Genomic DNA, 57,671 nt, shown 5'->3' with positions numbered 1-57,671 from the left:
GCAAGATCTCGCCGGGCAGGATGCCCAGCTCCTGCGCGGGGCTGCCCTGCAGCACGGCCAGCACCTTGCGGCCGGCCGGGGGATGCACGAAGACGGGGCTAAGGCTGCGCTCCTCCAGAGCGCTGTACCAGCTTAACCCTTCGTGCAGCAGAATAGCCGCGAGCGCCGCGACGACCGTCAGCGGGCTCCATAGGTCCGCAAGCAGGCTGAGGCCGAGCAGGACGGCGCTGTAGACCAGCAGCCGTCCGAACGTCCGGGCCGCCTTGCGTCCGGGCAGCATGCCCTGGGTCATCTCGCTGAAGCCGATGATGACCGGCAGCGAGACCAGGCCGAGGCCCCCGCCCAGTAGCGGATGCCACGGCAGTTCACCGATTCCCGTGCCTGCGGGAATCAGCACGAACAGCGGCAGCGGCCAGAAGGCCTGCAGCTGGTAGCCGCCCACCACCTTGCCGCGCTTGCCGGCAAGGAACAGCGGCGTCGCCAGCCGGGGACCCTGCCAGCGCGCCAGCAGCGCCTCGGCCACGTGGAGCAGCGCGGCCAGCGCCAGCAGCGCCGGGATGTCCATATCCCGCACGGCGCCCGCAACCGTTCCGGCGGCTCCGCTCTGCAGCGTCCCCGGAAAGAACGACAGTACAAACTGCACGATCCCCAGCGCGCCTATGGCATACGCAAAGCATAAATAACGCACCCGAAACAGCATTAAGACAAGACTGACCACCCAGATACAGGCTACAGCCGTATAGGTCACTGAGACTCCCAGCGCAACCGCGGTAAGGGAGACCACCAGTCCCATAAGTCCGCCAGTCCACACGGTCCGCCAGGTTTCCGGTCCCCAGCTATGCAGCTTCACATGAATAAGCTTCCGCTCCAGGGCTACCTGTCTGCGGTAATATAGGGCAATAAATAGAATAGCGATATAGTAATAGGGCTGAATCAGCAGATGAAGCACTGCTGTGCCCCAGCTGGTCAGCAGCTCCGGGAGTACATTCAACGGTTCGCACACTCCTTTTCATAGCCTAGAACAAATAGGGATTATCTGCACGCCGGCACAATGTATGCTGTTTTTCGCATACATTCGGGCCATGCGCCTGCACGTCAGCACAATGTATGCTGTTTTTCACATACATTTGGCCCATACGCCTGCACGCCAGCATAATGTATGCTGTTTTTCGCATACATCTGGCCCATGCGCCTGCACGTCAGCACAATGTATGCTGTTTTTCACATACATTTGGCCCATACGCCTGCACGCCGGCACAATGTATGCTGTTTTTCACATACATTCGGGCCACAATTAAAAACAGAATTAAATGACAATATCCCATTTAAAGAAAAAAAGAAGGCTGAAATCAGCCTTCTTACTTGTTCGACGCTGCAGCCTTGATTTCCTTCTGAATTTCTTCGATCCCCTTATTCCGCTGATTGTCATTCACCGGATCCTGGATGACCTTGATCAGCGCCAGCTCCAGTGCTTCCGCGGTCTTGGCATCAATCGAGCCTGTCGATTTCAGCTTGGCTGCGCTCTGGAATTTCTTGACCGCTTCTTTGGTCCCGGCATCGAAGTAACCGTCCTTGCGGCCCGGCTTGTAGCCTAGCCCATCCAGCATAGTCTGTGCACTTTTGACATCTGCATTGTTCATATTATATTGCAGCGTAACGCTCTTGTTAATCGGCGCCACCGAGAAGTAATCCGGCTGAGCTACGGCGATATCCGGCTTAATGCCCTTGCCGTGAATCCAGGTGCCGTCTGGCGTCAGCCACTTGGCAATCGTAATCTTCAGCAGGCTTCCGTCACCGAGCTGCTCCTCGAAGCTGGTCTGCACGGTTCCTTTGCCGAACGAATTCTCCCCGATCAGCTTGGCTCCGGCAGATTGCTGCAGGGCTCCGGCCATGATCTCCGAAGCGCTCGCGCTGCCTTTGTTCATCAGTACGACTACCGGATACTTCTTGCTTGATCCCTTCGAGGTACTGATCTCGCGCCGCTTGTTCTTATCTTCCACCTGCACAATGGCTTTGCCGGACGGTACGAACTGCTCGACCATCTCAATGACGACCGGCAGCACACCGCCCGGGTCATTGCGGACATCAATAACGAGTCCCTTCATGCCTTGCTTCTCCAGCTTCGTCAGTTCTTCCTTGAACCGCTCCGAGGTGTTCTGTGAGAACTGCGTAACCTCGATCACACCGACATGCTCCTTCTCCATCTTCGCATAGACCGTCTCCAGTCTGACATCATCACGGGTGATGACGAATTGCAGCGGTTCTGCTGTTCCGGTCCGCTGGACCTTCAGGGTCGCCTTGCTTCCCTTGGGACCGCGGATTTTGGCTACAGCGGCATTCAGCTCCAGCCCTTCCAGCGATTCACCGTTCACGGAGAGGATCACATCTTTGGCCTGAATGCCGGCCTTCTCTGCCGGTGAGCCCTTGATAGGCGAGACCACAACGACCTTACCGTTGTCGGAGGAGACTTCAGCGCCAATCCCCGAGAAGGAGCCTTCAATACTCTCCTCGAACCGCTGTGCCGTCTCCTTGCCCATGTAGTTGGAATACGGGTCGCCCAGTGCTTCCATCATTCCGTTGACCGCACCATCAATCAGCTTCTCCCGGTCGACCTTCTCATAATAATTGCTCTCGATCAGGCTAAGAGCGGTACCCAGCTTCTTCGATTCCTTCTCCTGTAGTCCGGCAGTCTGCAGAACCGTTGCCAGCCCTTCTCCTGCCGCTTGTCCGAATACCTGCACATAACCGGTCACGCCCAGGGTCAGCAGACTGCCGCACAGCAGTGCCGCGACGATCATAAAGGCCGCAGTGCTTTTCTTTAACATGATGTTCCCACCGTCCCTTCTTGTCCATCTTAACACCAGCATGGGCCCGTTCCATGAGAAACGGCATCTCTTCCAGTATATGCCGCAGCACGAAAATATATTTATTTTATAAATTGAACTGATGATTTTTATGTTTTGGGATTGGCCGTGACTCAGCCAAACTTGAAATTTATCCGCTCAGTCTGCTTACAGATAAGGCATAGGATTCACCGGTTTCCCGTTGATCCGCACTTCAAAATGCAGATGCGGGCCGGTTGAACGCCCGGTTGAGCCGGATTCGGCAATCTTCTGCCCGCGCTCCACCCGTTGTCCCTGGCTCACCTTGATACCGCCCTCGCGGATATGTCCGTACAGCGTCCATACCCCGCCGCCATGATCAATAATTACACAGTATCCGTAACCGCTATACCACTGCGCTACCAGCACTGTACCGGAATCCGCCGCATGGATACTCGTACCCTGCGGTACGGCAAAGTCCACACCGGTATGCAGCTTGCCGACTTCATGCGTCACAGGATGGGTCCGGTAACCAAAAGGAGAGGAGATCCGCGCGTATCCAACCGGCCGCAGGTAAGGACCATCGCCGCCGGAATATTCTTCTTCGCTTGCAACGGAGGAGCTGTCACCGCCCGCAGACCTTGCGGCCTTCGCGGCCTTCGCCTTCTCCGCCGCCTTGGCTGCGGCTAATGCTGCCCGGCGCTGTGCCTCAGCCTTCGCTGCCGCTGCTCTGCGCGCCGCTTCCTCCGCCTTAATCTTGTCCTTCTGCGCTTCCAGCGCGGAGCGGCTGCTGGCCAGTTCTACCAGCTTGGCATCCTGTTCAGCAGAGATGACCTCCGAATTCTGAATCTCCTCATCATAATAAGCGATGAGCTCCTGCTTCTCCGCTTCCTTCTCCTTCAGCACACTGCGCTGGGCCTCCAGATCGGTGTACAGCTGCTTCGCCGTTGCATATTGCCCTTCCAGCTCCTGCTTCTTGGCAATCACCGTCTGCTTGTCCAGCTTATGCTGCACCAGCAGATCCTGATCCTGATCCACGATCATCTTCAGGGAATCGGCCCGGTCCAGGAAGTCGGAGAAGCTGGTCGAGGACAGCAGCACATCCAGATAGGAGACTGCGCCATCCGTGTACATCAGACGGACACGGGATTCCAGCAGCTTTTCGCGGGAGGCCACACGCGCCTCCGCATCGTCCAGCTCCGTTGCCGTCACGGTAAGCGACTTCTCCGTGCTGGCAATTTTGCCGGATATCGTGGTCATCTCACCCTTCACATGTGCAATCTGCCCCAGGACATAGTCCAGATTCAGCGTGGTCTTATTCTTATAGTGCTTAGCCTCCTGATTACGGGAGTCCGCCTTCTCCTGCGCCGCCTTGGCCGCCTGGACCTCCTGCTGCAGCTGCTTCAGCTGCTTATCAATTTCGGCAACGCTTGTTTTCTTCGCATACCCGTCAGAGGGCCCGAACATTGTGACAGCCAGCAATATTACGGCCATTCCGGCAGCAATTCTTTTCAACTTGCACTCTCCGTCCTTTGTTCAAAGATGTGAATCATACAGGCTATACCTTCAAGAACTTGCGGATCGACACCGTGCTGCCCCATACGCCAATCAGTACCCCGAGACCCACCAGCAGCCCGCACAGCAGCAACCAGATATTCTCAAACGGAATCAGCTGCAGCCCCAGCATCGGATCTCCCTTCACAGAAGACACCAGACTGCTGTAACCGGCGTAGAGCGCGCCCGAGGTTACTACTGAACCGATCAACCCGATCAGAGCACCTTCGATAAAGAAGGGCCAGCGGATGAAATAATTCGTTGCTCCCACAAGCTTCATAATGCCGATTTCCTTGCGGCGGGCCAGAATCGTTACCCGGATGGTATTCGAGATCAGGAACATCGACATCAGCGCCAGTCCTGCTACAAAAATAAACCCGATATTCCGCACCGCCTTGGTCACCTTGAATAAAGTCTCCACTGAGCCTTTACCGTAGTTCACCTTGTAGATCGGCTGCTCTTCATGCGTCTTGTTCAGTGCTTCTATCTTCTCCGCTACAAACGGAACCGTGGTCGGCTCAATGACTTCAACGAGCAGCTTGTCCGGCAGCGGATTATTATCTTCATCGAAGCCTTCCAGGAGCTCGGCGGCATCCGGCCCCATATCTTCACGGAATTCCTTCAAGCCCTGTTCTTTGGAGACGAACTCCACCTTGCTGACTTCCGGCATATTGCCGATTTCGTTTTCCAGCTTCTCCCGCATCTTCTGGTCCGTATTCAGCGTCAGATGCACATTGATCTGCACCTGGCTGTCTGCTTTGTCCGCAATTTGATTGACGTTGAGCACCAGCAGGATGAACACTCCGAGTACGAAGAGAGAGACAACGATGGAAGTGATGGACGCCACCGACATCCAGCCGTTGCGGAATACGTTTTTGAAGCCTTCCCGCAAATGCCGCAAGAAGGTTTTAAAACTCATAACCGTATTCCCCTCTCAATTGGTCTCTGACGATCGTTCCATTCTCAATCGCTAGCACCCGTTTGCGCATTTTGTTCACAATATCCCGGTTGTGGGTCGCCATAACGATCGTGGTACCGCGAAAATTAATCTCATCCAGCAGCTGCATAATGCCCCACGAGGTCTCCGGGTCCAGATTGCCGGTAGGCTCGTCCGCAATAATAACGGAAGGATTGTTGACGATGGCTCTGGCAATTGCGATCCGCTGCTGCTCCCCCCCTGAGAGCTGTGAGGGCTCACGCCCCGCCTTGCTGCGCAGTCCCACCAGATCGAGCACTTCATTCACACGCTTCTTGATAATCTTCTTCGGCGCCTCAATAACATCCATCGCAAAAGCCACATTCTCATACGCCGTCATCTTCGGCAGCAGCCGGAAATCCTGAAAGACCACACCGATATTGCGGCGCACATAAGGGATCTTACGGGGCTTCAGCTTGCCGATATTGAACCCGCCTACGGAGATCTGTCCTTTGGTCGGCGTTTCTTCTCTATAAATTAATTTCATGAACGTTGATTTCCCTGCGCCGGACGGTCCGACAATGTAGACGAACTCATTGCGGTCGATTTTGACCGATATTCCCTGCAATGCATGGGTCCCGTTAGCATAGGTCTTCCATACATCCTGCATCTCAATCATTTTCTCACTTCCCGATTCTGACATCTTCCGCCGGGCCACCGGGCCGGGGGAGCTTCCATAAACTGCATGATTATCGCAGGCGTATCTATTGTAACAAATCCATAACCCCTTGAGTACCCGAAAGTTTTACCGAATCCTTACATATACATAAAAACATCAGGTTTCGCCCCCATAGAAGGAGAGATTACTTATGAAAAAAATACACGCCGCTCTCATCGCGGGTTTCGGTCTGATGCTGGCCGGTTCGCTGGCTGCCGGAGGACTTCATCTATACGGCACCCAGCCTACCCTGCCCGCAAACACCGTTATCGCTGGCTGGGAGGTTGGCGGAATGAACATCGCTGACGTAACGGCCGGAATGGATTCAAGACTTCAGGCGCTGGAAGCCACTCCCCTCATGCTGAAGGCAAAAAATAATGCCGGACTACAGGTCACCCTTAAGCAGGCAGGTGTGACCTATGAAGCCGGGGACTTCCTCCAGGCGCTGAAGACGCTGACCGACGGCACGCTGATGGAGCGGGTACAAGCCCGACGCAGCTGGTCCGGCAGCTGGAATATGGAGATTCAGCTGCAGACTGCGCAGCTCAGAAGTCTGTTGAATCCCGAATGGGAAAAAGCCTCCTTCGGCGTTCCGGTCGATGCGGTCCGGCGGATTACCGGAGATGACCGGGTCGTATATACGCCAGGCACCTCCTCCTACGAGGTGGACTGGCAGGCGCTGGAGCTTGCGATGCAGGCGGCGGTGCCCACCCGGTTGGCCGCTGACGGCAAGCTTCAAGATCAGCAGATTCAGCTGGAGGTTCCCCTTGCCGTCAAGCAGCCGAAGATCACGCTGCAAGCGCTCAAGGATCAGGGCATCGATCGCAAAATTGTCCAGTTCAGCACCTCCCTAGGTGCCAGCGGCCCCGGGCGCAGCTTCAATGTAGAGGCCGCCGCCAAAGCTGTAAACGGCACGGTGCTGCCGCCGAATGCGGTTTTTGATTACGGAAAAGCAATCCAGAAGGCCCAGACCGAATACGGCTTCCGCGAAGCCCCGGTCATCGTGAACGGCAAGCTCCAGCCCGGCACGGGCGGGGGGATCTGCCAGGTCTCCAGCACCCTGTATAATGCCGCGCTGCGCTCCGGGCTTGAGATCGTAGAGCGGCGCAACCACTCGCTTCCGGTCAGCTATCTGCCCAAGGGGCAGGACGCCACTTTTGCCGAGGGGTATATTAATTTCCGCTTCCGCAACAACACCGGCAAATATCTGATCATCAAGTCCGAAGTCCAGGGGCGCACGCTGACCATCAAGCTGTTCGGCACGTTCCCGAAGAACGTCACCTATTCCATTGAATCCAGAACCGTCGAGGTGCTGCCCCCCACAGATAAATATGTGAGCGATGCCTCGCTCCCCAAGGGCGGAACCCGGGTACTGCTTGCCGGCAAAACCGGCTATGTAGTTGAAACTTACATTACCCGCCATGTGGATGGTACAGCGGTAGAGAGAAATCTGCTCTCCCGCGATACCTATTACGCCCAGAAACGTGTCATCGCCATCAACCGCGGCGGGATGAGCAAATCCGATCAGCCCGAATCTCCGCGCAGACAGCTGGTCGAGGACGGTGTGAAGGGGCGGTAACGTCCGGTTCGCCGAATCATCTGAAGTATGTACAGCAAGCAGAAACGGCTGTGCCCACCTTGTGACAAGGTCGGTACAGCCGTTATTTTATGAAGCGCTGGATGGAGCCTGAAGCCTCTGCTGCTTAGAAAAGGGTATCCGGCGACATATCAATTCTCCAGTAACCGTTAACCTTCTTCAGCTTCACTGTTACTACTTCGGAAGACCCGTTCGCCCCTTCAGCAGGTACAGTCAATTCGAACACTGCCGCCTGTGCAGTCTTGGAGACCATCCGTGCAGTCGCTCTGGTAAAGTCCAACGAGTTGCCCAGATCGGAATTGACCTGTGCCATTCTGCCCTCATGCTCCAGGAACTGTGTCTGTGCATAGAAAGCAGCCGCATTATGCGTGAACCCCTTCTTGATGTAGCTCATTAGCTGCTGCTTCGTGCCCAGATCGCTCGACAGATAGCGGTACTCCTGTGCTTTATAAGTGAACCGCTCCGGGCTGAATACATTGCCTCCCCGGCTGGCATACGTGTATAGCTTCTTGGCATGAACCACCAGCGGAACAACGCTCCGTTCCGTGAGATTGTTAATGGTCGCCGGCCCTTCCTTGCCCGGCGCAGACGCCGCAACCGTTCTTACGCCCTCAATGCTTGCCACCGGTGAAGCCGCAAGCGCTCCGCCCCCTGCAGAGACAAGACCCAGTGATAATGCCAGTGAACCGATCATCCATTTTTTGTTCTTCATCTTGAACGCCTCCTCGTATTCCTGTGTGGTAGCCTGAAGCGTACTTCAGACTAAGCTGCTGCGATAAGTACTGTATAACATTACAATAGCCCGTAAGCTGTAATACCCAAACCACCCGGGGGTATAAACGGGTAATGGGGGAAAAGCGTAAAAAAACTCTGTTCCCAATAAAGAGGAAGCGGAGTTGCTTATAAATTAACGGCTAATTATTTTCGCTCATTGAGATGGGAGCAGGATCCACATCAGCAGCTGTTGGAGCTTCACCTTCTGTATCCCCGGCATCCTCGAAGTAGGCTGTAAACGAGACATTCGCCGTAATAATACTGGAAGTTCCTCCTGCACCCCCGCCATCCGAGGAGCGCTGAAATGTTAATGTATCAACATTCACTACGCGGGGCAGCTGTTGCAGTGCAGTCAGCCATTTACTGATGCCCGAATAATCCCCCTCGACTACAGCCGTCATAGTAAGCGGCTTGACCGTGGGGTATACCGCCGTACCTGAACCTGTCATTGCCTGAATCGGATTCTCTTGGCCTATACTGAAATTGACATCCTTTAGCTTCGCTCCGGATACTGATCCGATAGAGCGCAGATCCAGAATCATTTGTTCACTGTTGTCCTCTTTCGGAAGCTGGGTGAGCAGTGCAGCCTCTTCGGCTTGCTGTGAGGTATCGTTCTTGCGTTCATCAATTTTGCGCTCAAGCAGACTATTCTGTTCATTCAACTGGCTGAGCTCTGATTCCTGGTCTTTGACGGTTCGACTGGCGGGCTGTAGACCAAGCATGAAGAAGGCGAACAGCAACAAAAACAGGATAAGCACGCCCAATGTAATAGGGGACCTGTATCTATTAATTTGTTCCACTGCCATCCCCCTCCCCTGAAGCTTCCAGTTGGTCTGTTCCGGCTGCTGTATCGTTAGTCTTCGTTTTTAGTAAGCTCACATGATAAACCGCAGTATACGTACCGTATCCTGAGACCGAACCGGACTGTACAGTGGTATCCCCTTCTGTCAGCTTCTGAATTTCTGCTCCCTTAGTGAAAGACATTTTGCGCAGATTGGCCAAATAAATCGAGGATGCTTCCATACTCGGCACTCTTAACGTGAGATCGATGGAATCATGATACGTATAGTTTATACTTCGCAGCAAGCTATCCTGCGGCAACCCCGAGGATAGCTCATTCAATACAGGTACGATACTTGTCCTATATGCGAGAATTTCATCCACTGCAGCTTTTCTATTCAGACTCCCGGATAATCCATTGATCTTGGCGAGTTCGCTCTGAAGCATCAGTGAGCGGTCCTGGGCACCCTGAATTTGTTGCTCGTTCTCTACAATCTGTCCTTTATTCGTTGCAAAAAATATACCGACTCCTACCGCACCGATCAGCCATATTCCAACAAGAGCGACAGCAACATATGGGAAAAGTATGGCCTCCCGGTCTTCCCGTGGCAGCAGGTTAACGGCAAGAGTATTACTATCCTGCAGGGCTGCCCCGGCAGCTACACGATAATCATTCAGCTCTGGATCAGGAGCACTGTCCCCCCTGACATCTTCCAGTCCGATCGTTGCTACCTCAAGCTCCGTCAAGGATTGTTGCAGCTCCTCAAGCAGCTGGTTGCGAATCTGTAGCGGGCCTGTAATCAGGACACTTTGAATTCTCGTGCTTCCGTCATGAAGACTGTATTGATAGAAGTTCAGCATGCGCGATATTTCAGCGGTGATCTCCAGCATCCGCCCAGGCGCAAGTAAACCACCAGCCATACCAGTCGACGTAGCCGCAGCTTCTCTGACATAGTCTATCCCAGCTTGTATAGAAGGCTGTACGCCGCTGTTCAAATCCATTTGATTAATGGTTCGGATGAACACCGGATTACCGCTGCGGAACATATATACGTCAAGAACATTCTGCTCGATATTAATAAGCATCGTATCCTCAAACTCTGCCTTCCGGCCAATGGTCAAGCTACGGGCAAGTGTAGTTGCCGCAATCTCCACAGTAGCAACGCGCAGACCCGCTCCTTCAAGCACATCAATATAATCTTGGATCGGCTTACGGGGGGCAGCAAATACCAGGAGATGGCTGTTCTCCTCATCCACATCAATCGTGACATAATCATAAACTGGGCTTTCAAAGGGCAGATGCATCCCCGTCTCTACTTCCAGCTTCACAAGCTGCTCTACTTGCTTCGGATTGGTGCTGGGAATACTCATTTTACGGATGATGATCTGCGATGGGGGAATCGACAGCGAGATCCGCTTACCACGCAGCCTCTCAACCTTCACCCACTGCTTGACAGTTCCCAAGAGAGCTTCACGATCGGCTACCTGATTCTCAACAATTAATCCTGACGGGAGCGGAAGGTAGCGCTTCTTGCGTACTTCCCATGACTTTTTGTTCTTAAAGCTGATATAGCGGATTCCCGTCTGCTCAATCGCAAGACCGGCCACCGGGTTCTGAAGTCCAAGCATAAGCCATAAGCCTCCTAATGAATAAGCGAGAGATACCCGCCGATAATCTCTGAACCATAACCGTATGCAAGTAATGCTCCTAGAGCAAGCCAAGGACCAAAGGGAACGAGCTGCCCGCGCTTAACGATACCCGCCATTTGGAGTGTACCGCCAACCATTGTACCTAATAGACATGCTGCGAAGAAGGCCAACAGCACATTAGGGAACCCTATGGCCAGTCCCAGCAATGCGAATAGCTTGAAATCACCCATACCCATTCCGCCGAACCAGGCAAAGGGTAGGATGATCGCTCCTCCAACAGCAGCACCTAGAAAGAATAACCATATCGATCCATCAACATTCAATAGAGTGAGCACTAGCAGGAATGGTGTGAAAAATAGCAGTACTTTGTTCGGTATCAGCATATATTTGAGATCAGCCACCGTTGCAATAACAGCCACACTTGATAATACAATCGCCGTCACACCTCTAACGGTTACGCCGAACTCCAGATAGGACCACAAGAACAGCAGTCCGGTCGCAAGCTCACCTAGCGGGTACAGCATGGATACTTTGGCACCGCAATACCTGCATTTACCACCGCTGGCCAACCAGCTGAGCACCGGCACCAAATCCCGCGGCTTCAGGCGTGTTCCACAACCGGTGCAATGTGAAGGAGGATGAGTGAGAGATTCTCCCGCTGGTACACGCAGAGCGACAACGTTATAGAAGGAGCCCAATATTAGCCCGAGCAGCGTGATATATACAGCGATAACGATGGTCATTGTTCATTCCTTTTGTGTAAAGTGATTTGTAAAAAAGGAACCGGGATGATCCGATTCCTTGATAAATTAAGTAAAATTCCGTGGATTACTCACATCATCTTTAAGGTTTTGTTACTGGCGCCGGTGTAGCTGGACTTGACTTTAGAACTTCCGAAGCTGTATAGCTGCCTCCCGCTTCTGTTTTACCTGTATCAATTGTAATACTTGATTCTGATTTGGAACCTAGTGGCTTTGGTGCTATTTGCACTGAAGTTAATTGACCTTTTGGAGTGAAAATTACAACACCACCCGAAATTGCAGCTTTTGAACTTGGAAGACTCAAGTCAGTATCCAAATAACCTTCCCTCTGCATCTCAGCAATAGTAACAGTTACACCAGAAGTTTCAACGAACTTACCATCTCTCTCACCGGCGATGTATAGTCTCGCCGCATCATAAATTTGCCGAGCTGTAGCTACGTCAGAGTCTTTTTTTGTATCCGAAATAACATTCCCGATCAACGGAATCGCAATAACCGCTATAATCCCCAGAATAACGATAACTGCCAATAATTCGATCAGCGTAAAGCCCTTCTGGCCTTCCTCTTTACTCAATCTCTTCTTAATCGCATTTGCCAACATTTGATTTCCTCCTAGTAAAATAAAATTTTAAAGGTCTGGATGAGTGCTTGATTCGTTGTCTCTGCATTCGTCAGCACGAAGGCTATCTGCCCCCGCCCGGCGTCACCCCTCTCAAAGATGTCATCACATATTGCTATAGATACTGAACATTGGCAGCATAATGGCTGCTACGATTACACCGACTACTCCCGCCAGGAAAGCTATCAATAACGGCTCAAGTAAAGACTTCAGCCGGTCAACAGTGTTTTCCACATCCATCTCATAGAAATCTGCTATCTTGGACAACATTTGGTCGAGCGCACCCGTCTCTTCACCTATAGCGATCATCTGTGTGACCAGCGGCGGAAAGACCCATGCTTTTTTCAAAGGTTCTGACAGTGGCTTTCCTTGCCTGAGTGAGTCACCTGCGCTGCGAATGTACTTTCCAATCACCTTGTTGCCCGCTATCTCTTCAACAATCGCCAGCGATTGCAGAATCGGCACTGAACTGGCATACAGCGAGGAGAAGGTTCTGGTGAACTGCGCAATAGAGCCCTTCTGATTAAGCTTCCCGAACACAGGCACCTTCAGCTTGGCATAATCCAATGCGTAGGCCCCCTTCTCTGTACGCTTCGTTATCTGAAAGGCTACTATGATCACAATTAGACCCATCAGCCAGAAATACCATTGCCCTTGTATACTTTTACTAAGCACAAGTACCATCTTGGTGATAGCCGGAAGCTCTGCATTCATCGACTCAAACATGGTTACGAACTGCGGAACGATAGCCCACAGCAGATAGATAACAGCGGCCACTGCCATAACGCCAACGGTGATCGGATACATCAGCGCAGATTTAATTTTCTCAGTGGTGGTATGCTGTTTCTCAAAATACATCGCCAGCCGTTCCAACGTTCCTTCGAGGTCCCCGGTTTCCTCACCCGCCCTTACCATACTCACGAACAAATGCGGGAATATCTTTTTGTGATCCTGTATGGCTTGTGAGAACGCTATTCCCCGCAAAAGGCTCGAACTGACGTCCTGCAGCGCTTTGGCCAGCGGCTTGCTGTCTGTCTGCTCCGCCAGGATTCGGGTCGCATCAACGATAGACACACCTGCCCGGATTAACGTAGCGAACTGGCGGCAGTAAATAATGAAATGAATGGTTTTCACCGGATTACCGATATAAATCTCCATCGACAGTATAGAGTTTTTCTGCTCATTCAGTGAGAAAACAGTAAGTCCACGCTTGCGGAGTTCCTCCATGGCAATCGACTTATCCTGTGCCGTAAGCTTGCCTTTGAGTTGTTTGCCTGCCGGAGTCTTGACCTGATATTCAAATTGAGGCATCGGAACTCACCTCCGCAAGATAGATTTTAGCTGCCGATGTATCAATTAGCCCTCTAGCCAGGCACTCACGGATGTTCATCTCCAGCGTATGCATCCCCTGGGCTTTACCCGTCTGCATGATATTCTTGATCTGATGTGTCTTCTCGCTCCGTATCATATTCCCGACTGCAGGCGTATTAATCAGAATCTCAGTTGCACTGATCCGCCCCTGACCTTGAGAGCGGGGGAACAAGCGCTGAGAGACTACTGCCAGCAATACAGAAGCCAGCTGCAAGCGGATTTGGTTCTGCTGATGTCCGGGAAATGCATCGATTATCCGGTCAATCGTCTGCGGTGCGTCTGAGGTATGCAGGGTTGCCATGACCAGATGTCCGGTTTCAGCTGCGGTTACCGCTGCCGATATCGTCTCCAAGTCGCGCATTTCTCCAAGAAGGATCACATCGGGATCTTGCCGGAGCGCCGCCCTTAGGCCGGTTGGGAAGCTGGCCGTGTCACTTCCAATCTCTCTCTGATCGATAATGCAGGTCCCATGGCTATGTAAAAATTCAATCGGATCTTCCAGCGTAACAATATGTTTACGTTCAATGCTGTTAATATGATGGATCATTGCCGCTAGTGTGGAGGACTTGCCGCTCCCGGTCGGGCCTGTTACCAGAATCAGCCCCTGTGGCTTCAACGCCAGTGATGAAAGTATGGGCGGAAGCGCCAGCTTCTCCAGGGTCGGAATATCTGCCGGAATACTCCGGGCAGCTATACTGATCCCCCCACGCTGCCGGTATACGTTCACGCGGAACCGGACTCCGCCTTCCAGAGGGAAGGAGAAGTCATACTCACCCGCTGCCCGGAATTCAGATTCTCTCTCGGGCCCCAACAGGTCAAGGGCCATCTGTTCAGCCTCGCCGGGACCAATGAATGTACCCTCCACATTCTCGAGCCTGCCGTCAATCCGCAGCACGGGAGGTGAGCCCACGGAGATATGCAAATCAGACGCTCTGGAGGAGTGAGCCAAGTGCAGAAGCTGTATAATCGTTCTAGTTGAAACTGGCAATTTGTCTCCCCCTAATCATTAATGGGATACCGTCTCCCGCAGCACTTCCTGCAAAGTGGTCATCCCTTGCGATACTTTAAGCAGACCGTCTTCCATCAGTTGGACCAGGCCGCGTACTTTGGCAGCGGAGCGCAGTTCTTCTACCGAAGCAGAGTCGGTAACCAATTGCCGCATATGATCATCGATAGTCAAGACTTCATGAACGGCAAGCCTGCCCCGATAGCCGGTAGAGTTGCAGCTTCCACAGCCGCTTCCCCGATGAAGTATATCTGTTCGGAGTCCGTAACGTTCAAGCATAATCGCTTCCTGCTGGGAAGGCTTATAGGTCTCTTTACAGTCTGTGCAAATTCTGCGCACCAGCCGCTGGGCAACCACACCGATCAATGATGACGCAATCAGATAGGGCTCGACACCCATATCGCGCAGCCGGGATATGCTGCTTACAGCATCGTTAGTATGTAGTGTTGAAAGTACCAAGTGTCCTGTCAGTGAAGCCCGGACCGCAATTTCAGCTGTTTCGGTATCCCGGATCTCCCCTACCATGACAATATTGGGGTCTTGACGAAGTATAGAGCGTAATCCCGCTGCGAATGTAAGGCCAATGGCCGGATTAACATGCACCTGATTAATCCCTTCAAGCTGATACTCCACAGGATCTTCTACCGTGATAATGTTAACAGTCTCCTGATTTAATTGGCTGAGCGCCGAATACAGTGTCGTAGTCTTTCCGCTGCCTGTAGGCCCTGTAATGAGCATGATTCCATACGGACGGCCAATCATTTCCTTGAACGCCGCTGCATTGCCTTCACTGAACCCCAGCGTATCCACTGCCTTGATACCTGTACTGAGATCCAGCAGCCGCAGTACAATTTTCTCCCCGTGCATCGTTGGCAATGACGACACACGAATGTCAATCATCTTGTAGTCGAATTGCATTTTGATCCGGCCATCCTGGGGAAGGCGGCGTTCCGCTATATTCAGCCGCGCCATGATTTTGAGCCTAGCTGTAATAAATCCCTGCATCTGCTTAGGTATCAACCGCTCGGTACGGAGCGTTCCATCAATCCGGTAGCGGATGAGCAGGTTATTCTCACCGGGATCGACATGAATATCAGACGCACGCAGCTGAACCGCCTGTTGAATCATCTGATTAACAAGCCGGACAATGGGCGAATCCTCGTCAGTAATTTCTGTCTCTGTAATCTCTTCCTGTGTCGGCAGCTCGATCAGCATCTGGTTCATAGAGTCGCGCATACCATAGTGTCTTGCAATAGCACGCTGCAATTCGTCTCTGGTAGAAATAGCCGGTTCAATCCGGAATCCCGTACTCATCCGCAAGTCTTCAATTGCGAAATAATCCAGCGGATCTGCCATTGCCACCATCAGCTTTCCCCCCTCCTTCAAGAAAGGGAGAACCTGATAACGCTTGGCCATACTTTCCGGAATAATCTGTGTAATCGCCGGATCAATATGGTATTTATGCAAACTGACATGAGGGATACCTAACTGGAATTCCAACACCTCAATCAATTGCTGCTCTGTAATATATCCTTGTGAAATCAGCAGGTCACCTAATTTGCGTTTGGTCTTACGCTGGTCTACCAGCGCCTCCTGAAGCTGTTCCTCTGATATAATTCCGTTCTCTACCAGCAAATCTCCCAATCTCTTTTTTATGATTGCCAACCGCAGCTCATCTCCATGCCATGTGGATTATGTAGATTATCGGTTCATAATATGATCCTAAGTACCTAATTAAAATTTTAAAAATAAACATTTTGATAAATAATTTTAAAAATATAATTCTAAAGACTCAAATTTAGAGGTACATTTACACATTCCCTCATTGCCTATCTGTGAAATTTATCCTAGAATGATATATAGCATATTATAGGTGATCTTACAATAATTTTAGGGAAAAAATGCAATTTCGCCATATGAAACAAACTATTCAATCTATTTTTTCGATAAACGGAGGAATTGTTGATGAAGGAAAAGTTTAGACGGAGAAAGTTGGTCTTTTTTTCTGGGGCTATTGCATTAATTGTAATGCTAGTTGTACTAGTTCAGATGTTCAGTCCGGATGTGGAGGCCTCCAATAATAACTATCCGATACGCATTCTTGAGATCACTGATCCATCCAGTAGCAGTCTAAGTTCAGGCGGCAGTGAACTGGAAGAACTCAAGAATATTTCTAATGTCAACGTAGAGACTGTGACTATGAAAAGATTCGTGTCGCTGCGTGAGGACTGGGATGGAAAGTACGATGCAATCTACATAGGCTGTGGAAGCTTCAATAAGCAATGGGTTACAAGCACTGTGAACACTAAAGATACCGACCGGGACAAAGCCCATAATACGCTCGCTGTCCAGAATGATATCACGGGTCTGAAGGCACAAGAAATTATCGATTACTATATCAATAAAGGACTTTATGTATACTTTCAAGAGGATACCTTTGCAACTCAGGCTAAAGATAAGACTCTTCAAGGGAAACTCTATGCCTCTTTTAATATCTTCCGTTCCTCTATGGGTGCAAAGAGCAATGTCATATTTCTCACGGATGCTACCCGCAGCAGTCTGATAACCGCAATTAAGACCCGTACTTCGCCAACCATAACTGGCCTAATTCGGCGTCCGCTCCTTACTATTTCCAATAAATCAAAGATTAAGAGTTACTTGGCTAATCCTAATGAGACTTATGGACCAGGCGACACCATGACATTCGGAATTAAGCTTGATAATGTCCCTAATATTTCTGCCGCCCCTGTCAGGGTAAGATTATATATGAATATGGATTCTTCGATTCCTATGACAGAGGAGCATGTGGTCGCCTCACTTGAGCTGAATTCAACTGAAGGGACGCTCCACTACACACTACCGGATACTTATACCGGACTACTTTACTGGAAGCTGGAGGTCACCGATACCTCTACTAACCTTAAAACCTTTGACAGAGACGTCATCCGCTTTACGGGTGTTAAGCCTATCATCAATGTTCTTCAGGTTATGCCCTCTGGCCGTTCCGACAGCTCGCTCCTTAATAGTCTTAACATGAATCAGAATTACTTGAATACCAGCAACTATCAGCTTTCTATTTCTACGATGAACGTCGACAAGTTTAACACTTATATCACTGAGCATGCCAAAGATCCACAGCGTGGTCTTAACGGTATTTATGATATGATCGTCTTCGGTTTTCAGGATATGTATGACCGGGTAACCAATCCAATGCTTTCAAAAGAGGCTGCCCAAACAGTCTATGATTTCGCTAATACTACAAAACAAAGCATCATGCTCACCCATGATACGATTTTTATTGATGATCCAAACGATTCAAATTTCTGGGGCGATTATTTCCGGGCACCCGTTGGCCAGACTATAAGAACTTATCTCGGGGGAAATGCAGTAAATACCTCCTCCAAGGTTGTTCCAGTCAATAACGGCTTACTAACGCAATATCCTTTTAACCTTAATAATGCGAACAATACCTACTATCCTGTTGCCGATACGCATGATCAATTCTTCATGCTGGATCTGGAGCGTGCCGATGTAGTGCCCTGGTATAACATTAAGAGTGAGTCCGGAAAAATTCAGCGGGATGTCGACGACAGCTATAACCACTTCTACACTTACTCAGTAGGCAGTATTACATTCTCTGGCACAGGGCATAGCAAAAAAGGAGATATCAATAGTAATATCAAATTTCCCGACTGGGAACAGAGGCTTTTCGTCAATACCATGTACAGGGCTTTTGCCGGCGCTAACCACGCTCCTGAGATTACGGTAAATTCTCCTGCTGAAGGCAGTGTCATCCCGTCTTATGCAAATGAAATACTGGTAGATTACAGCGTAAGAGATTTTGATCTGAATGACCGCAACTTAAAAACCTCCGTTCGCTTTAAAACGGAAGGGAATTATATAGATAATATTGGGGCAACTGACTTGAACCTTCAGTCTGGACTGACCATCAGCCGCTCCTTTACTAATCCGCTTCCGAATGGAGGGAATCTACAAATTGAAATTAAAGCCTGGGACAGTCATGGTGCGCTGGCAACCAAAACGGTTAACGTAACGATCAAACCGGCCACTTCCAGCCTGACAGCTACACAATCCTTACCCGCAAATATTGTTGATGGCCACATTGTAAGGGGGGAACAGGTTGCCGTTACTTATACAATTACTCCAAAACCGATCCCATTCTCCCAAGCAAAAATAACGGCAAATGTCGGCGACAGCCAGATTATTTCTAATATTATCTTTAAAAATAATCTTCCATCCGGTCTGGAAATTGTCGGGGCATCCTCACCTATTAACCAAACAGGAACGGTAGAATCGGGCTATAGCATCAACAAAAAATTAAATGATATTCATTACACACTCCAGACTGGTGCAAACGCTGTGAAGACATTTATTCCCGATCCAGGTCAGGAGGTTACTTTCTCAATTACCGTATCCCCGCAAAAAGGCGGGGACTTCACATTGAATTCAGCTTCTCTACAATATGATGAAATTCACGCTGCAGCTAACGGTCCGCTTCTTGGAGCCGGTCTGGATTACAACCTAATTGTTATCAATAATCAAACAGCGGCTACAATCAATAATCTCTCTATTAAAGGGCGGGTGGCTGTAAGTGGCGATGTCGACTTCCGCAATATTAGCGGGGGTGCCACTATTTACGGGAATAACGCTAACGGTGATTATTCCCAAAATGCTCTAGTAGTAGGTGGAAGTCTATACTACAACAACAATATCACTATCAACGGTAATGCAGTATATGGCGGTACTTATTATTACAGCGGTGCTGCAGACACGCAGTCTATCAGAGGAAAGGTGGTGAAGGGATCACCTATTGACTTCACTTCACTTCGGGACCGGATGACGAGTCTTTCAGCCAGACTCAGTACACTGACCAGTAATGGATCAGTAGAATCTGCGTATGGCACAATTAAACTAACGGGCACGGGCGATGCCAAACTATTTGTATTTACCGTTCCGGCTGCTATGGTTGCTTCTGCAACCAGCTTAAATATATCGGTCCCATCAGGCTCTACTGTCTTAGTCAACACTGGCTCAGACAGTGATACTGTCAAAATGGCACTCAACACTAATCTCAGCGGAGTCGATGCCGCCCATGTTATTTACAACTTTCCAAGTGCTAAATCATTGGAACTACACTACACCCTGAGAGGAACATTCTTGGCTCCGAATGCTACTGTAAGTTTTGATAATGGAGAGCTTACGGGTCAGGTTATTGCAGGTTCCGTTACGAAGATGACAACTTTATTCTACTCACCTTTTGACGGAACGATTCCGGTCAATGAAGTCCTTGTCCCAGGCACGGCTGTGTTTGCACCAGAGTTAAAACTGCATGCGGCAATCCGGGTTGAGAAAATCACGCTGCCGCCAACAGATATCCTGCTGAATGATAAACCCTTGCGGATTGTTCCTACAGAAATTTCACCTGCGGATGCGACTAATAAGATATTGAGCTGGAGTTCAGCCGATCCGTCAATTGTATCCATTGATCCCATAAACGGAGATATTACCGGTAATCGAACCGGTTCCGTGGAAATAACAGCTGCAGCTACAGACGGAAGCGGAGTGACGGGAAGAGCTATGATTACCGTCAAGGATCGAAGTCTGAGGATTGAAGGCGGAGATAGCCCGATTAAACCTAATACCTATGTCGGACTTATGGCCATTTATAATACAATCCTGGAGAAGAACATTACCTATAGCTGGAAGGTTTTTGATGTACACGGCAAAGATGTGAGCAGCTATATTCAAGCAGCCGCTGAAAGTGCCACATTTAATGCACCTGCGTCCGGAAAATATAAGGTTCAGGTCTACGTCTCCAGCGACAAGGCTGATAATGTTTCTGCGAGCAAAATCATAACCGTGAAAACTCCACTTGAGGCACTGACCATTTCGGGCAACGGGAATTCGATACCAACGAAGGGTTCTCTTACTCTGACGGCAGTTCTCACACCAGTAAATGCAGACGAAACATCCTTGGAGTGGAGCTTCCTTAATCCGAATGATAGTCACTATGCAGAGCTGAAGCCCATTTCCGGAACAAACCAATGTCAACTGGTAGCAAAGGATGTTCCCAACCATACGGTGCAGGTTGTAGTTCAAGACAAAACTAGCGGAATCACCAGTCTGCCTTATGCTGTAAATATTACCGGTCTTACCAGTCTTGAATTCAGCCAGTTCAGCAAAACTATATATGTCGGCGATCCTGCCTTTAACCTGGCGGAGCTGCTATGGACAATACCACGCACCTTCTCCTTGGCATCCATTCTGAATGACTTAACCTGGACCAGCAGCGACCCGGCTATTGCTTCGTTTGCCAACATCAACACAGGTGCAATTACAGGGAACAAAAAAGGTACAGTGACGGTGACAGTCACCTATGCACCTCCTGGAGCAACTAAAATTACGGCAACTATTGAAGTAATTGTTAAAAAGCGCGAAGCAAACCTCAATGAGGGAGACCTCTACTAATTCCTTGGGTAGAACTCTTATGTGAAATAAAAGACCTTCTCCGCTCCGATATCTACGGAACGTACGAGAAGGTCTTATTTCGGCTTACATCATGCTCATTATCTTAATTACTCTGTTGTATCAGTATGAGAAGATCTGGGAGGTATACTAACCAGCCTCATCGGACTGACAGCAATATTCACTTTGCGGACCCGCGGCAGACTGGATTGCTGATCGGTGTAGACCTTGTAATTGTATATGACCCGAAAACGCTCCCTTGCCCTCGGCTCTGTAACTTGAGGTTCCGAGAAGATCAACTGGCTGGGTAGTGCCGCTTCAGACGGTTCAGATGTATTACCCAGCACCGCGTTTACTGTCAAATCTCCTTTTGAGAAAAAACCGCCCTTCAACCAGAATATGGAACCCACTCCATAAAGCTTAGCTTCAGCATCCGTATAAAAAAATGCATTCATTTCATCTGGATCTGCATTGGAAAAAGCATCAATCCGGTTTACCAGCACCGGTCCCTTGGAGATTAGCACTAATTCCTTTTTATCAGTACCCGTTCCCAAACCGCTGATTACAGCATCCTCCACTGTAGTACTTCCTAGCACAAACATCGTAGAATCGAAGGAGACATTGCCTTTAATCTTCACATCACCGGTAACTAGAATGTTTGCTTTTATGGGAATAAAACCGGCTTTATTATTTATAATATTCAAGTTACCATCCACCACAATCCACTTGGGCACAGCACCTCTTTTAGCCATTTCTTCAAAAGTCAGTCCGTAGAAATCATTTCCCTCAATGGTGAGATTACCGTCAACCCGGTAGGATTGATTCAAGCCCATGAAGGACTCATGATACGCTCTAAGCTCATTGTCATATTGTTCAAGTCTCACCAGATAATCTTGATCACTCTCCTCCTCGCCCTGTGCAGGTTTCTCGGGAGGAGGATTAACTGTCTTGGCTTCAATAAGACTCCCTGTCTGAAGCCATTGGGTTAGCTCACTTGGATTCTTTCCGCTTAGCCGCCCCCTCAGTGCATCGGCCGCATTGTCATTAGAAGGCGAAGTCGATTCGACCAGCTTATCGATAAAGGACTCCTCTACATTAATTTGCACAAACTTTTTCTGCTCTTTAATTTTAATTTTGTCTAAATCAATCCCCATAATATCTTGAACCGTTTGTTTCATATCGGAGCTGTCAGCTAATCTCTTGGCCTCCCCCCCGTTTCCTGACGGATCGAATACATGGTATTCAATATCTTTAAGAGACTGTACAAATACCTCTCCCAAATTGGCAGCATCCATTCCATTCGGCTGTATCTGCGGAAACATTGTTGGTTTTTTCAACCCGGAATCCCCTAGATATTTATACTCTGCCCTGTTAGAGATAATCAGCTTATTGCCTGCGTAAATATTACCTTTTACCACCGGAGCTCCATTTAGATAGACGTTCTGTTCGGAGCCAAAGGCATATTTCAGAAAGTCAGGATAGGTATCGATAGTAATTCTCTGCTGCAGTGTGCGTTGCACTCCATTTACCAATGCTGAAGCCTCTACATCAATATAATATTGTCTTGTCTGCTTAATATCATCGAATTTCTTGTCTTTATATTCTATGTAATCAATGATGCCACTGCTGTTAACGCCAAGCTCTGTAGATACATTGAGACCTTTCTGATCTAACCCGTTCAGAACATGCTCTAGCTTATCCGGGTTAATATCCGTTATTGGGGATAGCTTGGCTTGAATATACGCGGTGGCCTCATCCAGACCCTTTTGCGCCAAGTGAAGACTTTGCACATCATTCTCTCTGGTCTCTGTCCGTACAGCTCCACCGACAGTCGCGCTGAGTACCCCCATCCCAAGAATCGTAAGCAACAGCACGATGAACATTACCAGAACCAGAGCGGAGCCACTCTCGGAACGAAACTGCTGGCCCCTGGCTCTGTTCTCTCCCTCCCGTGAGAGAGCCTTCAGCTTAAGAAGCTTAGCCTTACCTTTAGAAGCCGAATTGGCTATCCACATGTAGCTCATCCTCCTCTGATGCCCCGCCTTTGTAATTCAATTTGAGCTGAATTCGCACCAGTCCGGATTCATATAATGCGTTAAGATTGGATCTATTCTCATCCACCTTGGTTACTGCTATGGCTGATCCCGCTAATGCCGAGTCCAAATGAAGTGCCGATGTGCTTCCCGGACCAATTCTGGAATCCCCTATTTGAATATCGTTGCCGTCAACCTGAATACGCAGAGGATCACGATCAGATCTTAATAGCATAATTCCTGAATTAGTACTCTGGATTTCCTCAGGTCCATACGTATATAGTTGCGTAATAATGGAGGACATCACAAGATCAGCTTCATCGCGCAGTTTATTTTCCACCGTAATTTTATGATAGCTTCGGAAACCAAACATAGTCACGGAGCCAATGATCCCGGCCACAATGGCAAATAGACTGATGGCAGCGATCAGTTCAATCAGAGTAAAACCATTCTCGCGCTCAGCTGTATTAGCGAATCTCTTCATTGCTGATATATCCCTCCACCTCTACTGGTGCCGATGGGCCGCCCCCGGAATCACAGGTAACCACGACTTTGACTGGGAGCAGATATTCTTGATAAGCGTCATCTAACTCCTTTTGATAAATAACATCAATACTGTAATCCATTCCGTTTACTTTGGGGTGTAGTACATGAGACAGGGTTTCCGTGTTAAACGCCTTCCGGTAGGCAGCTCCTTCATCGCTGATGGCATCACCACAGCCCTCAATCTTGCAAACATCTGCAGAAAGTCTATCTGTCTTATCTCTGAAGAACTCTACGGTTTTGTCAAAATCCTGCTTCTCCATATAAAAAAGCGCGTTCCGTGCCAGATTGACCATGATCGTCTTGTTCTGGTTGGACTTCGAATAGGTCATGGCATTGGTGAAGTAGGAGGTCAGCACCAGGGACACTATCGACAAAATGACGATGGCGGCCAGCACCTCGATTAAGGTGAAGCCCGCTTCCTTGCCCCGCTCGCGGCTGCGGTTCCATGGGTCTTTCCAGGACATTATGTTCGCTCCCTATACTCTATTGAAATTCAATTATGGGCTTATCCGTGTCTTCAGTCCTGTGTCCTTGCATGTTTATATGAATCTTTCTACCTACTTCCATTATATTCTTTCTGCTCCGGCAGCAGCAATGCTTGCGGACAATAAATCTGGAGAAATCTACAATTTATATCAGGTAGGGGCTGTGCTATCATGTGGGCAGAAAGGGGATACGCAAATGGCTTTAATTGAATGTAAATTTTATTCGGAGGTGCTGGGGCTCAGTACTTCGATGACTGTCATTCTGCCGCAGCAGACCACTACGCAGATCGGAATGAGCAATGTCTCCAAAGGGACCTTACACCCCACGCTGTATCTGCTGCACGGCTTGTCTGACGATGATTCGATCTGGCTGCGCCGGACCTCAATTGAGCGTTATGTAGCGGAGTTGGGTATCGCTGTGGTTATGCCGCAGGTCCACCGCAGCTTCTACACGGATATGGAGGCGGGCGGCAAGTACTGGACATTCATTAGTGAGGAGTTACCGGCACTGGCCCGTTCCTTCTTCCCGTTGTCGGCCAAGCGCGAGGATAACTTCGTGGCGGGATTGTCGATGGGCGGTTATGGAGCGATGAAGCTGGGACTGCGCAAGCCGGAAGACTGGGCCGCCGCGGCAAGTCTGTCGGGAGCACTTGATATGGCACACAATTTCTTGAACTTTGAAGATCCATCGCAGAAGACCAAGGATTATTTGCAAATTTTTGGGGATAAGGACATTGCTGGTACTCCGGAAGATCTGCTATGGCTGCTTGAGGAAGTGAACCGCTCCAAAGGACCGAAGCCGCTGCTCTACCAGTGCTGTGGAACCGAGGATTTCCTGTATGAGGACAATCAGGTCTTCCGCAAGGCCTGCTCCAAGACCAAGCTGTCTCTGACCTACGAGGAAGGGCCGGGCGAGCATGAGTGGGGATACTGGGATGCAAAGATCCGCGATGTGCTGAAGTGGCTGCCGCTAAGCAAGTAGAATATTCCAGATTGTAAGCGGATACGGATCATTTCCTTGAGCTCTATCCAGTGTACGGGAGTATATAATTCTATCGCTCAAAAAAAAGACTGTCCTACCGCATCTAACCGATGCTGAGTAGAGACAGTCTTTCGTTTAAAATATAAGAATTTATATGTTGCACACGATAACTTATCCTTCTATTTCTCGCTGAAACGGTACCGTCCTTTAAAAGGACGGCAATGCCGTTTCCACTTGTCCTCTAGTTTCGCCCTCAGGCTCTACCCGGCTTACTCCGCAGCATGTCCATGCTGCTTCACCCATTCACCCGCAGCAGCCAGGTCCGCTTCAGCTCGCCCGATGGCAGCCTGCACCTGAACCGTAGCGGTACCGCCGTAGACATTACGGGCGTTCACCACGGCCTCCGGCTGGAGCACCGCATAGATCTGATCGTCGAACAGCGGCGAGAATTGCTTGAATTCGTCCAGCGTCAGATCCAGCAGGAACTTGCCCTCGTTGATGCAATACAGGACAGTCTTGCCGATCACCTCATGTGCCTGACGGAACGGCAGGCCTTTGCCTACCAGGAAGTCGGCGATATCGGTCGCGTTGGAGAAGTCCGTATTCACCGCTTCGCGCATCCGCGCCTTGTTCACCTTCATGGTGGCGATCATCGGTGCGAACAGCTGCAAGGCCCCTGTAAGCGTAGCTACAGTATCGAACATGCCCTCCTTGTCTTCCTGCATGTCCTTGTTATAGGCCAGCGGCAGCGACTTCAGCACGGTCAGGAGTCCGATCAGGTTGCCGTAGACACGGCCTGTCTTGCCGCGTACCAGCTCCGGCACATCCGGGTTCTTCTTCTGCGGCATGATGCTGCTGCCGGTGCAGAAGGCATCATCCAGCTCCACGAAGCTGAATTCGGTGCTGCTCCACAGCACCAGCTCTTCGCTGAGCCGGGACAGATGAGTCATAACGAGCGATGCATTCGCCAGGAACTCCACGATGAAGTCGCGGTCGCTGACCGCATCCAGACTGTTCTCATAGACCCCGTCGAAGCCAAGCTGCTCGGCCACGAAGTGGCGGTCAATCGGGAACGTCGTTCCCGCCAGCGCCCCGGCACCCAGCGGCAGCACGTTGATCCGCTTGTAGCTGTCGGTCAGGCGCTCCGCATCGCGGCGGAACATCGACACGTAGGCCAGCAGATGATGCGCGAACAGAATCGGCTGTGCCCGCTGCAGGTGGGTATATCCAGGAACGATGGTCTCCAGGTTATCCTTGGCCTGCCCGATCAGCGCACCCTGCAGCTCATGCAGCAGCGCTACCAGCTCCACCACGCGGTTACGCAGGTAGAGGTGCATATCTGTAGCCACCTGATCGTTGCGGCTGCGGCCGGTGTGCAGCTTGCCGCCGACCGGGCCGATCTGTTCGATCAGGTTCTTTTCAATATTCATGTGAATATCTTCATCGGCAACCGAGAATACAATCTCCCCCGCGCGTACCATCTCCAGTACCTTCGCCAGTCCGTTCTTGATCGTCTCGACATCCTCTTGCGGCAGAATTCCGCATTTACCCAGCATCGTGACATGGGCCAGACTGCCCTGCACATCCTCTTCCGCCAGCACTTTATCGAACTCGATAGAAGCCGTATATTCCTCTACCAGCTTGTTCGTTCCTTTGGTAAAACGTCCGCCCCACAGCTTGCTCACCTGTTGTTCCTCCTCGATAGACGTTAGAAGGGCCGCCCCTGTCCAGTTGGGAGGAACGGCCTTCTTGGGTCCGCTTTTATATGCTGCTACTTATTGGATTCTGCTACGCCTGCCGATACCTTCAGACGAAGGGCATTCAGACGGATAAAGCCGGTCGCATCGCCCTGGTCGTAGGCCTGAGTAGGATCTGCCTCCATGGTGGCGATATCTGGGTTGTACAGGCTGACCGGACTCTTGACTCCGGCGCCGATGATGTTGCCCTTGTAGAGCTTCACGCGTACCGTACCGGTCACGTTCTTCTGGCTCTCCTTCACCAGGGCCTGCATCGCAATCCGCTCCGGTGCGAACCAGAAGCCGTTATACACCAGCGTGCTGTAACGGGTGATCAGGCTGTCACGCAGGTTCATCACTTCACGGTCCATGGTGATCGATTCCATTTTGCGGTGAGCGGTGAACAGAATGGTTCCGCCCGGAGTCTCATACACGCCACGGCTCTTCATGCCGACAAAACGGTTCTCGACCATATCCACGCGTCCAATCCCATGCTTGCCGCCCAGCTCATTGAGCTTCTCCATCACTTGCAGCGGGGATAACGCTTCGCCGTTCAGCGCTACGCAGTCACCCTTGACGAAGTCCAGCTCCAGATACTCAGCTTCATCCGGAGCATCCTCTGGGGCATTGGAGAGCAGGAACATTTCCTTGTTCTCCGGTGCGCTTGGATCGAACCACGGGTCTTCCAGCACGCCGCTCTCATAGCTGATATGCAGCAGATTGCGGTCCATCGAATACGGCTTGGCCGCAGAGGCTTGTACCGGAATACCGTTGGCTTCGGCGTAAGCGATCATCTCGGCCCGGCCCGGGAACTGGTTGCGGAACTCTTCCAGACGCCAAGGCGCGATTACCTTAATGCTCGGCGATAACGCAGCAGCGTTCAGTTCGAAGCGTACCTGGTCATTCCCTTTCCCTGTAGCTCCATGGGCAATGGCTGTTGCACCTTCGGCGATAGCGATATCCACCATGCGCTTGGCGATTAGCGGACGAGCAATGCTGGTGCCCAGCAGATATTGTCCCTCATAGAGTGCACCCGCCTGGAACATCGGATAGATGAAGTCATTCGCGAACTCGTCGCGCAGATCATCGATGTAGACCTTGGAGGCGCCGGTGGCCAGTGCTTTTTCCTCCAGACCGTCCAACTCTTCCTTCTGACCAATATCCGCTGTAAAAGCAATAATCTCCGCATCATACGTTTCTTTCAGCCACTTCAGAATGACTGAGGTATCCAGCCCGCCGGAATAGGCGAGTACAATTTTTTCTTTTGGCATGGGGTGTTTAGCTTCCTTTCGGTGTGGAGGTGATTATAAGATCAACTTCAAGCTTTGCGTATAGACATCCGGTGCTTGGACGCAGCTGCATGAAATGTTTGGACTTCCGGCCGCTGTTGTCTACAGATTTCTTGATTTATAACGCTGTTCGCAGTTGAAATCCGTAGACAAAGGTGGACGCTGACGCTCCTACAGTTCCAAACTTTCACTTCGCTGCTATGCACCGGAAATCCAACGCTCCGTACCTACGTTGATCTTATATATGTGTTGTGTATATATAACCCATCGAAACCTATCGCTTGCTCAGGGTTGGCTGTGCCCGATTAAGGTGCCATGGGTGGACTTAATTGCAATTTGTACAACTAAATTGGCTGATATAACGCAGAGTGTGCGTTTAGCTGTAGTTCGTACAATTAAAATGCCTCTATACCTGAATTCTCGCCTATTAGGGCGGATTTAGTTGTACAGACTACAGTTAGAAGAGGAAACTCTAACTTTTCACGGTTTTTAATTGTACAGAATACACTTATCTCTAAATGTCCGCTAAAATTGACACTTCGCTTCATACATTAGCGCTTGTGGCCGATCTAGCCCATCAAAGCCGCCATAAGCGCCTTCTGCGCATGCAGGCGGTTCTCCGCCTGATCGAAAATCACGGAGTTCGGGCCGTCGATGACGCCGGTGCTGACCTCTTCCTCCCGGTGGGCCGGCAGGCAGTGGAGGAACAGATAATCGCTCTTCGCGCCTTTCACCAGCTCTTCGTTGACCTGGTAGTCCTTGAACGCCGCTTCACGTGCCAGCTGCTCGGCCTCGAAGCCCATGCTCGCCCAGACATCCGTATAGATCACATCAGCGTCCTGTACCGCCTCCTGCGGGCTTCGGGTCACGGTGATAACTGAACCTGTCTCCTTGGCAATCTCGCGCGCCTCGGCCACCACAGCCTCGTCCGGCTCGTAGCCCTCAGGTCCGGCGATAGAGACATGTACGCCCAGCTTGGCGCCGCCGATCAGCAGGGAATGCGCCATATTGTTACCGTCGCCGATATACGCCAGCTTCAGTCCCTTCAGCTTGCCCTTGTGCTCGTATACAGTCTGGTAGTCTGCCAGCACCTGGCAGGGATGGGCCAGATCGCTAAGGCCGTTGATGACAGGCACCGAAGCGTAGCGGGCCAAATCTTCCACTTTATCATGGCCGAACGTACGGATCATGATACCGTCCAGATAACGCGACATGACCTGGGCCGTATCACCAACCGTCTCGCCACGGCCGAGCTGGATATCATTTTTGCTCAGGAACAGGGCATGACCGCCCAGCTGATACATCCCCACTTCGAACGACACCCGTGTGCGGGTAGAGGATTTCTCAAAAATAAGACCGATCGTCTTCCCCAGCAGCGGCTGGTAGACCTCACCGTTCTTCTGCTTGCGCTTCAGCTCAATCGCAAGGTCAATCAAATAGGTGATCTCCTCCGGGCTGTAATCATTCAGCTCCAGCAAATCACGGCCTTTGAGCTGTGCGGCAATCGTCTCTGTTACGCCTGGTGTACCGTGACTCATGAATTTGCCTCCCCGTTTCCTTGATTAGCATAAGTATGAATTAGTTCCGATAGGATGTCCACCGCCTGATCAATCTCATCGGTGCTTACATATAGATTAGGCAACAGACGGATAACATCCGGGCCAGCCTGAACGAACAGCAGTCCGCGCTTCTGTCCGGCGAGAACGATCTCGGCTACCGGCTCCTGGCATTCAATGCCGATCAGCAGGCCTTTGCCGCGAATCTCCTTCACGAAGGAAGTGTCCGCCAGCTTCGCTCTAAGCTGTCCGCTTAAGTATTCGCCCATCTCCGCAGCCCGCTCGGGCAGCTTATCTTCGAGCATGGTCTCAATGGTCGCTTCCATCACCGCTGCCGCCAGCGGGGTACCGCCGAAGGTACTGGCGTGGCTGCCCGGGCTGAAGGCCTCGCGCAGATAGCCTTTGCCGAGCATCACACCGGCCGGGAAGCCGCTGGCTACCCCTTTGGCCAAGGTGAAGATGTCCGGCTCAATGCCGTAATGCTGATGAGCGAACAGCTTGCCCGTACGGCCCATCCCGGTCTGCACTTCGTCCACGATCAGCAGCAGTCCGTGCTCCTTGCACAGCGCTACAACAGCATCCATGAACTCCTGCTGTACCTCAAGCACACCGCCCTCGGCAAGCACCATCTCCAGCATAATCGCTGCCGTGTGCTCGTTAATAGCACCCTTCAGCACCTCCAGATCATGCAGCGGCACCGTCTTGAAGCCTGCCGGAAGCGGCAGGAAGCCTTCCTTGACCTTCGCCTGTCCGGTGGCTGTCAGAGTAGCCAGCGTACGGCCATGGAACGATTGCTCGAAGGTAATCACTTCATAGCGGTCCGTCCCCTTCACCTTCTGGTGATACCGGCGCGCCAGCTTGATGGCCGCTTCATTCGCTTCCGCTCCGCTGTTGCAGAAGAAAACCTGATCCGCACAGCTATTCTCTGTCAGCAGCGCAGCTACCCGGTCCTGGCCCGGAATGTGGAACAGGTTCGAGACATGCCACAGCGTATCAATCTGCTCCTTGAGCTTCGCACCGACCTTCTCCGGCGCATGGCCCAGGCTCGTTACCGCGAGGCCGCACATGAAGTCCAGATACTTGTTACCCTGCTCATCCCATACCCAGCTGCCTTTGCCTTTGACCAGACTGATATCATATCTGGCGTATGACGGGAATACCGCACTCAGCTTGGCAGGAGCGGCCCCCTGTCCATTCGTTCCTGCTGAACGCTCCTGCGGCGCCCCTGTCAAAGAATTCTTGTCCGTTTGCGTAAGCTCACTCATTCTTAGTCACTCTCCCACCATGCTGCTGCCGGCTCCCCGCCAGCGCGTCTAATTTACTTGTCACTTTGCTACAGAACTACGAATCCCTGTCAGAACGTCTTTCCACTCAATCTGCTATCTCCTTATCGAACAATCCGCGTGCCCAGCGCTTCGCCCTTCAGCACCCGGCTGAGGACACGCGGCTCTTTGCCGTCTACAATAATAACCTCGGACACCTGGCCCTGGATGCAGTCCATCGCGGCACGCACCTTGGGAATCATTCCGCCGTAGATTTCGCCATTCTCAATCAGTGCTTCGATCTGTGCCACCATTACGGACGGAAGCACCACCTTCTCCCCGTCCACCGTCCGCATAATGCCCGGCACATCCGTAACCACGATCATACTCGGTGACCCTATATAAGAAGCCACCGCTCCGGCAGCGGTATCCGCATTGATGTTATACCGCTGTCCTTCGCCGTCTACACCGACAGGTGCGATCACCGGAATATAGCCCATCGCGAGGATACCCGTCACAATCTCCGCTCGAACACCGGTCACTTTGCCCACCAGACCCACTTCATCGTGATTGGCCACCGGGTGCGCTATGATCAGGTTGCCGTCAACGCCGGACAACCCGAGTGCCTGCCCCCCGCTGGCCTGAATTCGGCGGACAATCGCCTTGTTGATGCTGCCGGACAGGGTCATCTCGACCACATCCAGCACCTCTTCCGTCGTTACCCGCAGGCCGTTCACGAAGCGGCTCTCAATGCCGAGCTTCTCCAGATTGCCGGAGATCGCCGGGCCGCCGCCATGCACGATTACAGGCTGATTTCCGCCGGCCTGAAGCTCGCGCAGATCCTCGAAGAATGAATCCGGCAGCGCCGCCAGCGTACTCCCCCCGCATTTCATTACGAACAGCCCGGCGGCCTCCGCCTGCGCCTGAGGCTCTATCGGTTCTACTGTCATCTCCCTGCCCCCTGTACGTAAAAGCTTAGTCGGCTTTCGGCCGCTGTTGTAATCCGGTGAGCCTATCTGCACTACGTGCGGTAAGCCGCATTAATCCGCACATAATCATAAGTCAGGTCACAGCCCCAGGCTGTAGCCTGCCCGCTGCCGTCTGACAAGGTTACCGTGATCAGCACGGTATCGCTTTTTTGCAGATAATGCAGTGCCTGCTCCTCATCAAAAGCCACCGGACGTGATCCGCGCAGCACCTCGATCTCACCCAGCTTAATATCTACCCGCTCCGGCGATACCGGAACGCCCGCGCGCCCTACGGCCGCGATAATCCGCCCCCAGTTGGCATCCGCGCCGAAGATCGCCGACTTCACCAGGCTTGAGCCGACCACGGTCTTGGCAATTGCCGCCGCAGCCTCATCATGCACCGCCCCGTTCACCTGCACCTCAATCAGCTTCGTGGCCCCTTCGCCGTCACGGGCAATCGCCATTGCCAGACTCTGGCACACATGGGTGAACGCCGCTGCAAAAGCCTCCCAGTCCGCATGCAGCCGCGTCAGCTTCTCATTGCCGGCAAGACCGCTGGCCATAGTGACCAGCATATCGTTCGTACTGGTGTCACCATCAACTGTAATCATATTAAAAGTAGTGTTCGTCGCGCTTCGCAGCAGACTAAGCAGATCCTCGCCGTCAATGAGCACATCGGTGGTCACGAAGCCCAGCATCGTCGCCATATTCGGGTGAATCATCCCGGAACCCTTCGCAGCCCCGGCAATCGTAACCTCAGTACCGCCTACCGTTACTTTTACGCAGCTTTCTTTTTTGACCAGATCGGTGGTTAGAATGGCCTGGCTGAATTCCTCCGCACCGGCAGCGCCCGCGTCCAGCTTCTCCGGCAGTCCGGCAATCCCGCTGCGCACACAGTCCATCTTCAGCAGTTCCCCGATTACTCCCGTGGAAGCGACAGCAACATCCAGCTCATTCACGCCCAAATAACGGGCAGCCGCCGCACGCATCTCATATGCATCCGCCTCGCCCTGGTCCCCTGTACAGGCATTGGCATTGCCGCTGTTCACGATCACCGCCTGCAGCGTTCCGTCCGCCAGACTCTCCCGCGTAACCTTCAGCGGAGCCGCCTGAAACACATTGGTCGTATACACCGCAGCCGCCGTAGCAGGCACCTCACAGAGAATTGCGCCGAGGTCATTACGCTCAGTTTTTTTGAGACCGCAGTGCAGGCCACCGGAGGTGAAGCCCTTAGGTGCAGTAATACTTCCGCCTTCTACGACGGTATATAGTGGTTGCTCACTCATGATATTGTTTGACCGCTTGCGCTTATGGATACACTGGTGTGTAACCAAGCCCGCGGGTTTCCTCCCATCCCATCATCAAATTGAGGTTCTGAATCGCTTGCCCTGCGGCGCCCTTCACGATATTATCGATGACCGACACAATGGTAACCCGTCCGGTACGCGCGTCTGTGGCGAAGCCGATATCGCAGTAATTCGATCCGCTGACTTCCTTCGTCGCCGGAACCACGCCGGGCTCACGCACCCGCACATACGGTCTGCCTGCATAATATTTACGATATAAATCTACGAGTTCCTGTTCACTATGTTCACCATTCAGTCCGGCATACATCGTAGTCATAATCCCCCGGGTCATCGGCACAAGATGGGTAGTGAAGGTTACTGTAACTTTCTCCCCGGCAATATCGGTAAGCACCTGTTCAATTTCCGGGATATGCTGATGCTTGTTGATTTTGTAGGCTTTGAAGTTCTCATTCATCTCGGCAAAATGCACCATCAGGCTCGTTCCCCGCCCTGCCCCGGACACCCCGGATTTCGCATCAATAATGATGCTGTCCGGCTTGATCCAGCCTGCCTCCAGCGCCGGAACCAGCCCCAGCAGCGTAGCTGTCGGGTAACATCCCGGATTCGAGATAAAGTCCACTCCGGCCGCACGTTCGCCGTACACCTCGCATAACCCGTATACCGCCTGCTCCAGATACGCTGCCGGAGGAGCCGGGTGCTTATACCACTGCTCATACTCCGCGCCATCCTTCAGCCGGAAGTCCCCGGACAGATCGACAACCTTAAGTCCTGCCTCAAGCAGCCCGGGTACCAGCTTCGCACTCACTCCGGAAGGGGTAGCAGTGAATACAACATCCGCTCTGCTTGCAATCTCTGCTGCATCTACACCATCCAGCTTACGCTGCACCACTCCCGTGAGATGCGGAAAACCCTCCTCAATCGGCGCACCCGCACTCGAAGAGGAAATCACTGAAGTAATCTCTATATCAGGGTGGCCCTGCAGCAGCCTGATCAGCTCCACGCCCCCATAACCCGTTGATCCGACAATCGCCGCTCTCAGCTTGTCTGTCACTGTCATCCCCGCTTCCCGTTTCTCATTTCTATCATTATCGCTCATGCATAACCGTCCTGCAAATATGTATTATTATACGACCGAATTAATATAAATACAACACGTTGCGTTAACTTTATTCAGCTGGCGCACAAGAAGAAACGCAGGGTTATCCTATTCGCTACAGTATATCAAAAGAAGCGCAGAGCTCCCTTAAGGGAGTCTACGCTTCTCTTTTGAAACCTTCGCCCAGCACCTCATGAGCCTCGGTAATAATCACAAATGCAGCCGGGTCCACCGAGCGGACGATCGCCTTGAGCCTGGTAATTTCATTCTGGCCTACTACAACCATCAGCACCGTACGGTTATCCCCGGTATAGCCGCCTTGCGCATTCAGCTTGGTCAGCCCGCGGTCCAGATCATTCAGAATCGCCTGCGAGATGTCCTCTGTGTGATCCGAGATGATATACGCCACCTTCGTGGTGCTGAAGCCCACCTCCAGCGCGTTGATCACCCGGCCGGTAACGAACAGCCCGATCAGTGCATACATCGCCTGCTCCATCCCCAGCACAAAAGCCGCCAAGGTAATCACCGTACCATCCAGCAGCACGACAGACAGCGAGAAGCTGAAGCCGGTTAGCTTTTGAATAATCTGTGCCGCAATGGTCAGTCCCCCCGTAGAGCCGCGCCCCCGGAAGACAAGTCCCAAGCCTAGGCCCACACCAATTCCTCCATAGATAGAGGCCAGGAGCGGATTCGTGGTCGGCACGGGCCCGTCCTTCGTCAGGAAGATAAACAGCGGCAGCACAAAGCTGCCTAAGAGAGAGCGGATACCGTACTGTTTGCCGAGAAAGATCACACCGAGAATGAAGAGCGGAATATTAAGCGCCCACTGGGTAAAAGCAGGCTCTGCCCCAAACCAGGCCTCAGCCAGCACCGACAGCCCCGACACCCCGCCGGATGCAATCCGGTTCGGGAGGAAGAACAGGTTGAACGCCAGCCCGGTGATCAGCGAGCCAATCAGAATAAGCGCAATGTCCACCGTATGACGCAGCGGTCCGTTCAAGGGAATGAGCGGAGGTTTGTTGCGTGAATTGATTTTTTGCATGGTTGGCCGGACTCCTTTATGTTCAGACAAAAATTCCTACACCTCCGAAGACGCGTAGGAATTTGATTACTTTTATTCAGCTTCCGTCTTGATCTGGCTCCGCAGATACCCGTCAATGAACCCGTCCAGATCGCCGTCCATTACCGCTCCAACGTTGCCTGTCTCTACAGAGGTGCGGTGATCCTTCACCATGCTGTAAGGATGGAATACGTAGGAACGAATCTGGCTGCCCCAGGCAATCTCGGATTGTTCCCCGCGGATCTCGTCCAGATGTGCCTGCTGCTCCTGAATTTTGCGCTCATAGAGCTTGGAACGCAGCATCTTCATTGCCTGCTCCCGGTTCTTGATCTGTGAACGCTCATTCTGACAGGTGACCACCACGCCGGTTGGCATATGCGTAATCCGCACCGCTGAGTCGGTAGTATTGATGTGCTGACCGCCCGCTCCGCTGGCCCGGTACGTATCAATCTTCAGGTCTTCCGTACGGATATCCACCTCGACGTCGTCAGCAATCTCCGGTACCACATCGCAGGATACGAAGGAGGTATGCCGTCTGCCTGAGGAGTCAAAAGGCGAAATGCGCACCAGCCGGTGAACGCCCTTCTCTGCCTTAAGGTACCCATATACATTGTGGCCCTTAATTAACAAAGTTACACTCTTGATTCCCGCTTCATCGCCCGGAAGATAATCCAGCACATCTACCTTGAAGCCCCGCTTCTCCGCCCAGCGTGTGTACATGCGCAGCAGCATTTGGCCCCAGTCCTGAGACTCGGTACCGCCTGCCCCCGGATGGAGCTCCAGAATGGCATTCAGCTTATCGTAAGGCTGATTGAGCAGCAGCTGCAGCTCGAACTCATCCACTCGGGCACTTATACTGCGGATCGTTCCAGCTATCTCTTCAGCCAGTGCGTCGTCGCCTTCGTCATCGGCCAGCTCCGCCATCATGGCAGCATCGTCATAATCCTGCTGGAGCTTCTCAAATTGATCAACCACCGACTTCACGGCATTCATCTCGCCAATCACGCTCTGTGCCTGATCGGGATCATCCCAGAACCCGGGAGCCGCCATCTTCTCTTCGAAGTTCGCTATCATCTCCAGCTTCAGGTCTAAGTCAAAGTGACCCCCTAAGGTTGGTTAATTTCTTGCCCATTTCACGCAGGTCCTGCTTCACATTAGGATCGATCAATTGGATCACATCACCTTTCATAATTGAATATTTCGCCGGGCTGCCGGTTTAGATGTTTGGCGGATAGGCGACGCAGCTTCTGATCGCTGCTTCATCGCTCTTAAGAAATGCCTGTCGGTGTACACCGTAACTGCGGGAAATGTTTGGACTTCCGGCCGCTGTTAGGATTGAATTTCCTTATTCAAACTGCTCATCGCAGTAGAAATTCAATCCTAAAGGCGGACGCTGACGCTCCTCCAGTTCCAAACTTCCCCTCCGTCACTTCCACCTCAATTGCAGTTCTAAAGAACAGTTCCATCCGCTTCCTTTGAAGCGGCGGCGCTCTTCCTGCAAACATCCAAAAAAGCAGCCGGGCCGCAAACGGGGAGTCCCCCGGGCCCAGCCGCTTTTTATTGTCATTATAACTCAAGTGCAAGTGCACAAAACAGGAAGTACGATCGGGTGAAAGGTACTCGCAGCTTAACGCCTGCTCATTATTTCACCAGACAGTAAATCTTACTAGCATTAGCTCTACTATATCTTATGCCTGACCGTGGCAGTTCTTATACTTCTTGCCGCTGCCGCATGGGCATGGATCGTTACGGCCAACTGTAGATTCCACATGCACCGGACGCTTCTCAGCAGGCTCTGCGTTGGTGGAGATCTTGTCTTCCTCCACTACCGATTGGCGCTCCTGGTTCGTCTCGATGTGTGCCTTCATAATGTAGGTCGCTACTTCTTCCTGAATGTTCGCTGTCATAGCGTTGAACATCTCGAAGCCCTCGAATTGGTATTCGCGCAGCGGATCGGTACCGCCGTAAGCACGGAGGTGAATCCCCTGACGAAGCTGATCCATGGCGTCGATATGATCCATCCATTTGCTGTCTACGGAGCGAAGCACAATAACCTTCTCAAATTCACGTACCAGCTCAGAGCCAAGACGCTCTTCACGTGCAGAATACTTCTCAAGTACACGGGCGAAGATGAATTCGATCATTTCATCTACTTCTTTGCCCCACAGATCATCACGGGTCAGCTCATTTTCTTCCAAAAGCTTGCTGTTCACATAATCCGCAACCTCTTGCAGCTCCCAGTTCTCCGGGATATCGTCACTGCAGTGGGCATTTACAATACGGTCGATAACCGGCTTGATCATTTCCACTACGATGTCTTTGATATTGTCCGACTCCAGAATTTCGCGGCGCTGCTTGTAGATAATCTCACGCTGCTGGTTCATGACGTCATCGTATTGCAATACGACTTTGCGGATGTCGAAGTTATTGCCTTCTACCCGCTTCTGGGCAGATTCAACAGCCTTGGTAATCATACGGCTCTCAATCGGCTGATCTTCCTCGAATCCAAGACGGTCCATCATGTTCAGCACATTGTCCGCACCGAAGCGCTTCATCAGCTCATCACCTAGGGACAGATAGAACTGTGTCGAACCCGGGTCGCCCTGGCGTCCGGCACGGCCGCGAAGCTGGTTATCAATCCGGCGTGATTCATGGCGTTCTGTACCAATAATATGCAGGCCGCCAACATCGGTTACCCCTTCGCCCAGTACGATATCCGTACCGCGTCCAGCCATGTTCGTGGCAATCGTTACGGTTCCCGGCTGACCGGCATAAGAGATAATTTCGGCTTCAGCAGCATGATGCTTCGCATTCAGCACCTGGTGTCTTACACCCTTACGCTTCAGCATTTCAGATACGCGTTCAGAGTTCTCAATCGATACCGTACCTACCAGCACCGGCTGATTCTTCTTGTGGCGTTCCACAATTTCAGCGACAACAGCGTTGAACTTGCCGTTTTCACTTTTGTAGACCACATCCGGCATATCAATACGCTGATTGGGCTTATTCGTAGGAACCTGAAGAACCTCAAGACCATAGATCTTCTTGAATTCCTCTTCTTCCGTCTTCGCAGTACCCGTCATGCCGCCTAGCTTGCGGTACATCCGGAAGTAGTTCTGGAAGGTGATGGTAGCCAGCGTCATACTCTCATTCTGGACTTCAATCTCTTCCTTCGCTTCAATCGCCTGGTGCAGCCCGTCGCTGTAACGGCGTCCCTGCATCAGACGGCCGGTGAACTCATCGACGATCATAACCTCGTCTTCATTCACCACATAATCGACATCCCGGCGCATAATAGCGTTCGCCTTCAAGGCCTGTACAATATGATGGTTCAAGGTAACATGGCTATGGTCATACAGATTCTCTATCCCAAAAGCACGCTCAGCCGTAGCCACGCCCTTCTCAGTGAGCGCTACAGACTTCACCTTGATATCCACGGTGTAATCCTCTTCGGCAGTGAGCTTCTTCACGAAACGGTCTGCTGCATAATACAGCTCCGTCGATTTCTCAGCCTGGCCAGAGATGATCAGAGGGGTCCGCGCTTCATCAATAAGGATGGAATCGACTTCGTCAATAATACAGAAGTAGAGCGGGCGCTGTACCATCTGTTCCTTATAGAGCACCATGTTGTCGCGCAGATAGTCGAACCCGAATTCATTATTCGTGCCGTACGTAATATCGCAGGCATATGCCGCTTGCTTATCATTATGGTCCATGCCGTTCAGGTTCACCCCAACGCTCATGCCCAGAAAGTTATAGATTTGTCCCATTTGCGCACTGTCGCGCTGAGCCAGATAATCATTTACGGTGACGACATGCACGCCTTTACCCAGCAGCGCATTCAAATACACCGGCAGCGTTCCAACCAGTGTCTTGCCTTCCCCGGTCTTCATCTCGGAGATCCGGCCTTCATGCAGCGCCATACCCCCAACCAGCTGAACGTCAAAATGCCGCATGCCCAGCGTCCGTTTGGAAGCTTCGCGTACGGTAGCAAAGGCCTCAGGAAGAATCTCTTCCAGGGTCTCACCTTTCTCAATACGGGCGCGGAATTCCGCTGTCTTCGCCTGCAGCTCTTCATCCGTAAGCGATACGAAATCCGGCTCCAGCCCATTAATTACTTCGACCGTCTTCATGAGACGTTTGACATCCCGTTCATTAGTGTCGCCAAATATTTTCTTAACAAGTCCTAGCATGGTTAACCCCTTTCATGCAACACAGATGGTGGAACCGAGCCCATCCTCATAGATTGAAAGGGCCATATATGATTTCGATTCCGCTGCTTCATAAATTGTAACAGTTTGTAAGAGAAGCCGCAATACAAGCCGCCCTAACCTTATTCTGTATAATCCCCTTACAAGAGGACAGAAGATGGCATTTTAATGAAACTTCTATATATACGCACAAGAGCCCTATTCGCTTCAGGCGAATAGGGACTCGTCTAATTGTCCACGTTAGGCTGAACCGAAGCCCTTGCTTATTCCAACAATTCCCGGTCCAGAGGTTAGTTCTGCTCGATCAGACCGTACTTGCCGTCATCGCGTTTGTAAACTACGCTCACTTCGGAAGTGTCAATGTTGGAGAACACGAAGAACGTATGTCCAATCATGTTCATTTGCAGAATCGCTTCTTCCACATCCATAGGCTTCAAGGTGAACCGTTTGTTCCGCACAACCTCAAGATCATCATAATCCTGTTCCTGCTCTTCAACAGCAACGGCGCTGCCCGAACCTTCAACGAACAAGGTCTTCAGGCTGCCTTCCTGACGGAACTTGCGATTAAGCTTAGTCTTGTGCTTGCGGATCTGACGTTCCAGCTTGTCCACTACGGCATCGATGGATGCATACATATCATCGCTGCGGTCTTCCGCACGAAGCGTCACACCAGCTAGAGGAATTGTCACTTCCACCGTATGAAGGCCGCGAACGACGCCAAGCGTCACATATCCTTCAGAGGTAGGGGGTGCTTCGAAATACTTCTCAAGTCTGCTGAGCTTCTTATCAACATAGTCTCTCAAAGCGTCGGTCACTTCAATTTGTTGACCTCGAATGCTGAATTTCATAAGGCACTCCTCCTTTGTTTACTTTTCCATTATAGCAAATTGTCAGGGCTAAGTAAAAAACAAATCATGACAGACTTTACATTCACCTAACAATAGATGTAACAGACCTGCCGTAACAACAAACGGCCCGGCTCGAGCATAAAGCCGCCCTCGCCGGACCGAATACTGATTGCTGTATTATTTCACGCTGAAGCCTGGATTATGAATGATTCCATTCATCAAGATTACTTATTTCGTGTGAATACGCAGAAGCTCTACAGGTGACAAGGTGCCATTAGAATCAGTGATAAAGAAGACTTTATACGCTGTATTGGCAGTGAGTCCAGTCAGGTTAATGCTGTGTTTCACAACTGGATTACCTGTAAGAGTACCAGCCCAAGGCGCTGTTAATGTAGCACCCGCACTGTTCTGTGCGTTAGCAATCTGCATTGCCGTTGGATCAGCATCTGTTGCCTTAACCACCACATATTTCAGAGGGGTTACCGGTGTACCCGTCTGCCCGTAAGCAGCATATACATCCGCAGACACTGTTGTTACATTGGTGATCCCTACCTGAGCGACCGACCATGTGCTGCCTGGTGCTGTTTTCACTTGAAGCGGCGTTACGCCGGACCAGTTACCAGAAGCGTCAGCCAGGGCAACGTAAACGGTATAATCCGTATTTGCAGTCAGACCATACACCGAGAAAGCAACGGATGTGCCGCCTGTAGCCGCAACTTGGCCGAAATGAACGCCTGCTGTTGTAGCATTAATCAGTCCGTCTTTCACTTGTGCTGCAGTTGGTGCGGTTACGTTCATGCTGTATGGAGCAACTACATAATACACGGCTCCTGTAACAGAAGGCGTAACATATACATCAGCGGTAACAGAACCTACATGGCCGTAAGTCACGTTGCTTACAGACGGCAAGGTAACGCTACCGCCTCCACCGCCGCCTCCGCCAGTGCCGCCACCACTACCGCCGCCAGGAGCTGGAGTAGCTGTTGGGCTGGTGCTTGGCACAGGTGTTGCAGATGGAGCCGGTGTTGCTGTCGGTGCTGGTGTAGGCGTTACTCCGCCTGTAGCCGGCTTATGCACAACTGAGTTGCTTATAATTCCCACCGCTTCGGCACGGGTAAGGGATTTCTTCGGACCGAAGGTTCCGTCAGGATAACCGTTAATGATCTTCTTCTCAGCCGCTGAGGCTACGGCCACCTTGGCCCAAGCTGCGATCTGAGCATTATCCTTGAACTTAAGCGGAGTAGAGCTTGTACTCAGCTTAAGCAGCTTGGCAGCAATAACTGCTGCTTCCTGCCGGGTGAGCGGGTTGTTGGCCCGGAAGGTATTATTCTCATACCCGCCAATATAACCGGCCTTCACAGCTTTAGCCACTTCACTGTATACCCAATTGGATTTCTTCACATCCGTAAAGTTAAGAGTAGATGCTTCGGTGAACCCGAACAGACGATTTATCAGTGCCACATATTCACCACGGGTAATTGCCTTATTCGGCTTAACCGTTCCGTCAGGATAACCACCCAGGTATCCTTTATCCAGCCAGCTCTGCAGTTGCTTCTGCGCCCAGTGTCCTTGAATATCCTTAGGTGCAGGCGCTGCGGACACACTTCCCAGTGATCCAAGCAGCATTGAAATACCAAGTACTCCGGCCGTAAGGCCACGCCACAATTTCTTCATTCTTTTGTTCATCCTCCTGTGAGTTTGATGGGCATAGGCTTCACTGCATGACTTCTTACCAAAAGATCTTTCGGAAGCATACGCCTAAGCAATAATGAGAGTGCAGACTAGGCAACAAAAAAGCCCAACGGTTTCTATTACCCATATTTTGGAGGATGTTAACATTTTTCCGTAACTAATTTTTACAAAGTGTCCAATTTAGGACTCTTTTCATCTCGAAATGTAGGCCATTTACTCGAAATTGAGAATATTTATAAGAAGAATGTAAGAACAGAGTCATACGGTCCCTCCTTACAAAGAACACCTCTCGAACTCTTATCCCCAGCTTTATGCACAGTTTATCCACAACAGACAAAGTCACATCATTAGACAAAAGCAACTTCATTCACTGCATAAAAAAGACCCAAGGGAGATCCCCTGGGTCTAACGCTAGCGTTGTCTCAATTGCTAACCATCTACCATATATGTAGGTCGGCTTCGCCGGATGATTATAATTTGATGACGTTAGCTGCTTGTGGTCCGCGTGCGCCTTCAACGATATCGAACTCTACGGATTGGCCTTCATCCAAAGTCTTGAAACCGTCAGTTTGAATCGCGGAAAAGTGTACGAATACGTCGCCACCATCGGAAGTTTCGATAAAACCATAACCTTTTTCTGCGTTAAACCATTTAACTTTACCTTCCATTGACTAAACATTCCCTTCGTCATCAGATGAACGTGAGTCTTGCTCACAATTCGACTATACCACCGCAGCTTCTCTATTGTCAATTGGAATAGTAAATGATTACTTTCAATAATTTACCAGGGTACAATCGGCATCAGAAATGGATAGAATTCGGTAATATAAGTTACAAAAAAAGGAGCAGACGCTTGTAAATACCCGTCTGCTCCCCTATTGAAACAGGAGAAAATCTATTATTCTATCTTTATTTTTTACGGTCCATCAGGAAGCTGTCCGGGGTGTAGGCGGTCTCGTAGGCGCTGCGTTGGATTTTAGCTAATTCTCTATGTTGAAGCCAATTGGCAGCCTCGCCTTTGAGTTGCTGCATTCTTTCAATTATTTCAGGATCTCGTCTTAGGACTGCCTTCAGATGACTCTCTTCCTCAATAGAGAGAGCAGACTGTCCACTAAATTTTTCTCGAATGGAGTCAATCAAAACCTGACGTTTCTCAACAAATTCCTCTAATTCCTCGAAAGAGCAAGTATTTAATCGATTAGTGATATTCAATGTAATATCAACCAATATAGCGACTTGTTTATCCATACGTGTTGTTATTTACCGGCATCTTAGAGGCTTCCATCCAAGTTAAGCGAAACTCAGTTAAATACCCCAAGGCCTCTTCTGCATGCGATTTCTCCTTCTTTACATTCGCTTGGATAAGCAAGTAATTAATATATTCATAAAGAGAGAGCAAACTGTTGGATATCTCGTAAGAAGGATTCAAAGTCGACATCAATTCACTGATAATCAGTTGAGCTTTGCCTAGATTCAAGTTTGCCTTCTGATGATTCACCGAATCAATCCCCTCGATACCAGCCCTGACAAATCGGATTGCTCCATCAAACAACATTATAAGCAACTGCGCTGGGGTCGATGTGTTAACCGATGATTGACGGTATTTTTCATAAGGAGAATTTATCATTTATGTCACCTTTCAGTTCAAATTAATTAGAGAATAAACTACTTAAACTTGAAGACTGAGAATTATATTTATTCATCGCAGTTTCCATAGCTGTAAACTGTTTATAATATCTAGTTTCTAAATCGCTAAGACGATCCTGCAATGAATTAATACGTGAGTTATAATCCTTTAGCATCCGTCCCATAACACTTTCCGTTTTGTAGGCAAAATTAAGGTCAGTTGAGAATTTTGATGTACCCGCTTTTAACACGATTTTATCTAAAGCTTTGTCTGCTGCAGTAGATAGTCCCCCAAAGATTCCTCCGTTCACCTCAAGCGCAGAACCACGGAATGTATCGCTTACTTTTTGTGGATTATCCAGGATAGCCTGTTTAAGTTTATCCTCATTCAGATAAAGCTTCCCATTTTCATAATATTGCCCAGTAGTAATTCCCATCTCACTAAGAGCACCAAGTTTACTAGTTATTGCTGTACGCATATCTGAAATTGCAGTTTGAAGAATAACATCTCCTTTGAGCAAACCACTTTTCGCTTTCTTCTCCCACAATTCTATTTCCTTCTCGCTCATTGCTTCCTTTTGTTCATCCGTCAGAGGAGTGAAACTTCTGTACTTTTCTTCCCCTATAGTTGTAGCCATTGTGTTGATAAGTTCATTATACGTTTCTACAAAAGCTTTAATTGTCTCAACAGATTTATCAGCATCAGCCTGAGTCTTAATCGTGGTAACTCCGCCCGTAGTGTCGCTTTTAGCAAGAAAAGTAAGCGTAACACCATTGACAGTTAGAGAATTTGAAGTACTGGTATAAACCTCAGCAGTAGCAGACTTACTGCTTGTAATTTCGACCTTTGCTTCTTGGGCCTTAAAAAACGATGCGCTTGTATCACTATAATCCATCTTTAACAGAGTAAGGAGTGAACCACTGACCTTTTGACTTTCAATCAAGTTATCTGTTCCAAACTTATTGGATGTAATCGATAACTTACCACTCACTTCATCAAAGGTGGCTTTGATAACTCCTGAGCCACTATTTATTCTAGCCATAGCTGTTGAAATAGTATCATCCTCAGTAAAAGTAATACTTTCTCCACCATCTACAACAAATGATAGTGGTGATGTCGCTCCACTCAGATTAATCAACTTGGTGTTGAGTGTAACTTTACTTTCATCGGGACTCTTCGAGGTATCAATAGTAAGTTTTGTGGCCGATTCTAATGAGGATTTAGTTGCAAGCTGTGTCACCTTAACCGACATATCCACCCCATTAGATGCCGAGCTAGCCTCTGCCCGAACAGCAGTCGTATTGCCTCCTAGAACTGCTTTTTGAGTGTTCATTTGGGTTGAAGTATTCCACTTAATAAGTTTATTCATTTTTAGATCGACTAATTTAGCATTAAATTCTCTGTAACTGTCCCGCTGCCATTCCATTAATGTCTTTTGTTGATTCAGCTTATCCAGTGGTACGCGCTTAGCTGCCATCATTTTTTTAACTACACTGTCGATATCTAATCCTGAAGAGAATCCGCTAACTCTCATCACCATTCATAATTCCTCCTTACACTTTTTCATCAATAAGAATGCCCGCTATTTCCATCATCTTTGCGACAAGATCCAGCGTTTTTTCTGGTGGAACCTCTCTTATTAACTCGCCTGTTTCTTTATTCATTACCTTTACCATCAGAGCATGAGTTTTCTCATGTATGCTTATCTCTAAAGAGGTGGTTGGCCCTTCTAGCGCTTTTACTGCACGAGCAATAGTTCGGATCAGCTGCTCTTCTCCTACGGGCACCTTGATTCCCTGCTTTTCCATAGCAGTCAGCTCCAAAGCACTCGTAGCTTGCGCTATCCTATTACTAACGTCTTTGTTTGAGGTTGATTCATTTCTCACATTACTAATGCTCCGCTCTACCGATTTTGCGGATAGAGAAAATTGAACGTCCATTCCCATAACCTCCACGGAAACTTGTATTTAGTTTATATATCGGTATAAGATTGAGGTTATTTAGCTTTTTCAACCTATCTCTCTATTTTTTACAGTACAAGGTGTCGATGCTGTTAATCTCTTCATCCCTTTTTACGCTTCTAAGCAAGGATACATCTATATTTCATTTATAAAGAACTGTTGGGCCCAGCATTTCTGTTTAGCTTTATACTCTATTGCCCCATCCTCATCTTTAAAGACAATCATTCCATTCTCAACATTCCGTTTATAAACCGAGGCGCCAATCCCTACTGATACCCGGTCGCCAATGGTACACTCCCCTACAATGGAGGAGTACGGAAGCAAGGAAACACCTTTTCCCAGTTTGGGATAAATACCGTTTTGCGCTCCAACTGTACTGCCCTGCGATGCTATCAAATAATCGCTGTATTGAGCTTTGCCTAATACCGTACCTACGGTATGAAATAGCAGGAAAATATCAGGCAACTTTGTATCATACATGCAGCTAAAGCCATGAAGTGATTTGTTAAGATAAAATATTTTATTGGCTAAGGCAGCATCCCCATTCTCATTCCATACACTATTTGACAAGAACCACAGAAAAACTGCGTACTGATCTGAGTGAAGATGATTTAAAAAGGCAGAGCCGTTCTTGTTATATGACTCAAGAGCTATGTTTGTGAAACAGTAATCAGTCCGCTCCAATGCAATATCAACTGCCACTTTCTCAATCCCGGATTGAAAATCAATAGTTTGATTGTCCGGAAAGAAATGATTAAGTTGGGCAGATATATACTTTTTAAAATCATATATTGAAAGAGAGAGTTTTATAGGATTCGCCTCTTTTCATTAGCGTAATCTCTTATCAATTCTTCCAGCAAATCCAAAGGATTTTGCGGCTTATAATTAAATTCTGTCCGTACACGTTTATTATCAATTTCCAAAAATTTTATAGTTTGAGGATTATCAACAACCTCAACCCTGCATCCTGTAAAAGAAGAAATACGATCTACCCATTGTTTATTTGTAAGGTTAAATCCGCTTGCAACGTTATACATACGATGAACTCCGTTATGAGCAATTTGAATAAGTAAATCAACGACATCGTTTATAGAAATATAATCCTTCTCTGACTCTAACGAAGTTCTTAATAATATTTTACCTTCAACTATCGAATCTTTAATAATAGAATATAAAAAGTTGTTAGAATTAAAATCTGGTCCGCACACATTTGATACACGCGAGACCCTTACATTAGGTTTGTTAATAGTGAGACAAATTGATTCTCCTGTGAGCTTAGATAAATTAAACAAATCTTCTTCACGGAATGGATTAACAAAGATTTCGCTTTCTTCCCCAGCCGTCTCTCCTGGAGGTTGATTTATATAGAGCCTTGTAGATGATACGTATAGAAAGGACTCGTACTTAGCCTTCTCTAGTAAGTCTGCAAGAAAGCTGACGTGTGCCTTTATAGTATCAAATGGGCGATCCCGAAAGTCAGAAGTGACACCTGCACAATAAATAACATGTCCCAGGTGATTATTGAATAGGTTTTGCTCTTTACGACTAGGACCATAAGCTTCCATTTGAAGCTGGCTAAGTTTATTCATAATATGTCTGCCAATAAAACCTTCTGCACCGATAACGGTTGTTTTCATTAACTCCTAATACCTACTTTCCTGGTTGGACTCCCTAAATTGACGGTGTAAGCTTCTATTTCCCCCGCTACCAAGGAGTTAGCTCCAATAACACAGCCTTTACGCAAAATAGCCCCGTCCAAAACAACACAATTAGCGCCAATCCATACATCGTCTTCTATTATAATTCCTCCTCTGCTTTCCATAAATCGTTGTTCTTTTATTGTCATATGGCGAGAACGATATTCATGATTTGTAGGTGCCAGGGTACAGTTTGCCGCTATCAGGACATCTTTTCCAATGCTAATACCATTGCCTGAATAAAGAACACAGCCTGAATTTATGTAGCTGTTCTCTCCGATTAATATATCGCCAGAACCACCAGATGGTTTAATTTTAACAAAAGAGTCAATCATTACTCCTTTTTCGATTACAATTCGTGTACCACGTGAGGATGGCTCAATATCTGCTAAATTTGAAACCTGGGCATGTTCAGATATGATCAGCATATATAATCCCTCCTATAACGTCCAATTAGGATAATTATTATCCCTATCATTGATAATCGGGGTATCTATAGGCCATTTAATTGTAAAGGCAGCATCGTCCCACCGCACTCCGGCACTATATTCAGAACGATAGGTTTCAGACATTTGATAATACACTTCTGACTTATCCTCTAATGTTTGGAATCCATGTGCAAAACCTTCAGGCACATAAAGCATCCGACCATTGGCTTCGTCTAATTCAACAGCAAACCATTTGAGATATGTAGAAGAATTCTTACGTAAATCGATAATAACATCGTATACTGCACCTCTAGTACACCTAATTAATTTAGTCTCCCCGAATGGTTCTAATTGAAAGTGCATTCCTCTCAGTGTACCACGGTGAATATTAAAGGAGGTATTACACTGTACAAAATCATTCGCTAAACCATGAAGTGAAAATTCTGCTTTACAAAAGACCCTGGCGAAATGACCTCTTTCGTCATAGTGAGGCTCCATATTAATTACATACGCCCCTATTAGAGGAGTCTCAGTAAATTTCACGATATCACCGTCATTTCGGGTACTGGAATTATCCATTTACCTCCCCATTCACGTATAAACGTCGTTTGTTCCATGATCTCTTCTTTCAAATTCCACGGAAGGATTAGCACATATTCCGGTTTTGTCCGTTTTAACACATCAGGTGAATATACCGGGATTCTAGACCCTGGAAGGAAAGTACCTTGCTTATAGGAGCTGCGGTCAACTGTATAATCCAAATAATCCCGATCAATACCGCAATAGTTAATTAAGGTGTTACCTTTAGCAGGTGCCCCGTACCCTACAATTGTATTTCCATTGTTTTTAAGATCTATTAGAAGGCCCATAATTCTCCTCTTTACTTCAACTATCTTATCGGAGAAATTTTTGTATGTGTCTATTTCCCTCATACCTAATGAAGCTTCTTGTTCCAGCAATGCTTGAACAGCTTGGCTTATAGAAAGCTCTCTGTTTTCTGAATGCTTTGCATATATCCGAATGGAGCCACCATGTGTCTCCAACTTTTCAACATCATAAATAGAGAGTTTGTGCTGTGCAAATAAATTACACACTGTTGTAAACGAGAAGTATGAAAAATGTTCATGATAAATCGTATCAAATTGATTATGCTCCATAAGCTGGAGAAGATGAGGAAATTCCATAGTAATAGTCCCATGAGAGTTAAGTAGCACCTTCATCCCCTTAACAAAGTCATTGAGGTCAGGTACATGGGCAAGTACATTGTTGCCTAGCAGGAGATCTGCTGTCTTCCCCTTTTCCTTCAAGGCATTTGCTAATTGGGTTCCAAAAAAATCAACTACAGTATCAATCCCTTTTTCTATAGCAGATTTCGCAACATTGGCTGCTGGTTCGATCCCTAATACAGAAATGCCCTTCTCCTTAAAGTACTGCAATAAGTAGCCATCATTACTGGCGATTTCCACCACATTCGTGTCACTAGAATATTGGAATTTATCTATCATATGTTCAACATAATTACGGCAATGGTTTAACCAACTATCCGAATAACTGCTAAAATAAGCATACTCACTAAAAATATGCTCTGGAGTTTCGAAATCTTCTACTTGAACCAGGAAACAATGCTCACAGACATAAGTTCTTAAGGGATACATAATCTCCTTCTGGCTTACAGATTCCACATAGGAGTTAGCTAAAGGCGAAATCCCTAGATCTACAAATATGGTGCTTAGTTCCTCACCGCAAAAACGACAGCTTCCCTTAGACATTCATTGTATCTCCTTATCATAAGGTATGTTTTTCACTTTTTATCTTTTCGTAATCGCGAATTTGTTTTAACGTCAAGTCTTGAATACCCTTACTCATATAATTTAAGTACCAGTCCATTGTCCATTCAATAGAATGGTTTATCGGCAGTTCAATTCTCCAGTTCAGCATACGTGAAGCCTTCTCACTATTTAACACAAGAGTTGAAGCTTCATAGGGCTGAGTAAGGGAAGGATAAAGGACATCTACAGGATAATCCAGATGCTTATTACATTCTTCAATAAGCTGGGCAACAGATATATTTGAAGCTTCGCCAGGACCAAAATTCCAGGAGCCGACATACTTTTCTCCGGATTCTCCCATATTTTGAGCCAGCAGCAAATATCCATTAAGACAATCCAACACATGCTGCCAAGGCCGTATGGCACTAGGATATCTGATATTTAATTTTTGTTTATGGAGTATAGAGCGGATGATATCGGGAATAATCCGATCTGCAGCCCAATCTCCCCCGCCTATAACATTGCCTGCTCTGGCAGAAGACAATAGTTTTCTGCCATTCGAGTAAAATGACCGTTTGTAGGCAGAAGTAATGATCTCCGAACATGCCTTACTTGCACTGTAAGGATCTGTTCCTCCAACGGGATCACTCTCAATAAATCCCTGTAATGAATTGTTATTCTCATAACATTTATCTGTAGTAACATTAATAACAACCCGTACAGATTCTGTATGCCTGGCTACCTCTAACAAATGAGCAGTTCCCATGACATTAATCGAGAAGGTTTCAATAGGTTTACGATATGATTCCCGCACTAGAGGTTGGGCTGCCAAATGAAATATAAACTCCGGTTGAACCTTATGAATAAAGGATTGCAGTTGTTCATAATCCAACATATCACCATAAACAGAATCCATATTTTCCGCCACGCTTGCTAGCTTGTACAGATTTGGGTCACTTACTGAAGGGGTATTGCTGTATCCATAAACATCAGCCCCAAGATATTGCAGCCATAATGCTAGCCAACTTCCCTTAAACCCTGTATGACCTGTGACTAACACCTTCTTGTTTTCCCAAAAGTTCATTCCTTACCACACCTTCCAGGGAGCAAAGCCTGTATCCCACAACTCTTCCAACTTGTTCTTATCCCTTAATGTATCCATCGGTTGCCAGAATCCATCATGCATAAAGGCTGCCAGTTCTCCTGATTTCGCTAATTTTTTCATTGGTTCTTCTTCCCAAATAGTATCGTCACCACTTATTAAGTCAAATATCTGTGGCTCCAAAACAAAAAATCCGCCATTAATCCAGTTACCATCTCCCATAGGTTTCTCCTGAAATCCAATGATTTCATTATCATGAAACTCAAATGCACCGAACCTGCCCGGTGGACGAACTGCAGTCACAGTCGCCAATTTCCCTCTCCGCTGATGAAAATCTATAAGCTCAGTTATATTAATATCAGATAACCCATCTCCATATGTGAAACAGAAAGGGCTATTCCCAATATATTGTTGTACCCGCTTTAATCTTCCTCCAGTTAATGTGTGTTCTCCTGTGTCTACTAAGGTCACCTTCCAAGACTCTGATTTATTTTTATGAATTTCCATCTCATTTGATCTGAAATCAAACGTAACATCCGAAGTATGCAGATAGTAATTGGCAAAAAACTCCTTGATCAAATAACCTTTGTATCCTAAACATACTATAAATTCATTAATTCCGTAGCTAGAATATACCTTCATGATATGCCAGAGCATTGGAGCTCCACCGATTTCAACCATGGGTTTTGGCTTCACTACTGTCTCTTCGCTTAATCTGGTTCCCAATCCACCAGCCAATATTACTGCTTTCATCTGCTATATATCCTTTCTAACGATAATATCAAAATCTACAGCAGAATCTTTTTTCTTTAAGACATTGCTATACGTAAGGGATAACCCCCGATTTGTAAATGCGCTAATTATCTTATTACAATCCAATTCATTAAATTCAGGAAAGCTTAGGCTCATTCCCAATTGACCGCCTAGATTGAGCATACCTGTAATTGTTTTGAATATATGATAATTGCTTTTCAACTTGGTAGCATCGTATTCGAATAGAATATAATCAAAGCTCTTTCCAATCAGATGAGTACTTATTTCATCTAAATTTCCTTCAAAGTAATAATCGGAAACCGTCTTTATATCCTCTAAATATTTATCTTCTAGGCAATAGTTGGTAATTTCTATATTTTGGATCCCTTTGTAATTTAGCATGTTTTTTAATTGTAGAGGATTACCTCCACACTTAGGATTTATCCCCAAAATTGCAGGATTCAACATGGACAATTTAACCGAAAACTCATTGAGAAGCAGAGGATTCATTATCGCATCCGACCACGAATCTAAATTATATTTTCGAATAAATATGTCTCTACTAACATTTAATGAGTTATTATTAATCTGATCTTCTCGAACCGTAACAGAACCAAAGTGATATGTGAATGTATCCTTGCAATATACCAACTTGTATCCCGCTCTTCGAATTCGGAAGCTGATATCATCATCAGCAAATTCTCCATAGTAAAATAACGGATCGTAGTAACCTATTTGTTTAAGTAATTCTGTTCTTACCATTAATACACAAGGAAGAAGTCTTACACGTTCCTCCCATTTTCGGGGATCCGAGTGGTTATATTGATCTGCAAATTGAATCATCTCTTCAATATTATTGTAATCACCATTAATCTGCTGCATATTGCTGATCATGCTCGCACCAGGAGATACATAACCTATTTTGTCATCAGATTCTATACACACCAATAGGTTATCCAACCAACGCGGTGTAAGAATAAAATCATTACATACCCCGGCAGTATATTTACCTGCTGCCACTTTCAATCCTTCATTAAATCCATTAGTGGGTCCTACATTTTTAATTAAATGAAGCGGCTTAACTTGGGGCATAGAATTAAGATATTCTTTAGTTCCATCTGATGAACCATTATTAACCACGATTAATTCATAATTAATATTTTGTGTATATTGCAATATACTCTTTATACACAATTTGGTATATTCTAATTTATTATATGCTAATACTACTATACTAACGAGTGGCTGTTCAGTTAATGAACAGAGCCTTTTATTATCATCGACCAGTTGTTCTATCACATTTACTAATTCAACGTCTTGTGTCACCTCTTTTGCTTTAGCAAAAAAGTAGTTGGATTGAATTAGATTATTGCTTAATTTATAAACGTATCCAAGGTTAAAAAGAACATCTACGAACTCCGAATCAATAAGCAGTCCTTTCCACAATTCATTTTCCGCCTCTTTTAAATTGTCCTCAGCTACGGCTATCGCTGCTCTCATAGTACAAATTTCAACTTTTGTAACTACTGATTCATCAGATTTTATTTCAGATATTATACATTTTGCCTCTTCAAGGTTACCGCTTTGAATAAGTTCTTCAATTTTCTCCTTGATCATGCAAGTCTCCTCGATTCTCTGTTGAATGTTAGGTTGCAGCCATCCATGTTACTATTGGAAATTTCCGTTTGATATCATCTCTAATATCGTTCATACCTTTAACATTATTTTGCTTCTTATAACATTGGTAACAACGCTCATAAGTGCTATAGACAGGATTTAAGTCCATGAGTTGGGAATAGAATAAATGAGCATCTTCGAGATAGTTATTTTGAAAACAAAGATCACCAAGTAAAGTAATAACCTTCATATTATTCGGTTGTTCGTCATATAGCTTGATCAAAAGATCAATTGCTACCTCTGCAAAACTATAATCCGCGAGTAAAAGACATATGTTGTACTTCGTTTCTACGCTTCCCTTCAAAAGGAGCCCTAACACACTTTCAAAGATTTCAAATTCCTGCAGTATGATAAGATGACGGCAAACTTCAATAATCAATTTTTCTAAACCTGTAGTTAATCGAACATTGGAACTATCTTGTCTGTTGACTAAACTCATTAGCACGTCACTCTCTCTGTTGCTTAAATTCAAAAGTGTACGCGCTTTTCGAAAGAGGGCAGGATCCTTAAGAATAACAGAAAGCAAAAGCAGATCTTCTCCCACTTCAACTGGATATTCGGTAATATCAGACCATTGTTCATGTGCCTGCTCATATTTTTTATCATATTGTAAAGACACCGCGATGATATGAGGCGGTGGTTCGATATTAAATTTCCCCACATATTTAATAAGCAACGGGTGCCTCAAGACGTATAGGGTATCCAGCAACAGCCTTAGGTCATTAATATTCTGAACATTGTATATGAACTCTATATTGTGATAGACCTCCTCAACAGGGAGATTTGCTTTCGTTACGATTTCAAAATACTTTTTTAAAGCCGGAGAGTACGTTTTCTTTTCTCGTAGGACCTGAACGGTCTCTTCATAGCTTTGAGTTATTTTTCTTTGTTTGTCATATATTTCAGCCAGCATAAACCGGGCTTTATAACCTCCTGAACCTTCAGTTATCATCGTTCCCTCTGTTTGGTCCCCAAGGAGGAGACACTTCTTGAACGATAATATCGCTTCTTCCTTATAATCTGCCTCCAGGAGCATTTGTCCTTGTACATAACGCATTTCAGAGTCTGAAGGAAATAGCTGAAGGGCATCCCCTATGATTCTTAAACCATCTTCATGCTTATTCAACTTCCCAAGATTCGAAGCAAGAAAGGACAACAAATCCGGAAAAAATGCTTTATTTTTACTCAAAGGGTAGGCTTGTTGAAACAGTTTAACAGCTTTCTCTGTTTCACCAAGTGCTACATAAGTTCTCCCCATATTAAATAAATTGTATCCATTAGGATTCTCATTAACTGCCTTAATCATGATAGGAAGATTTCTTTGCAGCTTATCCTTATCTGCAATCGTCTCTTTGTTGTAACCCGTATGGTGAAGAAGCAGATCCGCATCTCCTCCAACGAAAGAATAACGTTTATCCAATACATTAATATGTTCATGAAGATGATTCTCAAAATAAAGCTTATCATTATTCTTAAATAACCTTACGACTTTATGTGTAAAGGTTTGTGCATAGGATATATAATTTTTAATTTTTAGTAAGTAATAATCCGCATCTGATACAATTTCCTTATAAATATCAGATTTCTCATCCAGATATTCATCCGCATCCATGATAATAATATAATCACAGGTAGCTTGTTGAATACTATAGTTTCTTGCCTCGGAAAAGCTGCCAGTCCATTCAAAGTGGTGAATGTTTGAAGTAAACCTAGTTGCAATCTCTATAGACGCATCTTCTGACCCAGTATCTACAATAATAATTTCGTCCACCTTGCCGGTAACACTTTCCAAGCAACGTGCAAGTGTGTTCTCTTCATTCTTTACAATCATGCATAGTGATACTTTTTTGTTCATCGAGGTATCCTCTCATCATTTCAGAAATTAATAATTATACTCTAGTTATCGGTCTTTTCTCATAACATAATAAGATGCACAATGATTAAAAATTTATTAATTTTCATCATTTTTTTTATTTAGAATATCGAGACGATTTTGGGCCAATTTGTAATTGTATTCAGCTGAAATTTGATAATATGTTTTTGCTTTGACCAAATCACCTGTAGTTTCATAGAATACAGCAAGGTTATAGGCTGCCAGGAAACTTCCTGTTCCTTTAACACTTTCGTAATTTGTAGTATCTCCTACGGACAGACATTTCAAATATGACTCTTCTATTAAGGGGAAATATTTAAAATACTTATCTGTATCACTAAACACCAGTTCCATAAAAAACACTCCACTAGCGAAAAGGAAATCCGGGTAATCAATTAAGTAATGTTTCTCCTTTTCAATTAGAGTAAGCCCTTGTTCAAAATCTTTCAGCTCCAAGAATGTATGCAAATACTCAATTACTACTTGAGGTTTATAAACATCATTATTAGTGATTGACTTATAACATCTTGTTAGGTAAACATTAGCTTTAGCATATTCTTTTATTATCCGGTACTCTTTACCCAGTTGAAATATTGTATATGAGTCATCAGGATTCTGCTCTAACTCGACTTCTAGCATCTTAATATTACGTTTATACTTCTCAGACTTAAAATATCCGTCATGATATACTTCAATAGGCACGTTTTTTCTTGGAAGATCAGAAACAATCTGCTCATGTATTTTACCGGTGTAGAAGGATCCTTTGGGAAACAACCGGGTCACATAAGCCTGCGATTCTCTTAGCTCTCCATTATAATTAAAAATGTTAGTAATTTGGATTCGACCTACGGCATCATGCTTAAGTATGAAGTCGTCTATTTCTTTTCGTGAAGCATGTGTAATCTGGTCATCTGCATCCAGCACTAGTATCCACTCACCACTGCAATGCTCTAAAGCATAGTTTCTTGCACTCGAGAAATCATTATCCCAAATATAATCAAAGATCCGCGCTCCAAAGGTGCTTGCAATCTGCTTAGTATGATCTGTTGAACCCGTATCGACGATTACGATCTCATCAACGATAGATTTTACACTCTGCAAACACCTTCCGATTTTTTCCGATTCATTCTTTACAATCATAGCTAATGATAACATCGCCGTCACCTCACTTAGTTTCTACCCTACATGCGCGGGTTCAAAAAAAAAAAGACCTTAGATAAACTAAGGTCTCTATTCAGACGGTAAAGATTAACGAAGCAATTGAAGAACGCCTTGTGGCTGTTGGTTCGCTTGAGCAAGCATCGCTTGAGCTGCTTGAGCAAGAATATTGTTCTTCGTTTGCGCCATCATTTCTTTCGCCATATCTACGTCACGAACACGGGATTCTGCTGCAGTCAGGTTCTCAGAGGAAGTATTCAGGTTGTTGATTGTGTGTTCCAAACGGTTCTGAACAGCCCCGAGCTTCGAACGTTCTGTAGATACTTTTGCAATGCCCGCATCAACAGCTGTCAGAGCTGTTTGCGAATTAGCCTTAGTCTTCAAATCACCTACAGTAGTCATTAATGCCGCAGCATCCATATCAGCGAAGGTATAAGAAATCTTTTGGTTTGTATTAGCACCCACTTGGAAATCCACAGCAGTTGTAGCGCCATTCCAAAGCTTCTGTGTATTGAATTCGGTATCATCTGAAATACGAGTAATCTCAGTTGCCAATGCCTGATACTCTTGGTCAATAGCTTCCCGGTCAGCCGTCACGTTCGTATCATTAGACGATTGAACAGCAAGCTCTCTCATTCGTTGCAGGATGGAGTGAGTTTCATTCAATGCACCTTCAGCTGTTTGGATCATGGAGATGCCATCTTGAGCATTACGGGATGCTTGATCCAAACCACGAATTTGTCCGCGCATTTTCTCAGAGATTGCCAGACCTGCAGCATCATCTCCTGCACGGTTAATCCGAAGACCGGATGACAGCTTCTCGATATTCTTGCTTGTATTGCTGGTGTTAACTGCCAATTGACGGTGAGTATTCAGCGCCGTAACATTGTGGTTAATAATCATTTTGATTTCCTCCTTGAATGTAACTTCCACATCCTTGTGGAAGTTTTATAGATTAGACTCGAACTTTAGATTAACGAAGCAGTTGAAGAACGCCTTGCGGCTGTTGATTCGCTTGAGCAAGCATTGCTTGAGCTGCTTGAGCAAGAATGTTGTTCTTCGTCTGACTCATCATTTCTTTAGCCATATCCACATCACGAACGCGAGATTCTGCTGCAGTCAGGTTCTCAGAAGATGTATTCAGGTTGTTGATCGTATGTTCCAGACGATTCTGAACCGCCCCCAACTTCGAACGTTCTGTGGATACTTTACCGATAGCCACATCAACAGCTGCCAGAGCTGTAGATGCGTTGGCTTTTGTCGTCAAATCACCAACAGCGGTCAAAGTAGTTGCATCCATAGAAGCGAATGTATACGAAATTTTTTGTCCAGTATTAGCACCAACTTGGAAATCAACCGCTGTGGTAGAACCGTCCCACAGCTTCTGCGTATTAAATTCCGTATCTTTAGAAATACGTGTAATCTCAGTTGACAACGCTTGATACTCTTGATCAATAGCAGCGCGGTCAGCCGTAACGTTCGTATCATTGGATGATTGAAC

At 47.9% G+C, this 57,671-nt stretch carries 48 protein-coding genes (2 of these 48 cut by a window edge); 3 read left to right on the top strand and 45 right to left on the bottom strand.

Annotated elements, in window-relative coordinates; all coding sequences use genetic code 11:
• The 5 genes from NSS64_RS31705 to ftsE form a co-directional block, all read right to left on the bottom strand.
• A protein-coding gene (locus NSS64_RS31705; RefSeq protein ID WP_341142690.1) for a PDZ domain-containing protein crosses the window boundary here: on the bottom strand, positions 1–991 show its 5' portion. The gene continues 356 nt to the left of window position 1, outside the view; only the first 991 of its 1,347 coding nucleotides appear in the window; the start codon lies at positions 989–991; the stop codon falls past the left edge of the window.
• A gap of 367 nt (positions 992–1,358) precedes the next feature.
• Positions 1,359–2,825: a S41 family peptidase gene (locus tag NSS64_RS31700; RefSeq protein WP_036721180.1), complete on the bottom strand. Its 1,467-nt coding sequence runs from the start codon at positions 2,823–2,825 to the stop codon at positions 1,359–1,361.
• Between the two features lie 186 nt (positions 2,826–3,011).
• Positions 3,012–4,337, bottom strand: a complete 1,326-nt coding sequence (locus NSS64_RS31695; protein WP_341142689.1) for a murein hydrolase activator EnvC family protein — start codon at positions 4,335–4,337, stop codon at positions 3,012–3,014.
• A 43-nt stretch (positions 4,338–4,380) separates the two neighbouring features.
• Entirely contained in the window at positions 4,381–5,295 is a 915-nt protein-coding gene (gene ftsX / locus NSS64_RS31690; protein ID WP_036694712.1) for a permease-like cell division protein FtsX, read from the bottom strand.
• A complete protein-coding gene (gene ftsE, locus NSS64_RS31685; RefSeq protein WP_036721184.1) occupies positions 5,285–5,971 on the bottom strand; it encodes a cell division ATP-binding protein FtsE in 687 nt (228 codons plus the stop codon). Before ftsE ends, ftsX begins: the two co-directional genes overlap by 11 nt.
• Positions 5,972–6,161: 190 nt before the next feature.
• Between ftsE and NSS64_RS31680 the strand changes: the two genes are divergently transcribed.
• Positions 6,162–7,589: a VanW family protein gene (locus NSS64_RS31680; RefSeq protein ID WP_340994682.1), complete on the top strand. Its 1,428-nt coding sequence runs from the start codon at positions 6,162–6,164 to the stop codon at positions 7,587–7,589.
• A 124-nt stretch (positions 7,590–7,713) separates the two neighbouring features.
• On the opposite strand, the gene NSS64_RS31675 is transcribed toward NSS64_RS31680, so the two are convergent.
• The 8 genes from NSS64_RS31675 to NSS64_RS31640 all read right to left on the bottom strand — a co-directional run bounded on the left by NSS64_RS31675 (position 7,714) and on the right by NSS64_RS31640 (position 16,233).
• Positions 7,714–8,319 (bottom strand): DL-endopeptidase inhibitor IseA family protein, encoded by a 606-nt coding sequence (locus NSS64_RS31675; RefSeq protein WP_341142688.1) that lies wholly within the window; start codon positions 8,317–8,319, stop codon positions 7,714–7,716.
• A gap of 202 nt (positions 8,320–8,521) precedes the next feature.
• Positions 8,522–9,181: a type 4a pilus biogenesis protein PilO gene (gene pilO / locus NSS64_RS31670; RefSeq protein WP_341142687.1), complete on the bottom strand. Its 660-nt coding sequence runs from the start codon at positions 9,179–9,181 to the stop codon at positions 8,522–8,524.
• Positions 9,168–10,790, bottom strand: a complete 1,623-nt coding sequence (gene pilM, locus NSS64_RS31665) for a pilus assembly protein PilM (RefSeq protein WP_341142686.1) — start codon at positions 10,788–10,790, stop codon at positions 9,168–9,170. Before pilM ends, pilO begins: the two co-directional genes overlap by 14 nt.
• 14 nt (positions 10,791–10,804) lie before the next feature.
• Positions 10,805–11,554 carry a prepilin peptidase gene (locus NSS64_RS31660; RefSeq protein WP_341142685.1) on the bottom strand — a complete coding sequence of 250 codons (750 nt, stop codon included), beginning with the start codon at positions 11,552–11,554 and terminating at the stop codon, positions 10,805–10,807.
• A 100-nt stretch (positions 11,555–11,654) separates the two neighbouring features.
• The gene (locus tag NSS64_RS31655; RefSeq protein ID WP_341142684.1) at positions 11,655–12,173 is read right to left on the bottom strand and encodes a type II secretion system protein; all 519 of its coding nucleotides are present in this window, start codon (positions 12,171–12,173) and stop codon (positions 11,655–11,657) included.
• Positions 12,174–12,296: 123 nt separating this feature from the next.
• Positions 12,297–13,502, bottom strand: a complete 1,206-nt coding sequence (locus NSS64_RS31650) for a type II secretion system F family protein (protein ID WP_341142683.1) — start codon at positions 13,500–13,502, stop codon at positions 12,297–12,299.
• On the bottom strand, positions 13,489–14,550 hold the full coding sequence (locus NSS64_RS31645; protein ID WP_341142682.1) for a type IV pilus twitching motility protein PilT: 1,062 nt from the start codon (positions 14,548–14,550) through the stop codon (positions 13,489–13,491). Before NSS64_RS31645 ends, NSS64_RS31650 begins: the two co-directional genes overlap by 14 nt.
• Positions 14,551–14,568: 18 nt before the next feature.
• The gene (locus tag NSS64_RS31640) at positions 14,569–16,233 is read right to left on the bottom strand and encodes a GspE/PulE family protein (protein ID WP_341142681.1); all 1,665 of its coding nucleotides are present in this window, start codon (positions 16,231–16,233) and stop codon (positions 14,569–14,571) included.
• 300 nt (positions 16,234–16,533) lie between these two features.
• Here NSS64_RS31640 and NSS64_RS31635 point away from each other — a divergent pair, with 300 nt between their 5' ends.
• Positions 16,534–21,057: a DUF5057 domain-containing protein gene (locus NSS64_RS31635; RefSeq protein WP_341142680.1), complete on the top strand. Its 4,524-nt coding sequence runs from the start codon at positions 16,534–16,536 to the stop codon at positions 21,055–21,057.
• 107 nt (positions 21,058–21,164) lie between these two features.
• On the opposite strand, the gene NSS64_RS31630 is transcribed toward NSS64_RS31635, so the two are convergent.
• From NSS64_RS31630 to NSS64_RS31620, 3 genes are read right to left on the bottom strand one after another with little or no spacing between them, the layout of a single operon-like run.
• A complete protein-coding gene (locus NSS64_RS31630; protein WP_341142679.1) occupies positions 21,165–23,069 on the bottom strand; it encodes a hypothetical protein in 1,905 nt (634 codons plus the stop codon).
• Positions 23,044–23,571, bottom strand: a complete 528-nt coding sequence (locus NSS64_RS31625; protein WP_341142678.1) for a PulJ/GspJ family protein — start codon at positions 23,569–23,571, stop codon at positions 23,044–23,046. Before NSS64_RS31625 ends, NSS64_RS31630 begins: the two co-directional genes overlap by 26 nt.
• On the bottom strand, positions 23,555–24,097 hold the full coding sequence (locus NSS64_RS31620; RefSeq protein ID WP_341142677.1) for a prepilin-type N-terminal cleavage/methylation domain-containing protein: 543 nt from the start codon (positions 24,095–24,097) through the stop codon (positions 23,555–23,557). Before NSS64_RS31620 ends, NSS64_RS31625 begins: the two co-directional genes overlap by 17 nt.
• Before the next feature lie 217 nt (positions 24,098–24,314).
• Between NSS64_RS31620 and NSS64_RS31615 the strand changes: the two genes are divergently transcribed.
• Positions 24,315–25,100, top strand: coding sequence for an alpha/beta hydrolase (locus NSS64_RS31615; RefSeq protein WP_341142676.1), 786 nt, complete (start codon positions 24,315–24,317; stop codon positions 25,098–25,100).
• Positions 25,101–25,369: 269 nt separating this feature from the next.
• On the opposite strand, the gene argH is transcribed toward NSS64_RS31615, so the two are convergent.
• From argH to NSS64_RS31470, 29 genes are all read right to left on the bottom strand, one after another.
• Complete coding sequence (argH, locus tag NSS64_RS31610) at positions 25,370–26,785, bottom strand: argininosuccinate lyase (RefSeq protein WP_340994696.1); 1,416 nt, start codon at positions 26,783–26,785, stop codon at positions 25,370–25,372.
• An 86-nt stretch (positions 26,786–26,871) separates the two neighbouring features.
• Complete coding sequence (locus NSS64_RS31605; protein WP_340946604.1) at positions 26,872–28,107, bottom strand: argininosuccinate synthase; 1,236 nt, start codon at positions 28,105–28,107, stop codon at positions 26,872–26,874.
• A 587-nt stretch (positions 28,108–28,694) separates the two neighbouring features.
• The gene (gene argF, locus NSS64_RS31600) at positions 28,695–29,663 is read right to left on the bottom strand and encodes an ornithine carbamoyltransferase (protein WP_341142675.1); all 969 of its coding nucleotides are present in this window, start codon (positions 29,661–29,663) and stop codon (positions 28,695–28,697) included.
• Positions 29,660–30,946 (bottom strand): aspartate aminotransferase family protein, encoded by a 1,287-nt coding sequence (locus NSS64_RS31595; protein WP_341142674.1) that lies wholly within the window; start codon positions 30,944–30,946, stop codon positions 29,660–29,662. Before NSS64_RS31595 ends, argF begins: the two co-directional genes overlap by 4 nt.
• Positions 30,947–31,068: 122 nt before the next feature.
• Complete coding sequence (argB, locus tag NSS64_RS31590) at positions 31,069–31,893, bottom strand: acetylglutamate kinase (RefSeq protein WP_341142673.1); 825 nt, start codon at positions 31,891–31,893, stop codon at positions 31,069–31,071.
• Positions 31,894–31,964: 71 nt separating this feature from the next.
• On the bottom strand, positions 31,965–33,197 hold the full coding sequence (gene argJ, locus NSS64_RS31585; RefSeq protein ID WP_341142672.1) for a bifunctional ornithine acetyltransferase/N-acetylglutamate synthase: 1,233 nt from the start codon (positions 33,195–33,197) through the stop codon (positions 31,965–31,967).
• Positions 33,198–33,219: 22 nt separating this feature from the next.
• Positions 33,220–34,275: an N-acetyl-gamma-glutamyl-phosphate reductase gene (gene argC, locus NSS64_RS31580; RefSeq protein WP_036721301.1), complete on the bottom strand. Its 1,056-nt coding sequence runs from the start codon at positions 34,273–34,275 to the stop codon at positions 33,220–33,222.
• Positions 34,276–34,471: 196 nt separating this feature from the next.
• Positions 34,472–35,356 carry a YitT family protein gene (locus tag NSS64_RS31575; protein ID WP_339251791.1) on the bottom strand — a complete coding sequence of 295 codons (885 nt, stop codon included), beginning with the start codon at positions 35,354–35,356 and terminating at the stop codon, positions 34,472–34,474.
• A 72-nt stretch (positions 35,357–35,428) separates the two neighbouring features.
• Positions 35,429–36,563 (bottom strand): peptide chain release factor 2 gene (gene prfB / locus NSS64_RS31570; protein WP_155991162.1). Its coding sequence is split into 2 segments (ribosomal slippage): positions 35,429–36,469 and positions 36,471–36,563, totalling 1,134 coding nucleotides; the frame shifts between segments, so codons are not numbered across the junction.
• 499 nt (positions 36,564–37,062) lie between these two features.
• The gene (gene secA, locus NSS64_RS31565) at positions 37,063–39,567 is read right to left on the bottom strand and encodes a preprotein translocase subunit SecA (protein ID WP_036721232.1); all 2,505 of its coding nucleotides are present in this window, start codon (positions 39,565–39,567) and stop codon (positions 37,063–37,065) included.
• 308 nt (positions 39,568–39,875) lie between these two features.
• Positions 39,876–40,433, bottom strand: a complete 558-nt coding sequence (hpf, locus tag NSS64_RS31560) for a ribosome hibernation-promoting factor, HPF/YfiA family (protein WP_036721235.1) — start codon at positions 40,431–40,433, stop codon at positions 39,876–39,878.
• Between the two features lie 228 nt (positions 40,434–40,661).
• Positions 40,662–42,107, bottom strand: a complete 1,446-nt coding sequence (locus NSS64_RS31555) for an S-layer homology domain-containing protein (RefSeq protein ID WP_341142671.1) — start codon at positions 42,105–42,107, stop codon at positions 40,662–40,664.
• Positions 42,108–42,595: 488 nt separating this feature from the next.
• Positions 42,596–42,793, bottom strand: a complete 198-nt coding sequence (locus NSS64_RS31550) for a cold shock domain-containing protein (RefSeq protein ID WP_036721237.1) — start codon at positions 42,791–42,793, stop codon at positions 42,596–42,598.
• A gap of 241 nt (positions 42,794–43,034) precedes the next feature.
• Positions 43,035–43,373: a hypothetical protein gene (locus NSS64_RS31545; protein ID WP_339251796.1), complete on the bottom strand. Its 339-nt coding sequence runs from the start codon at positions 43,371–43,373 to the stop codon at positions 43,035–43,037.
• Positions 43,366–43,752, bottom strand: coding sequence for a flagellar export chaperone FliS (gene fliS / locus NSS64_RS31540; RefSeq protein ID WP_339251798.1), 387 nt, complete (start codon positions 43,750–43,752; stop codon positions 43,366–43,368). The genes NSS64_RS31545 and fliS overlap by 8 nt, the downstream gene beginning before the upstream one ends.
• Positions 43,753–43,774: 22 nt before the next feature.
• A complete protein-coding gene (gene fliD / locus NSS64_RS31535; RefSeq protein ID WP_339251800.1) occupies positions 43,775–45,292 on the bottom strand; it encodes a flagellar filament capping protein FliD in 1,518 nt (505 codons plus the stop codon).
• A gap of 13 nt (positions 45,293–45,305) precedes the next feature.
• On the bottom strand, positions 45,306–45,692 hold the full coding sequence (locus tag NSS64_RS31530) for a flagellar protein FlaG (protein ID WP_339251802.1): 387 nt from the start codon (positions 45,690–45,692) through the stop codon (positions 45,306–45,308).
• Between the two features lie 156 nt (positions 45,693–45,848).
• Positions 45,849–46,415 (bottom strand): hypothetical protein, encoded by a 567-nt coding sequence (locus NSS64_RS31525; protein ID WP_339251804.1) that lies wholly within the window; start codon positions 46,413–46,415, stop codon positions 45,849–45,851.
• 104 nt (positions 46,416–46,519) lie between these two features.
• A complete protein-coding gene (locus NSS64_RS31520; RefSeq protein ID WP_339251806.1) occupies positions 46,520–47,350 on the bottom strand; it encodes an NAD-dependent epimerase/dehydratase family protein in 831 nt (276 codons plus the stop codon).
• On the bottom strand, positions 47,350–47,838 hold the full coding sequence (locus NSS64_RS31515) for an acyltransferase (RefSeq protein WP_339251808.1): 489 nt from the start codon (positions 47,836–47,838) through the stop codon (positions 47,350–47,352). Before NSS64_RS31515 ends, NSS64_RS31520 begins: the two co-directional genes overlap by 1 nt.
• A gap of 12 nt (positions 47,839–47,850) precedes the next feature.
• A complete protein-coding gene (gene rfbC, locus NSS64_RS31510; RefSeq protein WP_341142670.1) occupies positions 47,851–48,417 on the bottom strand; it encodes a dTDP-4-dehydrorhamnose 3,5-epimerase in 567 nt (188 codons plus the stop codon).
• Positions 48,378–49,607, bottom strand: a complete 1,230-nt coding sequence (locus tag NSS64_RS31505) for a class I SAM-dependent methyltransferase (RefSeq protein WP_339251812.1) — start codon at positions 49,605–49,607, stop codon at positions 48,378–48,380. The genes rfbC and NSS64_RS31505 overlap by 40 nt, the downstream gene beginning before the upstream one ends.
• 16 nt (positions 49,608–49,623) lie before the next feature.
• The gene (gene rfbG, locus NSS64_RS31500; protein WP_339251814.1) at positions 49,624–50,691 is read right to left on the bottom strand and encodes a CDP-glucose 4,6-dehydratase; all 1,068 of its coding nucleotides are present in this window, start codon (positions 50,689–50,691) and stop codon (positions 49,624–49,626) included.
• A gap of 3 nt (positions 50,692–50,694) precedes the next feature.
• Positions 50,695–51,462: a glucose-1-phosphate cytidylyltransferase gene (gene rfbF, locus NSS64_RS31495; RefSeq protein ID WP_339251816.1), complete on the bottom strand. Its 768-nt coding sequence runs from the start codon at positions 51,460–51,462 to the stop codon at positions 50,695–50,697.
• A gap of 3 nt (positions 51,463–51,465) precedes the next feature.
• On the bottom strand, positions 51,466–53,079 hold the full coding sequence (locus tag NSS64_RS31490; protein WP_339251818.1) for a glycosyltransferase family 2 protein: 1,614 nt from the start codon (positions 53,077–53,079) through the stop codon (positions 51,466–51,468).
• Between the two features lie 28 nt (positions 53,080–53,107).
• A complete protein-coding gene (locus NSS64_RS31485; protein WP_339251820.1) occupies positions 53,108–54,994 on the bottom strand; it encodes a glycosyltransferase in 1,887 nt (628 codons plus the stop codon).
• A 96-nt stretch (positions 54,995–55,090) separates the two neighbouring features.
• Complete coding sequence (locus tag NSS64_RS31480; RefSeq protein ID WP_339251822.1) at positions 55,091–56,167, bottom strand: tetratricopeptide repeat-containing glycosyltransferase family 2 protein; 1,077 nt, start codon at positions 56,165–56,167, stop codon at positions 55,091–55,093.
• A gap of 93 nt (positions 56,168–56,260) precedes the next feature.
• Positions 56,261–57,073: a flagellin N-terminal helical domain-containing protein gene (locus NSS64_RS31475; protein ID WP_339251824.1), complete on the bottom strand. Its 813-nt coding sequence runs from the start codon at positions 57,071–57,073 to the stop codon at positions 56,261–56,263.
• A 70-nt stretch (positions 57,074–57,143) separates the two neighbouring features.
• Positions 57,144–57,671, bottom strand: the 3' portion of a protein-coding gene (locus NSS64_RS31470; RefSeq protein ID WP_339251826.1) for a flagellin N-terminal helical domain-containing protein. The gene runs 282 nt beyond the window's last position; only the last 528 of its 810 coding nucleotides appear in the window; the start codon falls outside the window, past its right edge; it ends in the stop codon at positions 57,144–57,146.

The sequence above is a fragment of the Paenibacillus sp. FSL H8-0122 genome, from assembly GCF_038005345.1.
Lineage (GTDB): Bacteria > Bacillota > Bacilli > Paenibacillales > Paenibacillaceae > Paenibacillus_AQ.
Note: the sequence above shows the minus strand (reverse complement) of the source record. Positions and strands in the feature narration are given on the sequence as shown.

Bases quoted from the DNA above. Each gene is read 5' to 3' on its own strand.
- NSS64_RS31625 (WP_341142678.1), bottom strand. From the start codon at position 23,571: ATGAAGAGATTCGCTAATACAGCTGAGCGCGAGAATGGTTTTACTCTG.
- argJ (WP_341142672.1), bottom strand. From the start codon at position 33,197: ATGAGTGAGCAACCACTATATACCGTCGTAGAAGGCGGAAGTATTACT.
- NSS64_RS31485 (WP_339251820.1), bottom strand. From the start codon at position 54,994: ATGAACAAAAAAGTATCACTATGCATGATTGTAAAGAATGAAGAGAAC.
- fliD (WP_339251800.1), bottom strand. From the start codon at position 45,292: ATGGTGATGAGAGTTAGCGGATTCTCTTCAGGATTAGATATCGACAGT.
- NSS64_RS31490 (WP_339251818.1), bottom strand. From the start codon at position 53,079: ATGATCAAGGAGAAAATTGAAGAACTTATTCAAAGCGGTAACCTTGAA.
- fliS (WP_339251798.1), bottom strand. From the start codon at position 43,752: ATGATAAATTCTCCTTATGAAAAATACCGTCAATCATCGGTTAACACA.
- NSS64_RS31630 (WP_341142679.1), bottom strand. From the start codon at position 23,069: ATGTGGATAGCCAATTCGGCTTCTAAAGGTAAGGCTAAGCTTCTTAAG.
- NSS64_RS31505 (WP_339251812.1), bottom strand. From the start codon at position 49,607: ATGTCTAAGGGAAGCTGTCGTTTTTGCGGTGAGGAACTAAGCACCATA.
- rfbC (WP_341142670.1), bottom strand. From the start codon at position 48,417: ATGGATAATTCCAGTACCCGAAATGACGGTGATATCGTGAAATTTACT.
- NSS64_RS31555 (WP_341142671.1), bottom strand. From the start codon at position 42,107: ATGAAGAAATTGTGGCGTGGCCTTACGGCCGGAGTACTTGGTATTTCA.
- NSS64_RS31650 (WP_341142683.1), bottom strand. From the start codon at position 13,502: ATGCCTCAATTTGAATATCAGGTCAAGACTCCGGCAGGCAAACAACTC.
- rfbF (WP_339251816.1), bottom strand. From the start codon at position 51,462: ATGAAAGCAGTAATATTGGCTGGTGGATTGGGAACCAGATTAAGCGAA.
- NSS64_RS31660 (WP_341142685.1), bottom strand. From the start codon at position 11,554: ATGACCATCGTTATCGCTGTATATATCACGCTGCTCGGGCTAATATTG.
- NSS64_RS31550 (WP_036721237.1), bottom strand. From the start codon at position 42,793: ATGGAAGGTAAAGTTAAATGGTTTAACGCAGAAAAAGGTTATGGTTTT.
- NSS64_RS31520 (WP_339251806.1), bottom strand. From the start codon at position 47,350: ATGAAAACAACCGTTATCGGTGCAGAAGGTTTTATTGGCAGACATATT.
- NSS64_RS31680 (WP_340994682.1), top strand. From the start codon at position 6,162: ATGAAAAAAATACACGCCGCTCTCATCGCGGGTTTCGGTCTGATGCTG.
- NSS64_RS31595 (WP_341142674.1), bottom strand. From the start codon at position 30,946: ATGAGTGAGCTTACGCAAACGGACAAGAATTCTTTGACAGGGGCGCCG.
- argB (WP_341142673.1), bottom strand. From the start codon at position 31,893: ATGACAGTAGAACCGATAGAGCCTCAGGCGCAGGCGGAGGCCGCCGGG.
- NSS64_RS31480 (WP_339251822.1), bottom strand. From the start codon at position 56,167: ATGTTATCATTAGCTATGATTGTAAAGAATGAATCGGAAAAAATCGGA.
- argC (WP_036721301.1), bottom strand. From the start codon at position 34,275: ATGACAGTGACAGACAAGCTGAGAGCGGCGATTGTCGGATCAACGGGT.
- NSS64_RS31605 (WP_340946604.1), bottom strand. From the start codon at position 28,107: ATGCCAAAAGAAAAAATTGTACTCGCCTATTCCGGCGGGCTGGATACC.
- NSS64_RS31530 (WP_339251802.1), bottom strand. From the start codon at position 45,692: ATGGACGTTCAATTTTCTCTATCCGCAAAATCGGTAGAGCGGAGCATT.
- NSS64_RS31515 (WP_339251808.1), bottom strand. From the start codon at position 47,838: ATGCTGATCATATCTGAACATGCCCAGGTTTCAAATTTAGCAGATATT.
- ftsX (WP_036694712.1), bottom strand. From the start codon at position 5,295: ATGAGTTTTAAAACCTTCTTGCGGCATTTGCGGGAAGGCTTCAAAAAC.
- NSS64_RS31615 (WP_341142676.1), top strand. From the start codon at position 24,315: ATGGCTTTAATTGAATGTAAATTTTATTCGGAGGTGCTGGGGCTCAGT.
- NSS64_RS31655 (WP_341142684.1), bottom strand. From the start codon at position 12,173: ATGTTGGCAAATGCGATTAAGAAGAGATTGAGTAAAGAGGAAGGCCAG.
- ftsE (WP_036721184.1), bottom strand. From the start codon at position 5,971: ATGATTGAGATGCAGGATGTATGGAAGACCTATGCTAACGGGACCCAT.
- NSS64_RS31620 (WP_341142677.1), bottom strand. From the start codon at position 24,097: ATGTCCTGGAAAGACCCATGGAACCGCAGCCGCGAGCGGGGCAAGGAA.
- hpf (WP_036721235.1), bottom strand. From the start codon at position 40,433: ATGAAATTCAGCATTCGAGGTCAACAAATTGAAGTGACCGACGCTTTG.
- NSS64_RS31545 (WP_339251796.1), bottom strand. From the start codon at position 43,373: ATGGATAAACAAGTCGCTATATTGGTTGATATTACATTGAATATCACT.
- NSS64_RS31575 (WP_339251791.1), bottom strand. From the start codon at position 35,356: ATGCAAAAAATCAATTCACGCAACAAACCTCCGCTCATTCCCTTGAAC.
- NSS64_RS31700 (WP_036721180.1), bottom strand. From the start codon at position 2,825: ATGTTAAAGAAAAGCACTGCGGCCTTTATGATCGTCGCGGCACTGCTG.
- NSS64_RS31675 (WP_341142688.1), bottom strand. From the start codon at position 8,319: ATGAAGAACAAAAAATGGATGATCGGTTCACTGGCATTATCACTGGGT.
- pilM (WP_341142686.1), bottom strand. From the start codon at position 10,790: ATGCTTGGACTTCAGAACCCGGTGGCCGGTCTTGCGATTGAGCAGACG.
- NSS64_RS31635 (WP_341142680.1), top strand. From the start codon at position 16,534: ATGAAGGAAAAGTTTAGACGGAGAAAGTTGGTCTTTTTTTCTGGGGCT.
- argF (WP_341142675.1), bottom strand. From the start codon at position 29,663: ATGAGTCACGGTACACCAGGCGTAACAGAGACGATTGCCGCACAGCTC.
- rfbG (WP_339251814.1), bottom strand. From the start codon at position 50,691: ATGAACTTTTGGGAAAACAAGAAGGTGTTAGTCACAGGTCATACAGGG.
- secA (WP_036721232.1), bottom strand. From the start codon at position 39,567: ATGCTAGGACTTGTTAAGAAAATATTTGGCGACACTAATGAACGGGAT.
- NSS64_RS31475 (WP_339251824.1), bottom strand. From the start codon at position 57,073: ATGATTATTAACCACAATGTTACGGCGCTGAATACTCACCGTCAATTG.